The sequence below is a fragment of the Deinococcus aerophilus genome (assembly GCF_014647075.1).
Classification (GTDB): domain Bacteria; phylum Deinococcota; class Deinococci; order Deinococcales; family Deinococcaceae; genus Deinococcus; species Deinococcus aerophilus.
The window spans coordinates 55429-111479 of sequence record NZ_BMOM01000005.1 but is presented as its reverse complement, the minus strand read 5'-3'; the positions used below and the strand labels follow the sequence as shown (position 1 = coordinate 111479).

The following is a 56051-nucleotide window of genomic DNA, read 5'->3' as shown; positions in this document are numbered from 1 at the left end:
TATGGGCAGCCGGGAGGGGCGTCACTGTACTGGTGTAGGCAGGGTAAGCCGCGTCCGCATTTTTCCTCAGCCTGTACGCATTCCACCCCGGAACAGTTCCAGTACGCCGTCGGCCACGTACTGCACCGCCAGGGCGCCCAGCAGCACCCCCAGCACCCGCGTGACCACATGCACGCCGGTCACGCCGATCACGCGGGCAATCTGGCCGCTCAGCCGCAGGGCGAGGTAGCACAGCAGCAGCACGAAGCCCGTGACCAGAAAAACCACCGTCAGCAGCAGCGGACTGCCGTGCGCGGTGTTGGCCTGGATCATGATGGACGCCAGCGTGCCGGGACCGGCGATCAGCGGAATCGCCAGCGGAAACACGCTGATGTCTTGGCGTTCATGGGCCTCCTGCTCCTCCTCGGGGGTTTCCTTGCTGCCGCTGGGCCGCGCAAATACCATGTCCAGCGCGATGAGAAACAGCAGGATGCCGCCCGCGACCCGGAAGGCGCTGAGGCTGATGCCCAGGTGTTCGAGCAGCGCCCGGCCCACCAGCCCGAACACCAGGATGATGCCCCCGGCCACCAGCGCGGCCTTGAGGGCCACCTTGCGCCGCTCGAAACTGGGCCGGTTGCCGGCCAGCCCGATGAAGATGGGCGCGAGGCCGATGGGGTCCATGACCACCAGCATGGTCAGAAAAGTTTGCAGCGCGATGCTGGAGACCTCGGTCACGTTCACGCGGCTTACCGTAGCACCTGTGCGCCACGGGGCAGAGGCAGGCGCAGGGAGCTGACGGGCGGGGTGTAGGCTACTTCACCTCGGCGGGCCGCACATTGACCTCCAGCGTGCCGTCGGCGCTCACGCTGCGGTCTCCCTGGGTGGTCGTGGCCTGCACGGCGGCGGTGTAGGTGTTCACGCCGGCACCGGGCTGCACGGTGATGGTGAGCGGAAAGACCTCCCCGGCCCGGACCGTTGTTTTCGGCAGGGTCACGACCACGCCGGGCGCGCTGCCCTGTCCGCGCAACTGGAATTCGCCGGGGTAGTCCTGTGGGGTAAAGCCGCCGATACGTCCGGTGAATTCACGCGAGGTGCCCACCGCCAGCCCCACGCTGGATACCGAGTCGCCGCCCGCCGGAGCCAGCACGATGTACCCGCCCGCGCAGCCCTCGCGGCGCAGGTCGCCGATGTCGCGTGCGCCCACATACAGCGCGGGCAGCAGCGAGGCCACCACCAGCCCCAGCCCCAGCGCCGCCCGGCGGGCCCGCCGCCAGTTGGCCGCCGTGAAAGCCAGCCCGCCCGGCCCCAGCAGCAGCGGCACGATCAGGGCCAGCACCGTGCGGCCCTCGCAGGGGGTGGTCAGCAGAGCGTCGGCCAGCGCGCGCACCACGAAGGTCAGCAGCGCACCCAGGCCCCAGCCCAGCAGGAAGGACGGCAGAAACTCCGCCGTGCGGTAGGTCGGGAATTCCTGCGGGGGGGGAGAGGAGGCGGTCATGGCCGTTCAGGGTAGCGCGGGGGTGGGGGGACGGATGCCGGGAGGGGGCAGGCGTTCCTAAAAAACAACAGACTAAAGAACAGCAGAAAAGCCTCGGCATTGCTGCGGGGGCTTTTCTGTCTTGTGCTTCTGTGTGGTGCCGAGGATGGGATTTGAACCCACACACCTCGCGGCGCTAGTCCCTGAAACTAGTGCGTCTACCAATTCCGCCACCTCGGCATCCTTGTGTGTTGCACCTTCTGCTGGTAGCGGCGCTCCGCATGGGGCGCGTCTCAGAAGGCTCGATTACTTTAGCGGCGACTTCGCAGCCTGTCAATAGGGAAGGCCCCCGGGGAACATACAAGCGCCCCGGCCCACCGGGGACCAGGGCGCTTCTGGTCCTGAAGCCGCCTCTGGAACCCGGCGGCGAACAGGACCGTACCCCTCAGAAACCTACAGGGCCAGGATGGCGCTGAAGTCGCCGCTCAGGCCCTCGGGGTAGAAGCCGCCCTTGGTGGCGTTCACGCCCAGGAACACGATGTTGCCCACCTGACGGGGGGTGCGGCTGTAGGCGATGGAATTGGCGTCGGCCAGAACGACATTCGCGCCGCCCGCCGCGTCCAGGATGCCCTGATCGACGTCGCTGGCACCGTCCACGCTGTCGCGCAGGTTGCTGATGGCCGCAACCACGTCGCTGACCTTCAGGGCAGGGGTAACCTGGGTGTTGCGCTGCTGGTAGAGCAGGGTGCGGATCTGGCCGGCGTGATACGCCTCGACGGCCAGAATACCGGCCGCGTTTTCCAGGTTGCCGCCCGCCGAGGTGTCGGTGAGCAACCGGGCCGCGCCCTTGTAGGCGCTGACGCCCACGTCCTCGAAGATGAACGCGCCGTGCAGGAAGAACAGGTCGTTGGCAAAGGGGTTAAAGCCGGTGATGGCCCCGCCCGAGGCCGCGTTGCCGGCCGCCGCAAAGGCCGGACCCAGGTCCAGCGTGGGCTGGGGCACGGCCGCCGCGCCCAGCACCTTGCGGATCACGCGCACGTGGGCCAGCTCGTCCGAGGCGATCTCGTTGGCATAGGCTGCCACGTCCGCCGACTCGAACTTGATGCCCGCGCCGTTCCTGCCGCTGAAGCCGGCGGGCAGGATGACCTTGCTGCTGTTGCCGCCCACGGCGTCCAGCTCCTGCAGGCGGCCCACGGCGGCCAGGTAGAAGGCGGCTTCCAAATACTCCAGGTTCAGGGCAAAGTTGAAGATGGTGGCGTCGAGGTTGGGCTTGGCCACGCCGCCGGCCGCCATCGCGCCGCCCATCACGCCGGGAGCACAGCCCGCCAGCAGGGTGCCTGCGCCGACTGCGCCGGCGGCCCCCAGGAATTTGCGGCGGTTCAGGATCTTCTCGTTGGTGGGGTTGCTCATGGTGTGTCCTCCAGGGATGAGGGGCGAAAGATTCGGGGCCACAGAAGGCAGGAACCGTCCACCCGCCTCAGGCGCAGGCCTGAGGCAGTGCGGTGGGCGGGGCGACTTTGCCCTTCTGCCCAGCTATAAGCGGCCCGTTCCCACTTGGATCAACGTGAAGTGGGACTAAAGATTGTTTAAAGCGGCACCGTATGGCCGGCGGCAACAGCGCTGCGTGCCAGATGGACCGCGCCGGGCGGCTCAGACACCGGGATGGTGGACCGCCGTGGCCGTGGTCCGGCGGCGCACCAGGGCAAAGGCCCCACCGCCCAGGGCAGCGATCAGCAGCGCTGCGGCCAGCGCCACTCCCAGCGCCGGACGCAGGCCAGCGTGCTGGGCCACGAAGCCGATTACCGGCGGTCCCAGCAGAAAACCCCCGTAGCCCAGGGTGGCGACCTGCGCGATGCCGCGTCCGGCCAGGGCGTGTCCCGCCGTGCCGTACATCACCGGCACGACGTTGCTCAGGCCCAGGCCCGAAAGGGCAAAGCCCAGCGCGGCCACCAGCGGGTCACGGGTGAGCAACGCCAGTCCCAGTCCCAGCGCCGTGACCGCCGCCCCGACGCGCACGATGGTCTCGTCGCCCAGCCGCGTCCGCAGGCGGTCGCCGAACCAGCGTCCCAGCGTCATGGTCACCACGAAGGCGGTGTAGCCCATCCCCGCCCGTCCGCCCGCCTGCCCCAGCACGTCCCGGAAGTACAGCGCCGCCCAGTCGTAGTTGGCTCCCTCAGACAGCATGCCCAGAAAGCACAGCGTGCCCAGCAGCAGCACGGCGGGCGTGACGAAGATGCGGCGTGGCCGGGAGTGGGAGGGGAGCTCTGCCCCTGAACCGGTTTCGTTCTCGGCGGGCGGGTCGGGCAGCAGCAGCCGGCCCAGCAGCGCGGCGGCCACGGTGGTGACCGCCACGACGAGCAGTGCGTGCCACAGCATGGGCACGCGGCCCACCAGCAGCGTGCCCAGTCCCGCGCCCAGCACCCCGCCCAGACTGAAATAGGCGTGCAGGCGGCTGAGCACCGGCCGTCCCAGGCGGCGTTCCACCGTCACGCCCTGGGCGTTCATGGCAACGTCCATGGCGCCGTTGGCTCCTCCCAGAACGGTCAGGGCCAGCACCAGTCCCCAGAAGTCCGGTGCCACAAAGGGCAGCGCCAGCGACAGCATGCAGGCCACCGCCGACACCCACGTGACCCGGTCGCTGCCGTAGCGCGCGGTCCAGCCGCCGGTGAGCGGCATGGTCACCAGCGCACCCAGCCCGATGGCGAGCAGCGCTCCCCCGATCTGCGCCTCGCTGAGGCCCAGGGCGTCGCGCACGCCCGGGATGTTGACCGCCCAGGTGGCGAACAGCGCGCCGTTGATCAGGAACATCATGCTGACGGCGGTGCGGGCGATCTCGGCGCGGCGGGGGACAGCGGGAACGGCGGACACGGGCACTCCTTTGGACTCTGGGAACAGGGCGGCGAGCCGAAATCTCTGAAACGATTCAGAGCGCGGAACTTTACGCTAGCATCCGGACATGACGCCTGCCAAGCCGGTCCGCTCGCCTTCCGGGCGCATCACGTTGCGCGAGGTGGCGCGCGAACTGGGCGTGAGTGTCGCCACGGTGAGCAACGCCTACAACCGTCCGGACCAGCTGTCGGCGGAGCTGCGTGAGAAGATTCTGGACACCGCCCGTGCGCTGGGTTACAGCGGCCCCGATCCGCTGGCGCGCAGCCTGCGGCGCGGACGCAGCGGCGTGATCGGCGTGGTGTACGACGCGCCGCTGGAGTACGCCTTTGCCGATCCCGCCGCCGCCCTGTTCCTGGGCAGTGTGGCGCACGCCATTCAGGACTCGGGGCTGAACCTGCTGTTGCTCGCGGGCGCCGACGATCCGCGCGCCGACCCGCTGGCCCCGGTGGTCAGCGCGAGCGTGGACGGCTTCATCGTGTACTGCGCCGCCGACAGCGCCCTGCTGCGCGCCGTGCTGGGCCGCGGCCTGCCCACCGTACTCGTCGATCAGCACCCGGGGTCCCACGACGCGGTGGGCATCGGAATCGACGACGCCACCGGCGCGCGTCAGGCGGCGCGGCATCTGCTGGACCTCGGGCACCGGCACATCGGCGCGCTGTGCCTGGAACTGGGACCGCAGCGCCTCAGCGGGCCGGTCAGCGCCGAGCGCGAGGCGGCGGTGGTCCACCGGCCGACCGCCGAACGCCTGCGGGCCTACCGTGACGAGGTGCGGGCCGTGGACGGCGCGCGGTTGTACCCCACCGAGGCCGCGCGGAACACCCCCGCCGAGGGCCGGGCGCGCACGCTGGAACTGCTGCGGGCCCAGCCGCAGGTCACGGCGGTGCTGTGCATGAGTGACGTTCTCGCCCAGGGAGCCCTGCGGGCGGCCCAGGAACTGGACTGGCCCGTGCCGCAGCGCCTGAGCGTCATCGGTTACGACGATCTGCCCAGCAGCGCCGCCCTGAACCTGACGACCGTGTGGCAGCCCACCGCCGACAAGGGGCGTCAGGTGGGGGAGGCCCTGCTGGACCTGCTCGCCGGCCGCCCCGCCCGGGAACTGACCCTGCCCACCCGCCTGGTCGTGCGCGGCACCACGGCTCCTGCCCCGGCCAGCCCTTCGCCCACCGACTCGCCGTGAAGCCGGAACGGCCCCCTGCAGGTCCGTCCCGGCGTGGACGGGGGACGGTGTGAAGTCTTGCCGGTATTTCCTGTGATCTTCAGGCAAAATTCAGGAATCACATGAGCCGAGCCGAGCGTGCTGTACCCCCTGCCTCAACCCTGACTGAGGGCCGGATCGCCCGTCAGGCCCGCTGGGAGGAGATGCGCCGCCGCATTTACCTGGGCATTGCCGGCGGGGGGATGATCGTTCAGGTGGTGGTCTGGGTGCTCAACCTGCAGCGGGCCTACCCGGACGTGGTGACGCTGTACTCCAACCCGGTCTTCTTTGCCATGTCGTCATGGAACCTGTTCTGGCTGTACACCCGCCGGCCCATCGAAACCGTTTACGCGGTGGCGCTGGCCGTGTGCGGCGCAGTGATCGTGGCGCGGGCGGTGGTGACGCCGCTGCAGGGGGGCCCGGCCCTGCTCACCTCGCTCGAGGACCTGTACTGGCTGCTAGTCATCGTCTCCATCGTCTCGTTCCTGATGCTCAATTACCGTCGGGCCATCGCCGTCACGGCCGGGTTTTACCTGCTGGGGGTGGCGCTGCCGTGGGCCGTGATGGCCCTGAACAATGTGGACTTTTTCCAGGCAGCGCGTCTGGCACAGATTCAGCTGCTGTGCGGCATGGTCCTGGCGACCCTGTGGAGTCTGGCGTGGTACCGCGAACATTTCGTGCTGGAACGTCAGGCCCTGCTGATGACCGAGCGCTTGGCCAACACCGACGCCCTGACCGGCCTGAACAACCGCCACGCCCTGTATCCGTTGCTGGACCAGAAGCATGACCGGGGAGGAGCGCTGCTGCTGCTCGACATCGATCACTTCAAGGCCGTCAACGACCGCCTGGGACACAGCGCCGGGGACGAGGTGCTGCGCCGGGTGGCCGCGACCCTGCGGCGGTCCCTGCGCGACGCCGAGTTGTTGGGGCGCTGGGGCGGCGAGGAGTTCTTGGTGATGCTGCCGGGCGTCCGGCCACAGGAGGCGCTGCAGCGGGCCGAACACCTGCGCCGGGCAGTGGCCGCTCAGACCGACCCGCCCGAACAGGCCGTGACCATCAGCGTGGGCATCGGCCTGATCGGGGCCGGAGAGGGCATGTCCGCCGGGATGTCCCGCGCCGATGACGCGCTGTACACGGCCAAGCAGCAGGGGCGCAACCGGGTGTGGGTCTCGGAACCGGCGCGGTCCGCGCCACAGCCGGCGCGGCGGCGTGGCGCCGATCAGGAACGCTCGGCGTCCGGCTCCTGAGGCTGAGAAGAAGTCTGATTCAGCGCGTCCTCCAGAGCGTCCCAGGCGAGCAGCGCACACCTGCGCCGGGCGTGCAGCCGGCTGACCCCGGCCAGGGCGAGCAGGTCACCCAGGGCCGGGTCGGGCTCGGCCTCGCCCAGGATCGTGCGGCGGTAGGCGGCGGCCACCTCACGTGCCCGCTCCAGCGGCTGGCCGTGCAGGGCCACGGTCATCAGGCTCGCCGCCGACTGACTGATGGCACAGCCGCGTCCGCTAAAGTGCAGGGCGGCCAGATGCCCTCCGCGCACCTCGGCCCAGACGGTCACGGTGTCGCCGCAACCGGGGTTCTCGCGGGACATCCCCGGCACTCCCGGCAACTCCCCGGTGTGACGGGGTCGCCGCCGGTGGTCCTCGATGATCTGCCGGGCCAGCGCCTCGGGCAGCACGTTATTCCGGCAGGCTCAGGCGCAGCGCGGCGGCGTGCAGCATGCGCACGCCGGTTTCCAGGCTGGCCTCGTCGATGGTGAAGCGCGGGTGGTGGTGCGGCCAGCGGCTGTCGTGCTCGTCGCTGCCCGAGCCGACGTTGAAGTACGCTCCGGGAGCCTTTTGCAGGTACGCGCTGAAGTCCTCGCCGCCCATGGTGGGGCTGGCGTCGCGGAAGTGTTCGGGACCCACGGTTTCCAGCGCGATGTCCTTGAGCTGCTGCGCCACCCAATCGGTGTTGATCAGGGCGCGGTAGCCGAATTCGTACTTCAGCTCGTAGGTCGCGCCGTGGGCGTCGCACACGCCCTTGACCACGCGCTCGATCAGCTGCGGCGCACGCTGGCGCAGCCCGGCGTCGAAGGTCCGCACCGTGCCCATCATCTCGGCACGGTCGGGAATCACGTTGTGGGTCGTGCCGCTGTGGAACGACGTGATGCTGATCACCAGCGGGTCCAGGGCGGCGACCCCCCGGCTGACGATGTGCTGCAGGTTGGTAACCACCTGTGCGCCCACCGCGATGGGATCAATGGCCTCTTCCGGGTGTGCGCCGTGCCCGCCCCGGCCCTGGATGGTGAGTTCAAGCATGTCGGGCGCGGCCATGAACGGCCCCGGCTTGACCGCCACCATGCCGGCGGGGAGCTGGCTGTTCAGGTGCAGCCCGGTCACGAGGTCCACTCCGTCCATCAGGCCGGTCTGCATGACCAGTTCCTCTGCGCCGCCGGGCCCGATCTCCTCGGCGTGCTGGAAGATCATGCGGACCTCGCCGGGCACGTCGCCCGGATGGTCGGAGAGCAGTTTGGCCACACCCAGCAAAATGGCGGTGTGGCCGTCGTGCCCGCAGGCGTGCATCACGCCCGGATTTTTCGAGGCGAACTCGAAGGTGTTCTCCTCGGTGATGGGCAGCGCGTCAATATCGGCGCGCAGCAGCAGGGTGCGTCCCGGCTGGCCGCCTTTCAGGACGGCGAGCACGCTGGTCTCGGTGGGGCGCGTGACGCTCAGGCCCGGCATTTTCCTGAGTTCGGCCTCGATGTAGGCGGACGTCTCGTGCTCGTGAAAGCCCACCTCCGGATTCATGTGCAGGTGCCGCCGCCACGCCACCAGCTGGTCCCGCAGCGTCTCCATCCTCTCCTGAATTGCCGTCATGCCTCAGCCTAGCGCGGGGCCGCCGCGTCCGTCAGCACGGACGGGGGGCATTCAGTGATGCGGGACATGGCACCGGGCGCTCAGCCGGGGCCGTCGCTGCGCCCCTCGTCCAGGCCCACGCCGAAGCCCTGGTCGAGCAGTGCCTCGTTGTAGGTGCGGAAGGCGAGCATGGTCTGGGTGCGCAGGATGCCCTCGACCTTGCGCAGGTGCCCGGTGACCACGTTGTCGAGCTGGTCGTATTCGGCGAGCTTGAGGATCGCCACGATGTCCCACTCGCCGGTGACGCTGTACACCTCGCGCACGCTGGGAATGCCGGCCAGGGCCTCGGCAGTTTCCTGCACGCGCGAGCGGTCCGCCTGCACCATCACGATGGCCGTTACCATTGGGGGTTCTCCATACGGGACATTGTGACTTGTCACGGCCCGCTCCCCCACCTGACCGCTCGTTCGGGGACGTTCGCCGCCCGCAAGACGCCTATGGTAGGAACATGACCGTCACCCCTCCTGCCCCTGAGGCTGCGCCCGCCGCTCCGTCCGTCACGGCGCGTGAACAGCTGCTCAACCGCATCCAGAAAGACATTCCCATCGTGCAGCGTCCCTACCGCGTCATCGCCGAGGAGGTGGGGCTGAGCGAGCACGAGGCCCTGGACATCCTGCGCGAGGTGAAGGCCGAGGGCGTGCTGCGTCAGGTCAGCGCCATCTTCGACACCCGCACGCTGGGCTACCAGAGCAGTCTGGTCGCAGCCGTCCACGACGAGGACCAGCTGGACGCGGGCGCCGAGATCGTGAACGGGCATCCCGGCGTGAGCCACAACTACAAGCGCAACCACGACTTCAACCTGTGGTACACGATTGCCGTGCCGCCCGAGAGCGACCTGGAAGCGCATGTCCAGAAGCTGCACGAGCTGAGCGGCGCGCGCCTGACCCGCCTGATGCCCACGCTGCACCTGTTCAAGATCGGCGTGGAGTTCGACATGACCGGCAAGGAGGACTGGAACGCCAAGGCCAAGCCCCAGTACACCTCCGAGCAGCGCAACATCGGTTACGCGGTGACCGAGCTGGACAAGGCCTTTGTGGTGGAGTTCCAGAAGGATCTGCCCGTGACCGAGGAGCCCTATGCGGACGCCTGCGCCGCACTGGGCCTGAGCATTGACGAGGTCGCCGCCCACGCCGCGAAGATGAAGGCCGCCGGAGCCCTGAGGCGCGTCTCGGCCGTGTTCCGCCACCAGAAGGCGGGCTTTACCTTCAACGCGATGGGCGTGTGGGCCATTGCGCAGGAGAACGTGGCTGAGGTGGGCCGTCAGATGGCCGAGTTCAAGGCCGTGTCTCACTGTTACCTGCGCCCTACCTACCCCGAGTGGCCCTACACCATCTTCACGATGGTCCACGGACGCAGCAAGGAAGAGGCGTTCGGCAAGATCAGCGCCATCGAGCAGGAAGTGGCGAACGGGGTGGACCACGCCATTCTGTACTCCACCAAGGAATACAAGAAGATCCGGCTGGAGTTCTACAAACCCGAGTTCTACGAGTGGGAACAACAGCACCTGGGGACGCAGAACACCGTCACGTCCTGAACCGGGGCCGGGAAACAGGGGAGGGTAGGTGCCGGAGGGGCGCTTACCCCTCCCTGAGGACCAGCGGCCCGAATTCCCTGGTCCACAGGTCGGCCTTGTCGCGGGCGCCGGCCAGATCCAGCGGGGTCGCGCCGGTGAGCTGCAGCCGCCACTCTTCGCCGCGGCGCGTCAACCCGGACAGCCGGGTGTTGCCCGCGTGCGAGCGGTCCAGCCCGTCGGCGACCCGCAGCACACCTGCCAGCCGCGAGGCGAGGCGGCGGTCGGTGGCCGGCAGCGCCATGAACTCGGGGTGCGAGGGCCGGGGCACGCTCTTGCGGTGGTAGCGGGCCACAACGGCGATCAGCTCGATCTCGCGCGGGCCGAAACCGCGCAGGCCCGCGTGACGGATCAGGTAGGCGCTGTGCTTGTGGTGCGCGCTCTGCGACACGATCTGGCCGACCTCGTGCAGGGTGGCGGCGGTGGTCAGCAGGCTGCGGGCCTCTCCGGGAAAGTCCTCGCCGGCGGCGCTTAGGGCGTCGAGCAGTCCGCACGACAGGGCCACGACCTGCCGCGCATGCGCGAGGTTGGCCCCGAAGCGTTCGGCCACGGTGAACACGCTGCGCTGCCGGGCACTGAGGCCGCCGACATACGCCTGCAGGCGCGTGAGTTCCTCGATCAGCATACCCTCGCGCAGCGCGCCCTCGCTGACTGTCACCGCCTGGGCCCCCAGCAGTTCCAGCGCCGTGTGCAGCACGGCCAGCCCCCCCACGATGGTATCGGCGCGGCGCTCCAGCCCCGGAAGTCGGGCGCGGGCGGCGGGCCGCAGGGACCGCACCCGTTCCAGCAATTCGCCCAGGTCGGGCAGCGTGAAACCCACGCCGTTCACGCTGCCCACCTCGGCGCCCCCGGCGCTCAGCGCCCTGGCCGCCGCCTCGGCGGTGCCGCTGGAGAGAATCACCCGGGTCTGCGGCCCCACCGCAAAGCGCCCGGCGTGGGGGGCCAGCGCGTCCCTCACGGCCCCACGCAGCGCAGCGAGTTCGCGCCGGCCCGGCGACGCCGACGGTAGGTGCGCCCGGGTCATGCGGATGCTGCCCAGCGGCAGGCTGAGGATGTCGCGCGGGCCGTGCCGGTCGCCGCGCACCACTTCCAGGCTGCCGCCGCCCAGGTCCAGCAGCACGTTGTCCTCGCCCAGTTCCACGCTGTGGGCCGCGCCGTGGTACGTCAGCTCGCCCTCTCGCTCCCCACTGATCACTGCGGGGTAGATGCCGGTGCGCGCGAGCATCCGCGCCGCAACCTGCGCGCCGTTGGAGGCCTCGCGCAGCGCGCTGGTGGCATACACCTGCACCTCGGCGACGCCCGCCGAGCGCGCCAGTTCCTGAAACGCCGTCAGCGCCGAGGCGAGCCGGTCCTCGCCCTCGGGCGTCAGGGCCCCCGCCGCGTCCAGACACTCGCCCAGCCGCGTGCGGTCTTTGAGGGTGTCGAGGACGTGGTAGCCGCCCCGCTTTCCGGGCAGCGCCTCGGCGATCAGCAGGTGGCTGGAGTTGGTCCCCACGTCCGCAACGGCGATCCTCATGCGGGCAGGCTAACAGGGACATGGCGGAGAACATGAGCCCGAATAAAGTGATTGCAATTTGCAATGACTGAGCCAAAGCGCCATCATGCCGTTATGAGTCTGAACGAAGGGTCCATGGGCATGGCGCAGGCGCCCACACCAGACCTGCACTCTCCCGAGGTGCAGTTTCTGACGGCCCTGTGGGACACCTGGCAGGCCCTCGTGGCTGCCGGAGCGGCGCAACTGGAGGCGAGGCACGCCCTGGATCTGCGCGGCTTCATCGCGCTGTCCTACCTGCAGACGGGACCGCAGCAGCCGGCAGAGCTGGCGCGTCATCTCGGCATTGCGCGCTATGAGGTCAGTCGGACGCTCGCGGCGCTCGACGGACTGGGAGCGGTCACGCGCGAGCGCGGCGGAACCGATGCCCGTGGCGTCACCGTTCGCATCACCCCGGCGGGCCGCGACCGCTGGGCGGCGGCGCTGCAGACCGTCCGCGCGGTGACGGGTCCGTCCCTGGCCGGCCTGTCCCCGGCGAGCGCTTCCCAGCTGACCCAGTCCCTTCAGACCGTCGCGCACGCTGCGCGCCAGGAGCGTTCCCCATGACCCAGCCTCCCCGACCCGACCCGGCCCACCTTTCCGGCTCCGCCGCTGCCGGCTGCCCGCTTGGCTTCGGCGCCCCACTGACCCACCCGGCGCGTGACGTGACCGCGCTGCCGGCTGTGACCCCCGGCGGGGACGGGCTGTACCACGTTCATCACTTCGCCGCGGCCCGCGAGGTGCTGCGCCTGGGTGGGGTGGCCCAGGCGGGCTTCATGTCCGAATCGGCCGGCGAGCACGGGCCGGGCCTGACCAACCCGCCGGTGCTGTTTGCCGAGGGCGAGCAACATCACGACATGCGCCGCCAGACCGCGCGGTACTTCACGCCGGCGGCGGTGGCGGGCTACCGGCCCATGATCTCCGCGCTGGCCGACCGATTGATCGGGCAATTGATGCGGCGCGGCGAGGCCAGCCTCGACGACCTGAGCCTGGTGCTGGCCGTGGAGGTGGCTGCGCAGGTGGTGGGCCTGACGAGCAGCGTGGTGCCGGGGCTGGAGCGGCGGGTGATGAGCTTCGTGGAACACGGCCTGGACAGCCAGCCCGGCGCGGCGCAGCGCATGGGCCGTGGCCGCCAGACCCGCATGCAGACCAACGTGGCTGCCTTTTACCTGCTGGACGTCAGGCCCGCCATCGCTGCCCGCCGCAGACAGCGCCGCGACGACCTGATCAGCCACCTGCTCGACCGCGGCTACAGCGATACCGAGATCGTCACCGAATGCCTGACCTACGCTACGGCGGGCATGGTGACCACCCGCGAGTTCATCAGCGCCGCCGCGTGGCAGCTGCTGTCGCACCCCGCGCTGCGCGCCGATTATGTCCACGGCACCGAGGCCGAGCGCCACGCCATCCTGCACGAGATCCTGCGGCTGGAGCCGGTGGTCCGCACCCTGTACCGCCGCACCGACGTGGCCCTGACGCTGGGCGGGCAGGACATTCCGGCGGGCAGCGTGCTCGCCCTGCACCTCACCGACGCGAACGCCGACCCCGCCGTGGTGGGCGCGGCCCCCAACGCGCTGTGCCCGGCCCGGCCCCTGCCGCGTGGCGTACAGGCGCAGGCGCTGGCCTTCGGTGACGGCCACCACCGCTGCCCCGGCGCGTTCCTGGCGATTCAGGAAAGCGACATGTTTCTGCGCCGCCTGCTGATCTGGAACGACCTGCAGGTGCTCACGCCCCCCACCCTCGGCACCAACGAGACGGTCAAGGGGTATGAACTCCGGGGGTTCCGGGTGCGGCTGGGCCCCCCGCGGGCGTGAAGGCCCGCAGGACCGGGCGCATGCCGAACACCGGCCGGGCGACCAGGGCGACTACTGCAACCGCAACTGCCACTCGGTGATGGTGATGAACGGCGCGAAGCCCAGCGCCGCGTTGATGCCGCGCATGGCGGCGTTCTGTTCGGCGTTGCCGGTGCGGATTTCCCGGGCGCCGGGGCAGTCCGCCTCCACCCGGTCGAGCATGGCGGCCTTGAGCCACTTGCCCAGGCCCTGGCCGCGGGCCTGTGGGCGCACGGCGGTGGCTCCCTGGTGAACGATGGAGGCGCGCTCGGGGCTCCAGAACACCTCGCTGTAGCCCATCAGCTCGCCGCTGCGGGTGTCTTCCAGCACCAGGAGATGCCGCACCTCGCCGCTTCCGTTCAGGTTGGCCTCCCACGCGCGGATCATCTCGGGCGTGATGCGCCAGTCGTTCATGTCGAGGTCCCCTCTGGGGGCCGTGTTCATCACCATCATCACGTCGGCCATGCGCTCCAGAAATCCCTCGGGAACCGGGCCGTCCCAGGCGTGCAGGCGGTACGGATCGTTCTCGGGCCGCGCCTGCCACGCGCGCCGCAGCTCCTGCGGAATTCCGGCGAGGTCCAGCCGGGTCTGGCGCAGGGTGAGCGCGGCCTGGGCCCCCAGCACGCGGGCATACGCCTCGCCGGCCGGGTTCAGGCTGGTGGTGGCAAACGTCAGGGTGGGCCGTTCCAGGCGCCGCGCCGCAGCCTCCAGCGCGCGGGTCAGGGCGCGGCCCAGGCCCCGGCGGCGAAACTGGGGATGGACGACCAGCCGGACCTGCGCGAGGTGGGTGTTCTGCTGCAGGTCGTAGGACAGGCCGCCCAGCCCCACGGCCCGCTCTCCCTCCCACACCACGAAGTACTCGGCGCGTTCGTCGGGCAACAGCAGGGTCAGCTCCAGAGCCGCCTGGTCCGGGTTATGGAGCGGGTCCTCGGGACAGTCATGGGCGGCGCTGTCGGCGCGCAGCTGTCCCACCGCCCGCCGCTGTTCGGGCGGAGCGTGGACCGGATCAAAGGGCAATACGGCAACGGTTCTCTCGGACACAGTCATGTTCCCAGTGTGCGGGGCGGGGCTCAGGAGTGCATGGGCCGAATGGCCGATCGGCGGACTGCGCTGCCCGGGTGGCGGAGCGGCGTGCGTGTGTTCGCTTCGGTGTACGCCGGTCACACGCGGTGGGGTTCGGGCGGGTCCGGTGCGGTGGCCGCCTGCAGTTCTCCAGGCCAGAAAAAACCCTCTCCGGGGAGAGGGTCAGAAAGGACGGGGGCGCCGGCCAGTTACGCCCCGGCGAGCTGCTCTTTCAGGAAGGTCATCAGGCCCTGGATGTACCCGCGGTCGAAGCGGAATTCCACCCCGGCGGCGCGGTACAGCTCGGGCACGCTGACGGTATTGCCCAGGCGCAGGGCGTCGCGGTAGCGTTCCAGAGCGCCCGCCGCGTCATTGCGGGCCTCCCGCCAGATGCCGACCGCCGCGAGGTAGCACATAGCGTATTCGATGTAGTAAAAGGGCACCTGGAAGATGTGGTAGTACTGCCAGCCCCGGGCCCGTTGCGTCTCGTCCAGCCCGGTCCAGTCGACAAACGGATGGAAGGTCCGGTCGAGTTCCAGCCACTTGGTGTCCAGATCGGCAATCTGCACGTCCTCGGGGGCCTCGGCGTACAGCCAGTGCTGAAAGGCGTCCATCTGGGCGGCCCACGGCAGGAAGAAGATCACGCCCCGCAGCTGGTTGTACCGGTAGCGCGCGAGCGCCTCGTCGTCGAACACGTGGCTGAGGTGGTCGAGGGTCAGGAATTCCATGCCCATACTGGGAATCTCGACGAATTCGATGGGGCTCCAGCGGTTCCACACCAGCGGCTGGGCCTCGCCGCTGTAAAAGCCGTGGAAGGCGTGCCCGACCTCGTGGAACAGCACCCGCAGATCATCCGCCGTGCCGACCACGTTCATCAGCACAAAGGGTTCGTTGCGCACCGGAAAGTACTGGCAGTAGGCGTGCGACATCTTGCCCGGGCGCGATTCCAGGTCCAGCAGGCCGCCCCTGCGCATCTGGCTGAACCGTTCGGCCAGTCCCGCGTCCACGCCTGCAAAAGCCTTCAGGGCCAGTTCCTCCAGTTGCTCGCCGGTGGTAAAGGGCTTCAGCGCCTCACGGCCCTGGGGGTCGGGCAGGTGGCCGCGGTTGTAGTCCCACGGACGCATGCGGTCCAGTCCCAGTTCCCGGGCGGTGTCCTGCACCAGCTGTGAGGCCAGCGGGACCACCTCCGCCGTTACGGCCCCGTGAAAGGCGCGGCAGTCGGCGGGCGTGTAGTCCACCCGGTCCAGCTGCTTCCAGCGGAGGGCGCGGTAGTCGGCCTCGTCGGCGTTGCGGGCCAGCTGGCGGCGGGTGGCAATCAGGTCAAGCATCACCGCGTCAAGTTCGGAGGCCACGGCCATGTTGCTCGCGCTCAGCGCGTGCCACGCGGCTTCCCGCTCTGCGCGGTCGGGGCTGTCCAGGCGCTGCTTGGCCTGGGGAATGGTCAGCTCCTCGCCGTTCAGGCGGACCTTCTGGTTGCCGGTGATCACCGAGTGGCGGTTTTTCTGCTGCTCGTGGACCACGCCCAGCTCCACATTGGCCTCGCGGAACAGTGCGGCGGCGTCGCGGAACCGGCGATAGTTCAGGGCAAAGTCGGGGGCGGGCGTGTAGTCCGGCACCGCCAGCAACTTCTCGGTCAGCGCCTGCCCGGTCCGTGCGGCGGGCGGCATCACGGTCGCCACAAAGGTCTGGTACCGCTGCTGCGCGGCTCCGTCATCGGTGTGCAGGTCGGCGAAGGTCGAGAGCTTGTTCGCCGTCTCGCCCAGCTCGGCGTCCACAGCGCTCCACACGGCCAGCCACGCCGGCACGTCCGCCGCCGTCAGCGGGGTGTCCAGAAGGTGCTGGTAACGCGGCGCGTAGTGCTCCCAGTCCACGGCCTGCCGCGGCACGTCCAGCTTGCGCTCCACCCGTTCAAGTTGTGCAGTCATGGCGGCGAGTCTAGCGTTCGTGCCGGGGCCGGCGGCGGTAGTGGAAACGGCTTACTGGACCGGGGTCCGGAGGGGGGTAAAGGTCAGGCGTCGGCGCTGCGATGGTCGGCGCTTCTGGCCTCTGTCTCGGAGGCGCGGCGCAGTTCCGAGGCCGGCACGCCCAGCAGCATGCCCTGATCGGTGTACACGTCCACCGTGCCGGCCAGCGGGTGCAGCTTGGTGACCTTGCCGCACGCGCCGCTGCCGGTGTGGCAGACCTTGGCGTTCTTGCGCGGCAGATCACGCAGCAGGTCCTGGTACTGGGTGTGTTCAAACTGCAGGCAGCACAGCAGGCGCCCGCACGGTCCCGAGAGCTTCTCCGGATTCAGGGGCAGCTGCTGGTCACGGGCCATGCGGATGCTGACCGGGGCAAAGTCCTGCAGGTGCGTGCTGGAGCAGTTCTCGCGGCCACACGCGCCCAGCGCACCGATCATCTGCGCCTGCTCACGCGGTCCGATGGCCGCAAAGTTCACGCGGGCGCGGGTGTGTTCGCGGACCTCACCGATCAGGCCGGTCAGCTCGATGCGTTCGTCGGCGCTGTAGCTGACCGTCACGAGGCTCTCGTCCAGCGTGAACTCCACGGCCACCAGCTTGACCGGCAGGCCGCGTTCCCGCGCCCGCGCCCGCAGCAGCCACTTGAGGTCCTCGCCGGTGCGGTGCAACTCTTCCCAGCGCTCCAGATCCTCGGGCGTGGCCCGGCGCAGCACCGCGCCGTAGCGCTCGTTCTGCTTGGCCTCGCCCGCCTCGCCGCGCACGGTGGCGACCTCCGGCCCACGCTTGCCCTGCACAACCACCCGCGTGCCCACCGCGTGGACTTCCTCGCTCAGCATCGGGTGAAGGCGCGGGCTGCGCTCGAAACGAACCGGAAGGACGACCATGCGCTGCAGAATGTCATGTGTGGGGGCGCGGCGTCGGGGGCTGAGGCACAAAGGCGATTGAGGGAACAGGAAAAGGCCACCGGTTTGCTCTGCGCCTTTGCTCCGCGCCGGAGCACACCTTGTGGCCAGGGAAGGTCAGTGCCGCTCGGCGAGCACCTCGATCTCCACCCGCACGTCGCGGGGCAGCCTCGCCACCTGCACGGTGCTGCGGGCGGGGGAGGGCGCCGGGAAGAAGCGCTCGTACACGGCATTCATGGCCGCAAATTCGTTCATGTCGGCCAGGAAGACGGTGGTCTTGACCACCCGGTCCAGGTCGGTGCCCGCCGCCTGCAGCACCGCCTGGAGGTTGTGGAGCACCTGCTCGGTCTGCTCGGTGATGCCGCCCCCGACCAGTTCGCCGCTGGCCGTCAGCGGAATCTGTCCGCTGGTGACCACCAGATTGCCGAAGATGACCGCCTGGCTGTAGGGACCGATGGCGGTGGGGGCGTCGGGGGTCTGGACAATCTCTTTCATGGGACAAGCATAACGGCTGCCCGGCAACCCCGGAGAAACAGACCCGGCCACCTTCCCGGCTCAAGGTCCGCTTTACCCGGTTCATATCCTGCCGCGCGTGGGGCGCAGCATGCTGGGGCATGGACGACCGCAAGGACACCTCACCGCTGGTGGGCATTCATGACGACGATCCGACGGTCTCTGACGACGCGCAACCGGAGAAGCGCAGCTTTGCCAGTGTGTTGCTCGGTTCGCTGACCGAAGACGGCGACCCTCCCCACGACCCCGACGCGCAGGACACCACCGAGAACTCGGAGGGCTGACCACACCGGCTTCAGTGGCTCCAGTCGCGCTGACACAACACCAGCCGGTAGCCGTCCGGGTCCTCGAGGGTGACGCCCCAGCGGTCCCAGTACGGATTGGCCGCCTCCACACGCCGTCCGCCGTGTTCCTCCAGCCGGGCCACCAATTCGGGCGTGGGGACGGTCCCCAGGTACAGCACCAGCAGATCTTCCGGAGTGGGTGTGGGGGCCACCGGATGCAGGTGGGGCCGGGTCAGTTCCAGATGCCACGCCGCTCCCGGCAGGCCCATCATCAGCAGGGCGGCGAAGGCGTCATCGGTGCTGTGGTGCAGCAGATCCAGGCCCAGGCCGTCCACATAAAACCGCCGCGCGGCCTCCAGATCCAGGCTCGGGCGGGCCAGGCGCAGGTGGGTTGCGGCACTGAGGGGCCGGGTCATGCGTGAACCTTTCCGGCTCCCGCGTGGACCGGCAGGTCAGAGTGGCGCAGGACCTGACGGCTGTCCGCTTCCGAGAAGGTCAGCTCGAACGGTGCGGGCGTGGCGGGTCGTCTGGCCGGAACCCATCCCCGACCTTCCCGGACCACGATCAGCAGGCCGTGGTGATCTCCCACGGCACAGAACGTATCGCTGCAGTCGTTGAACGGCAGGAGTCCAAAGCGCTGGCCCAGATCGCGAACGGTCGCGGGCACGTCGGGCACCACCACCCCCAGCTCGCTGACATGCAGGAGGCCGGTGGAACTGAACGCGGCCGCGCGGTCGCTGGGAAAGTCGTGCCGCGCCACGAATTCCAGAATGTTTCCGGCAGGGTCCTCGAAATACACGCTCTCGCTGGTCCACCTTCCGCTGCGTGGAAAGCGGGCCTTCCCCTGAGGATCATGCAGCACCGGTGTCCGCACCCGCAGCCACGCCTCGGCGCTGTCCATCTGGTTGCGTGGAATGTCGAAGGCCAGGTGATAGAAGCCCTGCACCTCCCCGGCGTGGCGAAAGGTCAGCCGGGTTCGCCCCGCCTGGAAAGTGACGTGGCCTGGCATTCTCTGCACGGTGGTCAGGCCGAGCGTCTGGGTATAAAACGCGTGTTGGGCGTGCAGATCCGCGCACCACAGGGTTAGGGTCTCAAAGTGCATTCGGGTTCCTCCGGGGGAGAGCGCGCGGCGTTCACGCGGCGGGACAGGGGTATGGGGGGCAACAGAGACGGTCGGGGCACTCGGGCATGGGCTTCCTCCAGGCGTGTTACCGTGGAGCATAGAACCTCAAGTTCGGTTGAGGTCAAGCCCCGCCCATGACCCCGGAACCTGCCCCGTACTGGACCCCCTCCCAGCTCGCCGAGCGCAGCGGCCTGAAGGTGTCCGCGCTGCATTTCTACGAGCGCGAGGGCCTGATTTTCAGCGTCCGTACTGCGGGCAACCAGCGCCGTTACCCGCGTGACACGGCGCGTCGCCTGGCCTTCATTCGCGCGGCCGTGCGGGTGGGGGTGCCGCTGGCTGCGGTCCGGGCAGCGCTGGATACCCTGCCGTCGGGCCGCACCCCGACGGCAGCCGACTGGGCCCGCCTCTCGGAAGGCTGGCGCGCGGAACTCGATGACCGCATCGCCACGCTGACCCGCCTGCGAGATGATCTGGGCAGCTGTATCCGCTGCGGGTGCCTGTCGCTGGAACGGTGTGCGCTGTTCAATCCGGGCGACGGGTACGGCGCGCGGCATCCGGGCGGAAATGCCCTCATGGAAGTTCGGGAGTGATCCGGTCCACCGTTTCGCACGCTGCCCACGAGACGCCGAGGAACGGGGGGCAGGGCGGGCCTAGGCCACTTGGCCCATGTTCCCGGACAGGGTGTTGGATACGTTGGCGGCATGTTGCCCGCTCTTGCAAGCAAACCGGTTGAGGAGGTCGCGCCGCCGTTGCTGGCGCGTTTTGGGATGGCAGACGCGCAGGCGCTGGGCGGCTTTGAAAGCGCTGTATTCGCCACCCCTGAGCGGGTATTAAAACTCACCCACACCCTGCGGCGGGAGAAGGGCATGGTGGCTGCGGAGGTGCATTTCACCCGTTACCTGGACGGTCAGGGTGTCCCGGTGGCCCGCCCCCTGCTGTCAGAAACCGGGCACTGGGTCGAGGAGCGCAGCGATCCGGCAGGGGGGACCTGGCTGGCGTTCGCGGTGGCCCGGCTGCCCGGACATCCGCTGCGGGCCTCCCACCTGACGCCCGAGGTGGTCGGCGCGTGGGGACGGCTGATGGGCCGGATGCACGTGCTGGCCCGCCGGTACACGCCGGACCCAGCGTTGCCCCGCCGGCGGCACTGGCATACCGGGTCGGTGCTGGACCTGCGGCGCTTGCCCCCCGGTCTGGACGAACAGCGCCGGCGGGGACAGGCCCTGATCGAGCGGATAAAGGCCTGGCCGCGGACCCCGGAGAACTACGGCCTGATTCATTCGGATCTGCATGGCAACAACCTGCACTGGGACGGCCAGACGCTGCACGTCTTTGACTTCGACGACTGCGAGCAGCATTTTTTCCTGAACGACCTTGCCGTGAGCCTGCACGGCGTGGCCCAGCTGACCCCACCCGGCCAGGAAGCGGCGGCGTTCGGCCAGCGGTTTCTGCAGCTGTTTGTGCCCGCCTACCAGGAGATCTGTGCGCTGCCCCCGAACTGGCGTGAGGATCTGGCTGCCCTGCTGTGCCTGCGTGACGTGGTGCTGTTGGGCGCGCTCTCCGAGGCCTGGGGCGTGGGCACGCCGCGTGAGCGCTGGGAGCGGGACGGTGACCGGGTGATGTTTGAACGCTACGCCCGGAGGGTGGGTCAGGGGGAACCCATCTGCGCCATAGACTGGGCCGGGCTGTAAACCCGCGGCGGGTTCGGGCCCTCGTGCTGTGCTGCTCGGTTCTCCCGCCCCTCAGCCAGGCCGCCGCCGCGTGAAGGCCCCGCGTACGGGCGGCAGGTTGCTGGCGAGCAGCACGCCCCCCACACACCCCACCAGCCCCAGCAGGCCCACGGAACTCAGACGTTCACCGTACAGAACGTAGGCCTCCAGCACGGTCAGCGGCGGCACCAGATAGAACAGGCTGCCCACCCGCGCGGCGGGCATGCGGCGAATCAACGTGAGCAGCAGCAGCACGGCCCCCACCGACAGCGCCAGGGTCAGCCACGCCAGCGACACGATGAATTCCGCGTTCCAGTGGATGTACGCGCCGCCGTGCCACGCGGTGAGTAGCAGCATCACCACCGCGCTGGCCGCGTACTGGCCCGTCGTGCCGCCCAGCAGCGGCACGTCTGCTCCCGCCCGGCGCTGGTACAGCGTGCCCAGGGTGGTACACAGCAATGCCAGCAGGGCGGCGAGCAGGGCCGGGACCGTGTAGACGCCCGCTCCCGGCGTGCGTCCCACCACCACCAGCACCACCCCCACGAAGCCCAGGCCCAGGCCCGCCCACTGCCGGCGGTCCACCGTCTCGTTGAGCAGCGGCCCGGACAGCAGGCCGGTGAGCAGCGGTTGCAATCCCACGATCACGGCCATCACTCCCGCCGGAAGCTGCTGCGAGATGCCGTAGGTCACGGCCCCCAGGTACCCCGCGTGAATCAGCAGGCCGCTGAAGACCGCCTGGGTCCACTGCGCCCGTCCGCGCGGCCACGGAGCGCGCAGGGCCAGCGTGAGGGCCGCCATCAGGGCGGCGGCAAGCACGAAGCGCACGCTGAGAAACGCAAAGGGATCGGCATTCAGCGCCGCACCCTTGGTGCCGATGAAGCCGGTGCTCCACAGCAACACGAACAGCAGGGGAGCCACGGCGGGGAAAAGGCGCACAGCCCAGCCTAGAGCACCGCCGGCCCTCCTGACGACACCCCCGTTCGGCCCTCAGCCGCCCAGCCGCTCCATCCCGCCCGGTCCCGCGACCACGCCAGGGCCGCCCCGGCCCGGTTGAGTACCGAGAGGTGGCCGTCTTCCGGACGGGGACAGTCGGGCCCATTCGCCGGCGCTATCCTGGCCCCCATGTCTCAAGTGGCCCAGGCTTACGCGGTGGTGATCGGTCTCGAGGTTCACCTGCAACTGCGGACGCGCAGCAAGATTTTCAGCGACTGCCCCGCCGACTACCACGGCGCGGACCCCAACACCTTCACCGATCCGCTGACCCTGGGGTTGCCCGGCACGCTGCCGACCCTCAACCGCGAGGCCGTGGAACTGGGCATCATGTTCGGTCTGGGTCTGAACTGCGACGTGTCGGGCTTCACGCAGTTTCACCGGAAGAATTACTTTTACCCCGACGCGCCCAAGAACTTTCAGCTCTCGCAGTACGACCGCCCGATTGCGCGCGACGGGTACCTGGACATCGCCGGGCAGCGCGTGCGCATCAAGCGCGCGCACCTGGAAGACGACGCAGGCAAGCTGCTGCATCCGCAGTACGCGCCCCACAGCCTGCTGGACCTCAACCGGGCGGGAAGTCCGCTGATCGAGATGGTCACCGAGGCCGACATCACCGGAGCCGAGCAGGCCCGCGCCTTTCTGGAAACGGTGCAGGCCATCGCGCAGGCCCTCGGGGTGTCGGACGCCACTCCCGAGGAGGGCAAGATGCGCTGCGACGTGAACCTCAGTCTGCACAGACCGGGCGAGCCGTGGGGCACCAAAGTGGAGGTCAAGAACCTCAACTCGTTTCGCAGCGTCGCGCGCGCCATCGAGTACGAGACCGCCCGGCAGACGCGGGTGCTGGGCACAGGCGGGCGCATCACGCAGGACACGCTGGGCTGGGACGAGGGCGGTCAGAAGACCTTTCTGATGCGGACCAAGGAGGGTGAGGCCGACTACCGCTATTTCCCCGAGCCGGACCTGCCCCCGCTGGACATCACGCCCGAGTGGATCGCGCGGGTGCGTGCCCGCATGCCCGAGCTGCCTGCACAGAAGCGCGAGCGTTACCTCGCGGCGGGCGTGCGCGAGAACGACGCCACCACCCTGAGCCTGAACGTGCCGCTGTCGCGTTTCTACGATGAAGCCCTGGCCAGCGCCCCCGCTCCGGACGCCCAGAAACTTGCCAACTGGCTGCTCACCGACGTGGCGGGCGCACTGGCCGCCGCCGAGCAGAACATCGCCGGGACCGCACTGCAGCCCGCCCATCTCGCGACCCTGGTGCGCCTGATCGACGCCGGGACCATCAGCGGCAAGATCGCCAAGGACCTGTTGCCCGAGGTGATGGCGGGGCAGGACCCGGTCAGTCTGGTCGAGCAGCGGGGCCTGAGCGTGGTGACCGACACGGCCGCCATTGACGCGGCCATTGACGCCGCGATGCAGGCCGACCCCGCCACCGTGGACAAGGTACGCGCCGGCAACGCCAAGGCCATGAACGCGCTGTTCGGCCCGGTGATGCGGGCGATGGGCGGCCAGGCCCAGCCCGAGGTCGTGCGCCAGCGCCTGACGCACAAGCTGGGGTTGTGAAGCTGCCGCTGACCCGCCTGCGGCCGCTGGCGCTGGGATTTCTGTGGGCCGAGGTGGTGGTGCTGCTGGGCAGCGTGGCCTTTGTGCTGTGGCAGAGCAGTTTTGATGCCCAGGGCTGGTTCAACGCCGTGGATTTCCTGCTCGCGGCGCTGGTGCTGGCGTGGTGGACCCAGGTCTTCACGCGCCTGAGTGCGGCGCAGGCCACCGCGCCGGACCACGGCAGCCTGCGCGCTCTGGCGCTGGCCTTTCCGTGGCTGACCTCGCTGCGCGCCGCCCTGTGGGGCCTGACCCTGCTGGGCCTGCTGACGGGCATGGCCCCGGAGGCCAATCCGGTCGCCGTCACTGCCCTGATGACCGTGTGGGGCGCGGCCATCGGGGCGAGCAATGCCGTCAACGGATCGCTGGTCCGTCTGGCACCCGAACCGGGCAACCCGGCGGCCCGCAAGCGCCTGATGGACTGGTTGAACGTCTCGGCCGCGCTGGCGCTGGGAATGGCGGTGCTCAACGTGGTGCCCATCCGCGGATTTTCCGGCGACCCCACGCTGGGGGCGCAGCTGGTGTATGGCCTGGGCGGAGCGCTGGACGTGGTGGCCACCGTGCTCGCGTTGTGGGTGCTGGTGGCGCAGGGCGGCGGGGGCCGGGAGCGGGAACGGGGGACCGCCAGGGGCGCTTGACCGCCCCACCCTCCGCGCCGCGCTATGCTGCGCCCCGACCATGACTGAACGCAGACCCCCGGTGTCCGAACCCCCGGCCAGGCCCCTGGTGTCGCTGGGCGACCTGAACTGGGACGTGCTCGCCAAGCCCGATACCATGATGCTCGCCGGCGGCGACACGACCGGTCGCCTGGAACTCTCGGGCGGCGGCAGTGCGGCCAACCTCGCGGTGTGGGCGCGCCGCTGCGGGTTTCCCGCGACCTTCGTGGGCAAGATCGGCACCGACCGTTTCGGGGAACTGGCGACCGCCGAGCTGCAGGCCGAGGGCGTGCAGACCGAGCTGATCCTGAGCGCCGAACACCCCACCGGCGTGATCCTGGCCCTGATTGACCGCCGGGGCCAGCGGGCCATGCTCACCGGGCAGGGAGCCGACTGGGAACTGCTGCCCGGGGAACTGCCCCAGGCGGTGCTGCGCGCGGCGGGGCACCTGCACCTGACCGCCTGGAGTCTGTTCCGCGACCCTCCCCGGGTAGCGGCTCTGGCGGCGGCGCGGCTGTCCAAGTCCGCCCGCTCCGGTGAGGGCAACGCGACCCTGAGCCTGGACCCCGGCAGCTTTCAGATGATTCAGCAGATGGGGCGCGAGAATTTCCTGGAGATTGTGGACCATGTGCCCTTTGACGTGATCTTTCCCAACGACGATGAGGCCCGCGCCATGAGCGGCAACACCGACCCGCAAGACGCCCTGACGTGGCTGTGCGGGCGCTACCCCCACGCGCTGGTGGTGCTGAAGATGGACGCCGAGGGTGTGCTGATCGAGGGGCCGGGGCAGCCGCGCACCCACGTGGCCGCCACCCGCGACACCCTGACCGACGCCACCGGGGCCGGAGACGCCTTTGGCGGCGCGTTTCTGGCCGGCTGGCTGACCCACCGCGACGCAGTGCGGGCCGCACATCTGGCGGTGGAGGTGGGCGGCTGGGTGGTCTCCCGCTTCGGGGCCCGTCCGCCCGCCGATGCGGAGCTGGCCGGGCGGCTGGCACGCCACCCACTGCGTGCGCTGTCTGCCGGGGTCCGGTCGTGACCCGTATGCGGGGAGGGGGCCGGGCGCTGTGGATCAGAATCCTGCTGGGTGTGGTCGCCGCGCTGCTGCTCGCTGCGCTGGCCGCCTTTCTGTATGTCCGCAGCGTGACCGCTCCGGCGGGGGGCGGGCCGTACACCCTGGAGGTCAAACCCGGTGACACGCTGGGCGGGGTGGCCCGCGAGCTGCAGCAGCAGCAGATTGTCAAGAACGCCGATGTGCTGCGTTTCGTGATGCGGCAGAACGGCACGGCCGGCAGCCTCAAGGAGGGGCTGTACGACCTCAGCGGTGACCTCAGCGTGCAGCAGGTTGCCGAAAAACTGGCGGGACCGGCCCGCATTCCCCAGGTGAATGTCACGGTGCCCGAGGGCTGGCGGCTGCGTGACGTTCCGCCCATCTTCCAGAAGGCGGGCTTTGATGGCGCGGCCATCCTGGCAGCCCTGCAGGACCCCAGCCTCAGTGCCCACGCCGAGGGCAAGCAGAAGAATCTGGAGGGGTTTGTCTTTCCGGACACCTACAGCTTCCGCCCTGCCGAGACGCCGCGCAAGATCGTGCAGACCATGGTTGAGCGCATGAACCGGGAATTCACGCCCGAGCGGGTGGCGCAGGCCAAGGCGCTGGGCCTCTCGGTGCGCGACTGGGTCATTCTGGCGAGCATGGTGCAGGCCGAGGCTGCCAACGACCTGGAAATGCCCATCATCGCCGGGGTGTTCCTCAACCGCCTTGAGGACGGCATCGCGCTGGGCAGCGATCCCACGGTGGCCTACGGGCTGGGCAAGAACCTGCCCGAGCTGGACCGCTCGGCGGGCGACTTCACGAAAGACACGCCCTACAGCACCTACACCCGCATGGGCCTGCCCGCCGGTCCCATCAACAATCCCGGTGAGGCGGCCCTGAGCAGCGTGTTGAACGCCAACCGCAAGCTCGCCGATGGCCGCGACGCCCTGTATTTCCTGCACGCGCCGGGCGGCAAGATCTACGTCAACCACACCTACGCCGAGCACCTGCGCGACAACGCCCGCTACCGCTGAAGGCCCCCTGGGGACATGGCTCCCTCCCCGCCACCTTGAGCGTCACTTGACGCTCGGGCCGGAAGGCGGGGGGGCCGCCTACACTCTGCGGTATGTCCTCCCGCGAGTCTCTGGAGCGGCGCAATGGCCTGTGGCGGCGGCTGCGTGCGCTGGCTCCCGCCGAGCCCAGTTCCGGCGGGTCGGTGGCCCCTGGGCCGGACTTTGAGGCGGTGCTCGCCGAACTCTCGGCCATGACCGGCTGGGACCGCGGACGGGTGCTGCTGGGGCTGGGGCTGAGCGATCCTGAACCCCTCACCGGGACCGACCGGACATGAGCGGCCCGCCGATCGTCCCCTTCGACTGGGAACGCATCTGGCTGGGCGACGTGCCGCCACTGTTCCTGCTGGAAATCGTGTTCCGCACCGCCGTGATTTTCCTGTGGCTGCTGCTGCTGCTGCGCGTGACCGGTAAACGTGGGCTGGCGCAGCTCAGCGGGCTGGAACTCGCCATCGTGATCGCGCTGGGCTCGGCGGCGGGCGATCCGCTGTTCTACCCCGAGGTGCCGCTGCTGCACGCCATGCTGGCGCTGGCGCTGGTCGTGGGCTTTCAGCGGCTGCTGTCCCGGCTGGTCGTGAACTCCGAGCGGGTCGAGACCTTCATGCAGGGTCAACCGGTTGAACTTGTGCGCGACGGCGTGTTCAATTCACAGGCGCTGGAACGCGCCGATCTCAGCCGTGAGGACCTGTTCGAGCGCCTGCGGGCTGCGGGAGTGATGCAACTCGGTGAGGTTCGCCGCGCATATTTTGAGCAGGACGGCAACCTGACGGTGTTCAGCCACGACAAAAGTCCGCCGCCGGGCCTGCCGGTGGTACCGCCGTGGGACCTGGAAGAACCGGCCCGCCTGTCTCCTGACCTGCCCCACCACGGCTACGCGGCCTGCCTGGACTGCGGTCGGGTCGAGCGCCTGAATGGCCTGCCGGGGGCCTGCGCCTGCGGCGGTCACTCCGGCTGGACGGTCGCCATCACCGATCCCCTGGCCGATCCGACGGGCGGGGGCTTTGCGGCGGGCGAGGCCACGCCGGGGTAAGCGGGAGCGCTCAGCCCTCGGTGGACGCTCCGGGGCGGGTGGTCCATTCAGGTGCCGGCTGAATGGTCTCGGCGGGGGCCTTGCCGGGTTCCAGACCGGTGGTGGCCGCCGTTTGCAGCGGCGTGACCTGCATGCCCGGCGCGCACTCGATCTGACACGACAGCCGGGCCTGTCCCAGCAGTCCCTTCTCCGTGAGCTTGTCGTACTCGGCGAGGGTCATGGCGTCGGGCTCCCCCTCCTGAAAGCTCACCCGGCAGGTGGTGCAGCGGGCCACGCCGCCGCAGCGGTGCAGAATGTCCACTCCTCCGCGCTGCAAGGCCAGCACCAGCCGTTCCCCGGCCTGCGCCGTGAGCTCTCCGTATCCCTGAACCTGCACCGTGATGGACTGCGTCGTGGTCATGCCCCCAAGATGGCACAGGTCACGGTTCCAGCAGCCGCCAGGCGTTCACATCCAGCAGGCCGCGCGGCGTCAGTTTCAGGGCGGGAATCACGCTCAGGCCCAGAAAGCTCAGGGTGGTTACCGGATACGGCAGCGTGCAGCCCAGGGCGCGGGCCGCCGCCGTGACCGCGTTCAGGCAGGCGGCGGCCTGTTGCGGCGGCAGGTCCGACATCAGGCCCGCGTAGGGCAGCGGCAGGCTGGCGCGCACCTCGCCGTCGGCCACCACCACCGCGCCGCCGCCCATGGCCTGCAGGGCGTGTCCCGCCGCACGCACGTCGGCGTCGCTGCCCCCCAGAAAGGCCGCGTGGTGGGCGTCGTGCAGGATGCTCAGGCCCAGCGTGCCGCCGTGCATCCCGGTGCCGGAGGTCCAGCACGCGGCCCGCTCGGCACGCCCGAAGCGGTCGGCGACCACCAGCCGCGCGTCCCCGCTGCCCGGCGGCCCGGCCTCGGTCGTGATCTGGTCGGGGTGAACCTGCATCACCGGCCAGTGGGCCGGCGGCTCGAAGGTGGCCGCGTCCCAGTCTGGCCCCAGGTCCACGCGGCCGCCGGGCAGGGGAGGGGTGACCTCGCCGGGCCGGGCCTCTGCGCCGCCCACGAAGGTTTCCAGCACTCCAAAGTCCTGCAGGTTACGCAGCAGCACGAGATCGGCGTGGTACCCCGGCGCAACCAGCCCGGAGTCGTGCAGGCCCCAGTACTCTGCCGGGTTGCAGGTCACCAGGGCAAGCGCGTCTGCCGGGTGCAGGCCGCCCGCCACACACGTTCGCAGCAGCCGGTCCAGGTGTCCCAGCTCCAGCAGCTCGTCCACACTGACGTCGTCGCTGACGAGCATGGCGCGGCGTGGGCGCTCCAGCAAGACCGGCAGCAGGGCCTCGAGGTTGCGTGCCGCCGAACCCTCGCGCACCATCAGCCACAGGCCGGCGCGCAGGCGCTCACGGGCCTCTTCCGGGGTGGTCGCCTCGTGGTCCGAGTGCATACCGGCCGCCGCGTAGGCCATCAGGTCGCGGCCCGAGACCCCCGAGGCGTGGCCGTCCAGCCGCCTGCCCGCCGCCCGCCCCGCGTCCAGAATGCTCCATACCCCCGCGTCACCGCCGAGCACGCCGGGATAGTTCATGACCTCGGCCAGCCCCAGCACACCGGGCACGGCGAGCATGCGCGCCACCTCGGCGGCGTCCACCCGCGCGCCGCCCTCCTCGAACTCGCTGGCGGGCACGCACGACGGCGCCGAGGCCCACACCCGCAGGCCCGAGGTCCGGCCGGCCTCCAGCATCCAGCTCAGGCCGCCCGCCCCCAGCACGTTTACCACCTCGTGCGGCTCGGCCACCACCGCTGTCGTGCCGCGCGGCAGCACCGCCTGTGCGAACCCCGCGGGGGTCAGCAGGCTGGACTCAATGTGAATGTGCGCGTCCATGAAGCCGGGAGCGAGGTACGCTCCGCGCGCCTCGATCACCCGCGCCGCCTGTAGATTCATTCCTGCGCCGCCCAGCGCCGCCACCCGGCCCCCGGCCACCAGCACGTCTGCCCCGAACACCTCGCGCGTGCCAGGCTGAACCACCTGCGCGCCCCTGACCAGCAGGTCGCCGGGTTCCTCGCCCCGCGCTGCCCGCACCACCCGCCGCCGATCCTGAACCGAAACCATGCGGCAGTGTACGGGGCCGCCGGGCTCACTCGCCCTTGAAGGCCCGCAGCAGCGTGCCGCGCTCGGCCAGGGCCCGCTGAAACAGGGCCTGCTGCTGGGTCTGCTGAAAAGCGCGCGCGTCGTTCAGGAGGCGGTCCGGCGCGGCGCTGGGGCCGGGCTTGTGGGGCTTGGGCATGGGTGCCAGGGTGCCGAAGCGGCGGGCGCGGAACATGCCGGGGTGTTCTTCGAACACCACCGTCACTCCGTCGGGCAGGGCGGCGAGGTGACGGGCAAAAACCTGCTCCTGGGCAAGTTCGGCGTGCTTTGCACCGCTGCCCAGCTCGGTCAGCAGGCGGTCAATCAGGGCAAAAATCTGCGCGGCGTAGGCCTCGACCTCGGCATGGGCCGTCAGCTCGCCGCGGTGGATCACCCGGTTGCGGAACTCGGTGCCCAGCGCCCGTGGGGTCAGGAACTCCGGCTCGCGGCCCTCGCGCAGCAGGTAAGCCAGCGCGAACATGCCCAGTTGCCGTTCAGACTGGCTGGCCACATGCCGCCAGGTGCCGTCCAGCGCCGCCGTCGCCGTTTCAAAATCCGCCGCCGAGTTCGAGGCCCGTTCCAGCACGCAGGCCCGCACGTAGAACTCGAAGAAGCGTTCCAGCGCCGCTGCAAAACTCGCCACCGCCTCGCGGGCGTACCCGTCCATCAGGGCGCGGGTTCCCAGGTCGAACAGCACCTCAAACTTCTGTTTGCGGATCAGCAGGCAGTAGCGTGTTCCGCACTGCGCGCAGGTCAGGTCATGCACGCTCCGGTCGGTGTACTCGGCCCGGTTGGTGTGGGCGCAGACGGGGCAGACGCTGGGGAAGTCCATGCTGGGGGTGAGTCTAGGCGTTCAGGAGCCGGGATTCATGGCAATTCTTTTCCCTGCGGCGCGATCACGTAACTCAGGCCCCCGCTGTGCGACAGCCACAACCGCTCGAAGGCGGCGCGGGGGTAGGTGCGGCGTACCGTGTCGTTGCTGGGCGCGGCCGGGTCGTTCAGGACCGGGTTGCCGGCCTTATCAAAGCCGATGAGCACCATCAGGTGGCCGCTGCTGGTGGGGATGGCCGCGCCGGGCAGTTCACCCTTCTTCCATCCCAGGCTGACGGCCAGCGGCAGGCCCGCGCCCGTAAAGCGCTCGGCCGCCGCGAGGTTGGGCAGCCGGGTCACGAAGGCCCGCAGGCCCAATGCCCCGGCGTAGGCGGTGTTGAAGGGCCAGTTGCCGGTGCCGTCGTAGGCCCGGTCGTAGGTGCCGGCCGCCGCCTGCGGCACCGTGACGTTCACGCCGTACGCCGCCAGAATCATCGAGACACTCGTGGGGCTGCACCACACCTCGCCGCCGTCCGGGTAGATCATCTGCGAGCGCCCCGGAACGTTATTGATCTTGCCCCAGGCTGTTCGGTCGCTGGCGCCGCCCAGCCCGGCACTCTGGCGCGAGCGCTCGGAGGTGCTCAGGGCGAGCAGCCGAACGGTGGTGCCCTCGCCGCGCAGGGTCACGCGGTACTGGTAGGCGCTGGCTTTCTTGCTCAGGCGCAGAGTGTCGGTCAGCACCTGCCCCGCCGCGTCCTTCTGGCCGTTGACACTGCTGCGGCCTTCGGCGCCGCTCCAGGTGCCGAACGAGTACCAGCGCGTCCACTGCCCGCTGCTCTGTGCCCGCACCTCCACGGTCACGCTGCCTGCGCCCGGCGTGAGGGCGTTCCACGACGGCACGAGTTCATCAAAGGCGGGCACGCTCAGGGGGGCCGAGGTCAGGGTTCCGCTCGCCACTCCGGGGGCCAGCGTGAGCGCCTCGCCGCGAAGCTGCGTGCCGCTGTGGGCAGCGCTGGCCCAGTCGGCGGCCCGCTCGTGCAGGAGGGTCGTGCTGTGGGGATAGGTCATGGTAAGCGCCTCCGCGCCGCCGCACAGGCCCGGGGCCAGCAGGCCCAGGCCCAGGATGAGAGAAAGTGGACTGCGCATGAATACGCCGACTATGCCGCCCCGGGGAACAGCGGTGGTGAGGACCCGCGCGCCCGTGCCCGGCCCCGCCTAGCCCTGCATGTACAGGAAGGCCTCGGGCAGCGCTTCACGCCACGTGATCCAGTTGTGTCCGCTGGGGTACTCGCGGTACTGGTGGGGCAGGCCCAGGTCGGCGAACAGGCCCGCCATGCGCCGGTTGGGACCAGCGAGCCATTCCAGCACGCCGGTGTCCAGGCTGGTCCGGAGGTGGGTGGGGGGCTGGCGCTCCAGTTCCCCGCGCAGCCATTCCCCGGCACGGGTGGTGTCGATCACACCGCCGGCGTCGCGTGCGCCGGGACGGGCAATGAAGGCCCCGCTGTGGCTGACCACCCGGGAAAACAGGTCCGGGTGCCGGCTGCCCAGGTACAGCGAGATCAGGCCGCCCAGGCTCGCGCCCCACAGCCCGCGCGTGGAGGGGGGAACGAGTTCGTTCTCCACCCGGGGAAACACTTCCGTGGTCAGGAAGTCCAGGTAGCGGTCGTTGAGGTAATACTCCTCGCTGCGGTTGCCGGGTTCCACGAACACCAGCGCCGCGCCCGCAGCCAGCCCGCGTTCTACCGCGCGGTCCATCACCTCGCCCAGCTTGCCGGTGCGGTAAAACGCCACGCCGTCCTGCACGTAGTAGATGGGCAGCGGGGTGCCGGGCACGTACCCGTGCGGGGTGTACACGATGGCGCGGCGTTTGCCGCCGAACACCGTGCCGTCCCAGGTCAGGCGCTGGGAATGGCCCCGGCGGCCAGCATCGGGACCGTGCCACAGCGGGTGGCGGGCGTACGCTCCCACCTCCGCAGCGCGCGGATACGGCCACCACGGATTCAGCGACTTGCGTTCGTTGTCCGGGTCGGCGAAGGCCTCACCCGCCGCGTCCACAAAGGCATATTCCACCCACGCACCGCGCGGCAGCGTCAGGGTCAGCGGGACTCCGGGCTGCACCGGCAGCGGCTCCTGCTTGCGCCAGTCGGTGAAATCCCCGATCAGGCCCACCGCGCCCGCCGGGGGAAGAAAGGTGACGTGCTGTCCATCCACGGAAACGGCCATGCGGGCGATTCTACGTGTGGGAACAGGCACGCGACGTCCGGAAAGCCCGTGGCGCCCTCAGGTCACCGTGCGGTTCAGCGGGCCTCTGGATTCAAGCCGCAGGCACAGGGCCCCGGCCTCCCGCGCCATTCTGCTGTTCAGGTCCGCTGCTTTTCCTTCAGGGCGCCGTGCTGCTGCAGGTACTCGGCGATCTGCACGGCGTTCAGGGCTGCGCCCTTGAGCAGCTGATCCCCGGCCACGAACAGATCGATGCCGCCGTCAAAGACCAGCGACTCACGGATGCGCCCGACCTCCACGTCGTACTTGCCGCTGGCCGTCAGGGGCATGGGGTACACCTTGCCGTCCGGATCGTCGCGGACCTCGACTCCGGCCGAGCGCGCCAGCAGTTCGCGAACGGCCTGCGGGGTGGCGGGCCGTTCCAGCTCCAGCGTGATGGCCTCGCTGTGGGTGCGCAGCGTGGGAATCCGCACGGCGGTGCAGCTGATTTTGAGGGCCTCGTCCCCGATGATCTTGCGCGTCTCCCAGACCACCTTCATTTCTTCCTTGGTGTATCCGTTGTCCTGGAAGGCGTCGATGTGCGGAATGACGTTGAAGGGAATGGGGTGGGCAAAGACCTCGTGGGACGCCTGCTTGCCGTGCAGCACCATGTGGGTCTGCTCCAGCAGCTCGTCCATGCCCTTCTGGCCCGCCCCGCTGGTGGCCTGGTACGTGGAGACGATCATGCGTTTCACGCCGTACTCGCGGTGGATGGGGGCGACCGCCAGCACTGCAACGGCCGTGGTGCAGTTGGGATTGGCGATGATTCCATGGTGCTTCAGCGCGGCGGCGCCGTTGACCTCCGGCACCACCAGCGGCACCTGCGGGTCGTAGCGGAAGGCGCTGGAGTTGTCGATCACCACCGACCCGCCCGCCACCCACGCCGGGGCCTTGGCCAGACTGATTGCGCCTCCCGCCGAGGCCAGGATCACGTCGGCGTCAATGGCTCCCTCGGGCGTGGCCTGGACGGTCAGTTCCTGGCCTTTAAAAGTCAGGGTGCTGCCGGCCGAACGCGGCGAGGCATACAGCAGCAGTTCATCAAACTTCAGGCTGCTGCGTTCCAGCACGGCCAGCAACTCGTGTCCAACGGCTCCGGTGGCTCCCACAATCGCTACGCGCATAAGGTTCTCCTTCTGGTATTCAAAAAGGGCCGCCACGCGGTCTGCGGGCGGCCAGCGACAGGCTGAGGCCGCTCCTACGGGGTCGTCGGTGCGGCGCAGCTCATGGCCGCAGGGTAGAGGTTGCCCCCCGCAGGGTCAAGCGGGCTGCCTATCCTGGCCGGGGTTCAGGAACTACCGCTTCTTGCGTAAAAAACCCAGCCAGCCGGCCCGTTCCGGGTGGGGGCCGGGCGCAAAGTCCTCGAGCTTGATCTCGGCCTCGGGGTGCGGCGCAGCCTCCCAGCCCAGCGGCGTGGCGATCAACCCGCCGAAGCGTCCGGCGGCGTACAGGGCGTGGGCATGTTCCTGTTCCTGGCTGACGGCGCGCGGGTCGGCGAGGCCCTGCAACATGGCCTGCAGGCTGTCGTCATCACAGGCCCAGCAGCCCTGTGAAAAGGTGGCTTCCTTGCCGTAAATACGAATCCTGACGGGCATCTGTGGTCTCCGGCGGTGTCTCCGCGCACGGTGGTGCCGCGCGGATGGGGGGTTGGGTTGTGTGACCCGACCAGTTTAGCGCACGGTGCGCCCCCCAGCCCACCTTCCGCTCAGCGGACCTTCTCGCCCAGCCGCGACTCCTTGCCGGCGGTCAAGCGCCCGATGTTGGCGCGGTGCTGCCAGATGAGCAGCGCGATGAGAAACAGGATCGCGCCGGCCATCCACGCGGGGCGTTCCAGCGACAGCACCACCACGCCGGCCGTCAGCGCCCCCAGGATGCTGCCCGCGCTGACATAACGGGTCAGCCACATGCACGCGACGCCTATGACAAAGGCGCCGGCGCCCGCCACCGGGTCCAGCGCAGCGATGGTGCCGAAGCTCGTCGCCACGCCCTTGCCTCCACGCCACCCCAGAAAGGGGCTGAAGTTATGGCCGATCACGGCGGCCACCCCGCACAGGCCCACCCACTCGGGCGGCAGGTTCAGCGAACGCGCCAGCCACACGGCCAGCGCCCCCTTGAGGATGTCGAAGACGGCCACGATCAGTGCTGGCCCCTTGCCCAGGGAGCGCAGCACATTGGTCGCGCCGCTGTTGCCGCTGCCCACCTTGCGGATGTCCACCCCACGCCCGCGTGCCAGCCACGCCGCTGCCGGAATGGAACCCAGCAGATAGGAGGCGAGCAACACCAGCACGGCAAGAAAGGTCACGACATCAATTGTAACGCCCACGTTTCGCCCACCGGGCCACCCGGCGGGGGCAACGGCGCCGCCGGGGTTTGATTTTCGCCTCTTCACCCGTTAGTCTGCTGTGCGCCCTGTGGGGTGTACGCAACGAGTTGGAACGGTGTCCGAGTGGTTGAAGGAGCACGCCTGGAAAGCGTGTATAGGTGCAAGCTTATCGAGGGTTCGAATCCCTCCCGTTCCGCCAGAACAACAAGAGCGTCGTACATGGGAAAGGTCCATGGCGGCGCTTCTTTCGTATGCCTGTTTGAAGACCGTCGGTGCGCCGTTGCGTGGGATGTGTCTGGACACCGTCCGTGGACATGCTGGCAGCGGGCGTAGGCTGGCACACCGTGAGTCATCCTTATCCCGGCCTGGAACCCCTGATTCCTGCAGACGCCCGGCTGGAGCATCTGGCCAGCGGAACGGCCTGGGGCGAGGGGCCGGTCTGCCTGGACGATGGAGCGGTGCTGTGGAGCGATATTCCCGGCAACCGCGTGCTGCGCTGGCACCCGGGGGAAACGACGGCGCAGCGGCCCTTCCGTGTGGCACTGCACCCCGCGCACTTTCACAACGGCCACACCCGCGACAGCCACGGCCGGCTGTATGCCTGCTCGCACGGTGAGCGGGCGGTGCTGCGCTCGGATGACGGGGGGCATACCTGGGTTGCCATCGCCACGCACCATGCGGGGCGGCGTCTGAACAGCCCCAACGACGTGATCGTGGCGCGGGACGGGGGCGTGTGGTTCTCGGACCCGCCCTACGGGCTGATCCAGCCGCTGGAGGGTTACGGCGGTCAACAGGAACAGGAGGCGTGCCGGGTGTACCGCGTGGACCCCGGCACCGGGGCGGTGGAGGCCCGCGTTACCGATCTGCGCTGGCCCAACGGACTGGCCTTCAGTCCGGACGAGACCGTCCTGTATGTCACCGACACCAGCCGGACCCATGACCCGGCGGGCCGTCACCACATCCACGCCTACCCGGTGTCCGGGTCTGAGGTGGGCGAGGGCCACGTATTCGCGCAGGTCAGCCCCGGTATGCCCGACGGAATCCGGACCGACGAGCACGGCAACCTGTGGAGCAGCAGCGGCAACGGCGTGCAGGTCTATGCACCGGATGGCCGCCGGCTGGGCGTGGTGCCGGTGCCCGAGGCCATCGGCAACCTCACCTTCAGCCATCTGGAACCGTACCTGTACATCGCGGCCAGCAGCAGTCTGTACCGTCTGCCGGTATCTGTGCGTGGGGCGCGGTTCTGATATTCCGGCCCCCGCCGGCATGAACCGATGACACAACATCGCTTAGGACGCCCTCACCCACAGCGCACGGTGAGAGGCGCACACTGACAGGTATGCTGGATAACATTCTGAACAGCGTCCGCCGCGGAGCGGAGCGGGTGCAGCGCCGGGGAGAGGAGGTGGCGCACGTCACGCGGCTGCGGCTGGAGGTCTTTCAGCTGGGCCGCGAACTGGACGGTCTGTTTGCGCGGCTGGGCCGTGCCTACCACTCGGGCGCCGAGGCCGGTGTGCTGGAGGGCGTTCAGCAGGACATTCGCCGGGTCGAGGAGGAGATCAGCGCCCGCGAGCGCCTGATCAGCGAACTGGGCGACGATCCGCACGAGGCCGGCGACGTGACGGTGTACGCGCCCGGTGACCCGGCGGCCCAGGCCGCAGGCAACCGCCCCAACTTTACTCCCCATCCCCCCCAGGAGCCGAACATGACCCGACCGGACAAAGAACAGCTGGAGCAGCAGCGCGGCCAGATCAACCTGAACCAGACCGACCGCAGCCACCACGACGCGTCGCAGGGCGATTACACCTCGCCGGACCCCACCGTGCAGCACTCCGACGAACTGCTGGAACCGGGCGACAAGACCGCCGGCGTGGCCAGGGAGGCCGAGCGCGACAAGGCCTTCCGGCACGCGAACTCCCTGGATGAGGCCAAGCGCGCCAGCGAGAACCCTGATCCGCTGGACATGTAATCAGACACAGGCGAGGAGGCCGGGAGTAATAGATGTTCCCGGCCCCCTCTTGTTTTCAGCGGCTCAGCCGTTTTCGCGGACAAACTGCGGAGCGCGTTTTTCCTTGAAGGCGCTGACGCCCTCGCGGTGTTCCCAGTGGTCGCCCGCAAGCTGCTGCAGGGCAGCTTCCTGGTCCAGCGCGTCATCCAGCGTGGAGGTCAGCGCAGCGTTCAGGGCCTGCTTGGTCAGCTTCAGCGCATTGGCCGGGCGTGCGGCCAAGCGCTCGGCGTAGGCCTGGACCTCATCGGCAAAGGTCCCGTCGGGGTAAACGTGCTCGCACAGTCCCAGCCGCAGGGCCTCTGCGGCGTCCACCCGCTCGGCCAGGGCCATGAGCTCAAAGGCGCGGTGGTAGCCCACCAGCCGGGGCAGCAGCCAGGTGCTTCCCGAATCGGGGACCAGCGCGATGTTGGAAAAGATCTCGATCAGGCGGGCCGACTGGGCCCACAGCCGGATGTCGCCGGCCAGCGCCAGCGAGGCCCCCGCTCCCGCGGCCACGCCGTTGACCGCGCTGATCACCGGTTTGTTCAGGCCGCGCAGCGTGCGGATCAGCGGGTTGTAGGTGTGGTTGAGGTGCTCGGTAAAGGTCATGTTTCGCCCCGAGACGTCGCCGAGATCCTGTCCGGCACAGAAACCCCGGCCCGCACCTGTGATGACCACCACGCGCACGGTGTCGTCTGCCTCCGCTGCCTGCAGCGCGGTCGTCAGCGAGAGGAGCAACTCGTCGTTGGCGGCGTTCAGTTTGTCCGGGCGGTTGAGGGTCAGGGTACGGACGCCCGCGCGGGTGCCGTGCAGAATCACGCTGTCTTGGCTCATGGTCCCAGCGTAGCGCGGTCCGTCCGCTACACTCGCCCGCGTGAACAGTGAGGCCGCCTCCGCCCCCGCGTCCGTGCCCGTCATCCTGGCTCTGGACGTCAGCAAGTCACGCATTGGCTTCGCCGTCAACGCCGGTTCCCTGGCGTTCGGGCGGGGCAGTGTGGACCGCCGGCGGCTGCCGCTGGACCTCAAGGCCGTGCGGCTCAAGGTCGCCGAAACCGGCGCGGAACTGCTGCTGCTCGGGCTGCCGCTGCGCACCGACGGCGCCCACAGTCCCGCCGCCGACCGGATGCGGGCTTTCGGCAAGATTCTGAGAGATCAGGGCTACACCGTGGCATATCAGGACGAACGCTTCACGACCCGCCGCGCCCGTGATCTGGGAGCCTCCGACGAGGACGAGGCGGCGGCGGTGCAGATTCTGGAACTGTACTTGATGGGAAAAAGTTAACATACGCTGGTTAATTTCTGTGATTTTTCACATTTTAGTCTGGCAACAGAATTTTTGGGCTGGGCTGTGAGGGCAGTTTGGAGTCCCAAATGGGCATTCCTGACCAAAGTGCGAAATTTCACTTAACCGATAAAGTGGCCCCACAACGGTGTTGTTCTGTATCCCCCAAGTGGGGGAGGGTTGACGGGATTTTTGAGAAATCTGATGAAAAGTGCACAGCACTCGAGATGAGAGAAGTGCCGTCTGGGCCGCGAAATCTATTTGACACCCCCCAGGGCCATCCATATACTCGCTTTAGAGCTCACATCTTGGCCTAATGTGTGACCGTCGCACATTAAGAGACTCAGTCTGGAACAAATTCCGGACGAGGTCCTGATGCTTTGTTGGTTTGCGATGGCGGTGTTTATCTGAGGGACAGTGAAGCTCTGAACCAAAGGAGAAAGTATGAACAGGAATCTGGCTCTGCTGACTTTGACCGGTGTGCTCACGCTCGCAGCTTGTGGTACTTCTACACCCGCCGGTGGCAACACCAACACGGGAGGCAACACTGGGGGCACCAATACGGGGGGCAACACTGGGGGCACGCCGACACCGGCGCCGTCCCCAGTCTCTATGGCGGTCCTGACGGTTGGCCTCGAGGGGGTTGCCCAGGCGCCTCTGACCATCAAGGACGCCAGCGGCGCGGTGATGGCCGGCTACAACGGGGCCATGGTCTCCAACAACAAGGCCATCGAACTGCCACGGGGGCGTTACACCGTGCTGGGCGGTATTGTGGCCGGCAACCGCGCTCCTGCGGCGATCAACGCGGACCTGCGCAGCGGCAATGCCAGCGTCAAGGTGATCTACGCGGCCGTCACTGCGGAAGAAACTGCAGTCCTGACCATTGATCTCCAAGGCGTTTCCGAGGCTCCAATCACCATCAAGGACATGAACGGAGCCGTGGTGGCCGGTTACAACGGCACGCTGACCAAAGATAACGACACGGTGAAATTGCCGCGCGGTCAGTACACCGTGATTGCCGGAGCCGTGCCCGGATTCAAGAGCGAGTCCTCCTCAGTCACGGTGGACCTCGGCAATGGAGACGGCACCGCCAAGATCACTTTTACGGCGGTGCCCGTGGTCACCAAGCGCAGCGATGCTTACTACCTGGACGCACAGGGCAACCGGCAATACTTCGAGGGTCCGGTCGATGCCAGCAAGTTCCGCTTCAGCGCGTGGCTCGACGGCAAGAAGCCCAACGGCATTGACGGCAGCAAGGTCGGTATGGTCGGGGACGCAGGCATGGTGTCCGAGGCCGAACGAACCGAGTACGCCCCCCTGGACCACCAGAACATCGTTGGCGCGTACATGCAGTACAACGACAATGGAACCTGGCGCCCTGTGGTGAATGCCGAAGTCGACATGACCATCATTCCCGAAGCCCAGCAGAGCTTCCCGCTGATCCGCTTCAGCGCGGCCGACGACCAGAACCGGAACTCGCCGCCGATGAGTGCCCAGAACATCACCACGAACGGTTTTGATTCCAAGAGCTGGACCAATGCGGACGCGGCAAACGAGCCCAATCCCATTACCTATCCCCAAAGCGCCCAGTACCCTTACTACAACGCGACGGGTGTGGATAACCCGTTGGTGCCCGGCTACACCTGGGCGGCCCTGTTCCATGATCCGGTGGCGAAGGGATTCTTCGAGAGCGGAACGCGCGACTCCCTGTTTACGCGCGTTCGCGTGATCGGCTATGTGAATGGCCAGGAAATCGAGAAGTATTTCCTGAACAAGTACTTTGTGCCCAGCGCCAAGGTCAGTGTCAAGAAGGATCTAATCCTGGTCGACCGCGTGACCAAGCAATTCATCCGGGTGCTGCCGGACGACGGCAGCGTCAAGTATCTTCCCGGCACCGAGGCCGCCCTGCGCATTACGGTCACCAACAGTGGTGAGGCCGAAGCGCGCAACATCCAGATGCAAGAAGCGTTCCAGAGCGGCAGCCGTCAGGGCTACAGCCTGGGCATGACGCCCCAGGAACGCGCCCGTCTGGCCGCCAGCGGCAACAACGTTCGCCTGAACGGCTCGCTGGATCTGAATGCCGACGCCATCTTCGCCGACGAGGAGTTCAACGCGACGCTGGACCTTGAGGCGGGCGAGACCGAGTCCTTCACGTTCTTTGCCACCGGCACCAGCAACGGCCTGTACTGCGACACAGCCACCATTACGAGCTACATCAACAATCCCGACAACGTTACCGGCGTGGGTCGCCTGGATCCGGTGGGCGTTCCCGCCACCGATCAGGCCTGCTTCACCGTGTTCGGCCAACCCAACGTCAATATCCTCAAGGAAGTCGTTGAAGCCAACGACAACGATGAGGACAGCAGCAACGGCACCACGGTCAACGGTGGGCAGAACGTCCGCATCCGCATCACGGTCAGCAATGACGGCACGCAGACCGCGAGCAACATCAAGGTCACCGACCGCCTGCTTGATCCTGCACAGGCGCCCTACTACCGCATCGTCGGCCTCGGCCCAGCCGCGCCCGGCATGACCGGCCTGGCCCGCGCCGACGGCGACGACGGCCTGGACTTCAGCATCCCCACCCTGGGTGCGGGCCAGCAGGTGGTCTACGAATACACCGCCAGCGGCGATTACCGCGGCGTGGACACCGACAACGACGGCACCCCCAACCCAGATCAGTACTGTGACGTCGCCAGCTTCACCGCCGATCCCATCACCGGCGCGGACGGCACCCAGACCGCCCTCAACGGTTCCTCGCAGGCCTGCTTCACGGTCTCGATGGCCCAGCTCAACATCACCAAGCTCAACGATCCCAGACAGGTGGTGAGCGGCAGCACCTACACGAGCACCATCACCGTCCGGAACGTGGGTTCGGCCAACGCCCTCAACGTGCGCGTGAAGGACCTGATCGGCCGCAACACTGCGGGTTCCCGGGTCGAATACCTCAATGGCCGCTACATCATCCGTACCGACGAGAACCTGCCGTTTACCGGAGAGCGCGGCGTCGACACCATCACGGGCGCCGACGGAGACAGCAACCCCAACAATAATGTCGACAGCGTCGTTACGCGCGGCATGAACGGGGAACTCGGGGTCACCATCCCGGCCGGCGGCTTCCTGACCCTGAACATCGTCAGCCGCATTCCCCTGGCCTCCACCGTCGGCGAGTACTGCAACGTCGCTTCCTTCGAGGCCTTTGAAGGCAACCTGGTCAACACCATCCGTGAGGCGCGGGCCTGCGTCAGCATCCTGCCCGTGTCGGCCATTCAAACCGAGTTCTTCGACGACAGTGACAACCTCAGTGCCGGGGACAGCACCAATTTCACGTCCGTCGCTTATAACGAGGCCACCAGCACCGAGGCGCTCAAGAACCACACCTTCAGCTTCAATGTGGGATCCACTGACAACGCCGCAGGATCCGAGGGCCTGTTCGACGTCTCCAACATCGTCGTCTACTACGACACAGATGCCGATACCGATACGCGCGGCGGGGTAATTTTTAACCCCCTCACCGACACGACCGGCACAACCAGCGTAGTCAGCCCCAGCCTGTACACCATCGAATACCCGGACGGCAACATGCGCGGCTCTTTCGCCATCAAGGTAAACAGTGCGTTCGCCCTGCAGCCGGATCAGGCCGTCTTCGTCACCTTCACCGGAGGTACCCGGACCGATATGCCCGTGGCTGAGTACTTCAGCAGCTACAAGTGGAACTCGGTGGGTGCGATCAGCAAGGAAGCCAAAGGCCCTGCCACTGTCATCGAAAGCACCAAGATTTCCCGCATCGCCAACGCGACCCCCTAAACTTGCCAACGGGCCACAAGGCTCCCTTCGGGGAGCCTTGTTTTTGTGCGGGGTGGTTATGTAGACCTGGCAGGCGGCGCCCGTACCTATGGGCCGATGCGGTGGGTTGTAGTCACGTGTCTGAGCAAATGTTGGGTAGGGTCTGAAGTTGTAGCTGTGACATGAAGGGACACATACTGAGCAGTCACGCCAGAGCAGTATGAGAAGAAAAACTGCTTTTAATGATCCCCTGTTGAGCTCGTGAGCACAGGGTTTAGCCTTTCTTTAATTAACCCCAACGTTCTGGGGGAAAACCTTAATTTGAGGGAGAGGGTAAAGATGTAGGGGTCGCCCATTTGAATCAGCCTCAGATTAAGTCGGCATCCGACGATCACTAGAAAGCATGTTTCTGATCCAAAAATTAATTTGAGGAACATGAATAATCCTTGATAAAAATAGAGTGTTCATTGACTCATGGATGAGCGGTCCATATACTCTCCTGCAGGGTTCTCATCCCAATTAGAAGACACTACAGACATCCTGAGGGAAATGATGATGCTTTAGAAGTTATAAGCATATTCTATTTCTTCTATATGTATCTGCGTTACATATGAGTGTCTGCCAATAATAGGCTGAGAAGACCCACGGGAGGCAATATGAAGAATGTAAACCTTGCGCTGTTGGCATTGACCGGTGTTCTTTCACTCGCTGCGTGCAGCACCAACTCGACTCCCCCAGTGACCACTCCTGGCACCACCATCTCGGAAAGAACTTTGACCGTCAGGCTGGCGGGTGGGGTGAGCACCGCTCCAATCACCGTGACGACCAGTGATGGCGTTTCTACCACTTATACGGTCAGCGACGGACAGACGATCACCCTCCAGAACAAGATGTATACAGTTACTGCAGGTGCTGTGAACGGCTACACGGCCCCCACATCGCAGTCGGTCAACCTGACCAACGGCAACGCGACCGTGACGCTGAATTACACCAAGGCCACCTCCACGGATATGCCCTCGGGCGCCTTCTACGTGGATGGCGACGGCAAAATGGTGGCCATTACGCCCGAAGACCTCAAGCAGGCCGGCAGCCGCTTTGTGTTCTACGCCTGGCTGGAAAACAAGGATGGCGGCGTGACCCCCGCAACCCTGGGCAGCAGCCCGGCCCCGACCAGCGCTGAGCAGCAGGAAGTCGCGCCACTGGGCACCCAGAACCTGACGGCAGGCTACGTGGGTTACCGTGGCCCCAATGGTCAGGTGTACCCCGTAATCGGGGCCGCCGTCCGCTGGGACATCAATGAGTCCAAGGATGGCACGAACATCCGCATTGCCACCGCTGATGACGGCGCTGTGGCCTCTGGCGCGATCCGTCCCCAGGACGTGAACGACAACGCCATGAGCGCGACCACCTTTACCAACCGCGCCACGGGCAGCAACGCGCAGTTCCCCAGCAGCCCCGACTACCCCCTGAACAACGTCACGGGTGTCAATACCGCCGATACCGACGGCTTTACCTGGACGGCCCTGTGGGTGCCGAGCAGCGCTGCTGGGGTCGCCACGGTGACGGCGGTGGCGGAGGTCAACGGCACCGAGATCAATAAGGCCGTTCTGACCAAGCGTTTTGCTCCGAGTGCCAAACTGACCATCACCAAGGTAAGCGACCAGAGTGCCGGCCTGAATCAGGACCGCACCTTTACCATCACGGTCACCAACATTGGCAACGGTCCAGCCAACAACATCATGCTGAATGATCGTCTGCAGAGTGGAGCCGAAGCGGCCTACTCCATCACCGCGCCGGATGATGGCACCGTGACGCCTGTGGGAGACAGTGGATTTGACGCCACACCCTTCAACCTCGCCCCTGGCGAATCCCGCACGATCTCCTTCCCAGCACGCGCCAGCGCCACCGGCGTGTACTGCGATCTGGCAAGTGTCACGAGCTATGACAACGGCCCGTTTGGCACGGTTACCCCCGGTGACCTGCAGGACGATGCCTGCCTGACGGTGACGGCGCCGGAACTGACGATCATCAAGACCCTGGTCGACGCTCAGGGCAACATCCTGCCCAGCGGTACTGAAGTGGCTCCCAACCAAGAAGTGCGCGCCCGGATCACCGTGACGAACGGCGGCAGCGCTCCGGCAACCAATGTGGTGGTCACCGACGCCCTGACCAGCGGCCAAGCGGCCAACTACGCCATTCAGACGCCTCCCCAGGACGCGGCGCTCAACGGTGACGACGGATTCACGAGCACCCCGTTTGATCTGGCTCCCGGAGCGAGCAAAGTTTTCACCTTTGGAGCGTCGGCCACTGCAGACGGCACGTACTGCGATACAGGTTCTTTCTCGGCCATCAGCAACAATGGCCAGGAATTGGGCGGCACCAGCGATGACCAGTGCTTCGTGGTGACCTCCCCGTTGCTGACCATCGCCAAGACGAACTCGCAGATCTCCGGTCAGCCTGCCACCAACAGCCTCACCCCGGGCAGCAGCTACAGCAGCACCATCACGGTCACCAACACGGGAACGGCCGCTGCGACCGCCGTGGCTGTCTCGGACCTGCTGGGCCGCCTGACCAACGGCACCCAGTCGGTGAACTTCGGCAGCGGCAACTACGTGCTGAGCAATGGCGCGGGCGGCACCATCAGCAGCGGTGCACTGGCACGTTCCGCCAACGATGCCAACAGCATCGTGACCGCCCCAGCCACCCTGAGCATTCCTGCCGGCGCCACGCTGACACTGCAGCTCACCAGCAGCATTCCTGCGGGTGCACCGGTGGGCGAGTACTGTGATGTTGCCAGCTTCACGTCGGGCAATGCGGGCACTGGCAATGCGCAGGACTGCGTCACGGTTGTTAGCTTCATCTCTGAGCAGACCCAGATCACCGATCAGAGTGATCCTGTGCGTCCCGGCGGTACCACTGGTGTGATCAGCGCCGCCATTGTCGAGCCCTCCTCCAACGAAGGGGCCGTCAACAACGTGCTGATTTACAACTTCGGCACCACTGATCCGGTCCAGCAGACCCCTGGTATCTTCGACTTCGCCAACAGCGCGGTCTACTACGATCCGAGCCCGGTTCGCGATCCTCAGACCGGCGTGGTCACGAGTGACTACACCACGGCGAGCAGCCGCCAGCTGAGCAGCGGCAGCGAGTTCACGGTGGACAATGCCTCCGGTACCGGTCAGCAGACCATCACGCTGGATCCCACCTTCCGTATCGCTCCCGGCGGCGTCATCTTCGTCCGCACGGAGATCACGGCTCCGGTGGGCACTGCGCCCCGCCAGTACTTCACCACGTACCGCTGGAACAACGTGGCCGAGAGTGCGAGGACGACCCAGACCAACTTTAGCTCCGAGTCGACCACCGTCATCCCCTGAGCACAACAAACAATTCGTTGACCTGAACCGGGTCAGAAGCCCCCTCTTGGGAATGAAAGAGGGGGCTTCTGACCCGCCTGCACTTGACAGGTAGGACGGCCGCCGATCGCTCCTGCCCGTTCTGCTGTCTTTCTCGGGGTAAAAGATTGCTTATACTGGGTGCAACCCACAGGATTTCGGTACAGGTGGCCTGCCGTGGCCGCCGCCGCGTTTCTGCCCCCGGAGGTAAGGCATGCAAGGCAACATGATGGACGTTCAGCTGACGGTTCCCACCATTCTGGAGCGCATTCGCGCACAATTTGCCCAGCGCGAGGTGGTCAGCCTGCTGGCCGCAGGCCGCGACGAGGCCGGCAATCCGGTGCCCCACACGCACCGCACCACCTACGGCGAGGTGGCCGACCGGTCGCTGCGGCTGGGCAACGCCCTGATGGAACTGGGGCTGCAGAAGGGAGACCGGGTGGCAACGCTGGCCGTCAACTCGTTCCGGCACCTGGAGGCGTACCTGGGCGTGCCCAGCGCCGGGCTGGTGCTGCACACCGTCAACATCCGCCTGCACCCCGAGCAGGTCGCGTGGATCCTGAACGACGCCGGGGACCGCGTGCTGCTGATCGAGAACGTGTTTGCGGCCATGGTTCCGGCCATCAAGGCGGCGTGCCCGCAGCTGGAACACGTCATCGTGATGGGTCCGCTGCCCCAGGCGCTGCCCGGCGTGCAGGACTACGACACCTTCGTGATGGGTGCCGAGCCGCTGGCCCGTTACCCCCAGCTGGATGAGAACGACGCGGCGGCCATGTGCTACACCTCCGGCACCACCGGCAATCCCAAGGGCGTGGTGTACACCCACCGCTCTACCGTGCTGCACTCGCTGGCAAGCGCCCCCAAGGATGCACTGAACGTCGGTGAGGACGACAGCGTGCTGCCCATCGTCCCCATGTTCCACGTCAATGCCTGGGGGCTGCCGTACACCTGCGCCATGTACGGTGCCAAGCAGGTGTTCGCCGGGGTCTTCAGCGACGGCAGAAGCATCGCCCAGTTGCTGCAGGAGGAGGGTGTGACCATCACGGCGGGCGTGCCGACCATCTGGATGGGGCTGCTCGGGGAACTCGACCGTGCCAGAGAGGCCGGCGAGCCGTACCGCCTGCAGGGTCTGGAGCGCGTGATCGTGGGGGGCAGCGCCGCGCCCGAGGCCATGATCCGCGCGTTCCAGGAGCGCCACGACCTGACCATGTTGCAGGCCTGGGGCATGACCGAGACGCATCCGCTGGGCACCGCCAGCTCTGTGCCCTTCGGCGTGGACCCCACCAGTGACGAGGGCTACCGCCTGCGTGCCAAGCAGGGCCGCGCCGTGCCGCTGGTGTTCCTAGACATCGTGGATGAGGCGCACAACCGCCTGCCGCACGACGGCAAGACCATGGGGCGCCTGATCGCACGCGGGCCGTGGATCGCCAACAGCTACTACAAGGGAACAGGTCAGGACAACTTCTTCGAGCTTGACGGCGAGCTGTGGTTCGATACCGGCGACATCTCCACGCTGGACGAGCGCGGCTACATGCACATCCAGGACCGCAGCAAGGACCTGATCAAATCGGGCGGCGAGTGGATCAGCAGTGTGGATCTGGAAAACGCGATCATGGCCCACCCCGCCGTGTCGCAGTGCGCCGTGATTGCGATGGACGATCCCAAATGGGACGAGCGCCCGCTGGCCGTGGTGGTTCCGCGTCCCGGGCAGACGGTAAGCCATGAGGAACTGCTGGCGTTCCTCGAGCCCCGTTTCGCCAAGTGGTGGTTGCCCGACGCCACCGTCCTGACCGACAGCATTCCCATCGGCGCGACCGGCAAGTTCCTGAAGCGTGAACTGCGCGAGGAATACCGCGGCTTCACGGCGGGCGACTCACCCCAGCGCAGCGAGCAAACACAGTAACCGTGGTGTTCCCGGCCCTGGCCACGCTGCCGAAGCTGGCCGCGGCGGGAAGGTCGGCCCCCCTGCTGATTTTCCCGCCCGGTTCCAGCACACTGGCCGCATGAGGTCTCCAGCGCCCGACCGCTCCGCGCCCCCGCGTCCAGGTCCGCCCCGCTCGCCCCTCGCGCCGGGAAGGCCGCAGATTGGCCCGGCCCTGGGCATCACGGCCGTGCTGGTGGTCGGTGTCTGGGCGCAGGAACTCGTGGATCTGGTGGTGTTCGACGGCGACCTCGACTACTACGGCATCGAGCCGCGCAACCCCGGCACCTTCTGGCATGTGCTGACTGCGCCCTTTCTGCACGCCGATTTTGCCCATCTGATCGCCAACACCGTGCCCCTGGCCGTGCTCGGCTTCATGAGCGCGGTGCGGGGGGTGGGGCGTTTTCTGGCCGTCACGCTACTGATCGCGGTGGTGGGCGGCGGGCTGGTGTGGCTCTTTGCACGCGGCGACAGCGTTCATCTGGGGGCCAGCGAGCTGATCTTCGGTTACCTGGCCTACCTGCTGGGGGTGGGCTGGTGGGAGCGCACGCCCGCCGCCGTGGGTGTGGCGGTGGTCGCCTTTGTGCTGTACGGCGGCATTCTGTGGGGCGTGGTGCCGGGCAACCCGATGGTGTCGTGGGAGGCGCACCTGTTCGGTTTTCTGGCGGGGGTGCTGGCGGCCCTGTTGCTGCACGGGCGCCGCCCGGCCCGGCCGGTGGAGCGTGCGGGGTAGACCCGGTCCGGGGCCGTGGGCCACCTACCCCCCAAGCGTCACCAGGCCCCCCGGCGTCTCCAGCACCGCGCGCAGTTCGGCCTGCGGAGCCTCGTAGACCTCCACCTCGCCCATAAAGTTCAGGCTGTCCAGCACGGCGCGCAGGGCGTCGGGGTCAGGCGTGCCCAGATGCAGGCCGCCCAGGCGCACGCCCACGTCGCTCAGGCGGGTGGGCGGGGGCGGCGTGTGCCACAGGATGCGAGACGGAGCGACGCCGTGCATGGGCAGGCTGCCGTCCTGAGGCACGGTCAGCGCCCAGTGGTTCTCGCCGCGCGAAAGTTCCAGCACCTCTGTTCCCGGCTCCAGGCTCCCAGATTCCAGGCGGGGAACCGCCGCGACCCAGTGGATCAGGGCAGGACCGTCTTGCAACTTCGTGTGCATGGCCGGCGTGTCCAGCCCAAACCAGCGCGGACGCTGTGGGGCGGGCGCGTCCGGGTCCACGGCGATCACCTCCAGGTAGGCGGCGGCTGGGCCCAGCGACAGCAGCGCGTTGTGGGTGCCGAACAGGGCGTGCTGCCCGCCGTCCTGCAGCGGCACACCTAGGCGGCCTTCCAGCCACGCGCGGCCCTCGGGCAGGGTGCGGGCGGCGACCACCAGATGGTCCAGGGTGGCGCCCATCTCAGGCCCCCCGGGGGCGGCTCAGGGCAGCCAGATCATCCAGCACGATGGCCGCGGCCTTCTCGCCGCTTTCCATCGCGCCCTGGATGCCGCTCATGGAGGTGACCTCCGAGGCGAGCAGCACCCCCGGCATCCGCGTGGCGTGGCCCGGCAGTGTGGCCGCATAGCCGGGCGGCTGCGGGTACTGCGCGTGCGGAATGCGCTCGACGCCCAGCGTCTGCAGTCCGGCCACTGCTGCGCCGTACCACCGTTCCAGCTCTCCGCGCACGCGGGCGTCCAGCGCATCGTCGTCCAGCGCGGGCAGGCCGAGCACCGTCACCACCAGCAGGTGCTGGCCCGGCGGCACACGCTCCGGCAGAACGTGGCTGAGCCACTGGGCGTTGTTGATGAGGCCGCCGCCTTCCGCATTCAGCAGCAGCCGGGGCTGGGCATCCACCGTCTGCCCAGCCCCGTAGTACAGGTAGGTGCTGCCCAGGCTGCCGCGCGAGACGTCCTCGCCCAGCAGCCGCGCCGCCGCGGCCGGATCGGTGGCGACGATCACGTGGTGGGCGTCCAGTTCCCCGGCAGAGGTCTGCAGGGTGACGTGGGTTCCGTGCGGCCTGAGTGCGGTGACGCGCACCCCGGTCCGCACGTCCAGCCCGGCGGCCAGCTGGGCGGGCAGCGCGCCCATGCCCGCGCGCGGCAGGGCCGCGCCGCCGCTGATCAGCATCCGGAGGTAATAGCGGAACAGCCGCGCGGAGGTGTCCAGCTCCCGGCGCAGAAAGATGCCGCCGAAAAAGGGGCGGAAGAAGTTGGTCAGCGCCGCTTCGCTGAAGCCCTGGGCCCGCAGGTAGGCCTCGGTGGTCTGGTCGGGGCCGGTCAGGAGGGTATGGGGTGCGGGAAATAGCACCTCAGCGGCCAGCCGCGCCAGCCGCAGCTTGTCGCCCACGCCCAGCATGTCGGTGCTCAGGGTGCCCGGCAGCGCCGCCGGATCGCGCCGGGGATCGCCGAGGACGTCCTCCCGCCGGCCACGCCGCACCGCCGCCGAGGGAGGGATAGGAACCAGATCCAGGGCGGCCAGATCCAGATTGCGTTTTACCGCCGGGTAAGCCGGGAACAGCACCTGATACCCCGCGTCCAGCGTGAAGCCGTCCACCACGCGCGAGCGCACCCGCCCGCCAAGGTGACCGGTCGCCTCCAGCACCCGCACCCGCCGTCCAGCCCGGTGCAGCAGCCGCGCCGCCGTCAGCCCTGCCAGTCCCGCTCCCACCACCACCACGTCGTGCATGGGAACCAGGGTAAGGGATGGCCGGGGACGCGCGGCGTGGTGGCGCTTGGGGTGACCTGAAGACAGGCCACGCGCAACAGCCCCGGGAAGTGGCCGGGGCTGTTGGACTTTTTATTCTTTTGTATTCTGGCCTTCCAGGCTTCCTCAGTCCGTTGCAGACGACGCCGGATGCGGTGCCTCGCCCCGCACCTCCAGCGTATGGGTCGGGTGGCCCAGCAGTGGGCGCTCGGGCAGCAGCAGCGCCACCACGAAGGCCACGCCCACCAGCCCCGCCGAGACCAGAAACACCTCGTCAATGGCCCCCACCATCACGGTTTTCAGGGCCGCCGTGATCTGAGAGAGCAGTTCGGGCTGCCCCAGCTGTTGCAGCGCGCCGCCCAGCTGTGCGCTGGCCTCCGGGCTGGTGAGCATGTTGGGGCTGGCGATGGCGTCCTGTAACGGTGCGGGCAGGGTCCGGGCGGCGGCGGGCAACTGGGCGCCCAGTTTGGCCGCCAGTTGCGCGTTGACCAGCGCCCCGAACAGGCTGACCGCCAGCGTGCCACCAATCTGCTGAAAGAACTGGTTGCCGGCCGTGGCGCTGCCCAGTTTCTCGCGCGGGGCGGCGTTCTGCACTGCCAGGACAAGCTGGCTGTTGACCGGGCCCAGCCCCAGGCCCAACAGAACCATGGTGCCCACCGCCAGCCACATCGGGGTGGTCAGGCTCAGCGAGGATGCCAGGACCAGCGCAAGGGCGGCCATCAGCGCTCCGGTAACGATCAGCTGTTTGTAGCGGCCGGTGCGGCTCACGAACTGGCCCGCCAGGGTGCTGGTCAGGATCATGCCGCCCATCAGGGGGGCCAGGGCCAGTCCGCTGCCCGAGGCGCTGGAACCGCGCACGCCCTGCATGTACAGCGGCAGGTACAGAATCGCGGCGTACATTCCTGCACTGACCAGGAAGACGGCCAGCGAGGCGGTGGCGATGCCGCGGTCTTTCAGCAGGCCCAGATCCAGGATGGGCCGTGCCTGACGGCGGCTGTGCAGCGTGTAGCCCATGCCCAGGGTCGCCGCCCCCGCCAGCAGGCCCAGGATGGGCGCACTGCCCCAGGCATAGGTGCCGCCGCCCCAGGACACCGCCAACGTGAGGGTGGTGACTGCTCCTGCCAGCAACACGGCGCCCAGCGCATCGAAGTTGCGGCCCGTTTCCCCGCTCAGGCTGGGTCTGGGGAGCCGGAAGAAGCGCCAGATGAAGTACGCCGCGAGCAGCGCAAAGGGCAGGTTCACGAAAAAGACGCTGCGCCAGCCCAGGTGGTCGGTCAGAAAACCGCCGACCAGCGGCCCCACCACGGAGCTGACGCCCCACACCGCGCCGGTGTAGCCCTGGTAGCGCCCGCGTTCGATGGGCGTGAACAGGTCGGCGATGGCCGTGAAGCTCATCGCCATCAGCATGCCGCCGCCCACCCCCTGCAGGGCACGCAGCATGATCAGCTGCTCCATGGTCTGCACGAAGCCCAGGCCCACGCTGCCCAGTGCGAACACCGCTATGCCCAGCAGGATCAGCGGGCGGCGGCCCAGGCGGTCACTGATGGTGCCCACGATGGGAATCGTGACGGTGGTGGCCAGCGAGTACGCGGTAAAGGCCCAGGCGTACAGGTGAAAGCCGCCCAGGTCGCTGATGACGCGCGGCATGGCGCTGCCCACCACCGTCAGGTTCAGGCTGGACAGAAACAGCACGGTCAGGATGCCGGTAAAGGCCAGGATCTTCTGGCGTTCGTTCAGGGCAGGAGCGTTCATGTGCCCACCTCCTGATGGGGGGTCTTTTGCGGCGCGTTCATGGCCTCGTGAAGTTCGCCGACCGCCTGCAGGGCCGCCGCCACGCGTTCCGGTGGCAGGTGGCCGAAGTGAGAGGTCACGATCTGTTTGCCGGTGGCGCGGGTGCGGGCGCGCAGGGCCTCGCCCTGGGGCGTCATCTGAAGCCGGAAACGGCGCAGGTCGGCCGGATCGCTGACGCGCTGCACCAGCCCGGCCTCCACCAGCTTGGACACGATGCGCGTCACGGTGGGGGCGGGCAGGCTCTGGCGGGCGGCGACGCTGCCGGGCGTCTGGGCGCCGTCCATGATGGACGCGAGCACCAGCACCTCCTTGGTGTTCAGTCCCAGCGCGGTTTCCAGCGGTTCGTCCAGCGCCTGCCGAAAGCGCCGCGACAGCCGCAGCGTCAGGCGCACGAGGTCATACAGCGCGTCGGTCTGGGCCTCGGTGGGGGAGGGAGAGGAGGTATTCATTCCATCTGGAAGTATTTCAGATGGAAGGGGGTGCAACAAGAGACGGGTGTGCCTGTTGGGGGAACACCTCTCGGAAAATCGCCTGGGGGCCGGCGGGCCGCGCTCAGGGGGAGAGAATCCGCAGCCCCGCGACCCCGTCCAGCTGCTCGGTCAGCCAGGCGCCGCGCCTCAGGTGGGCGTCCAGCACGCCGGGCAGCCAAGGCAGGCAGTCTTCGGGCAGGGTACCGGGGGCAAACCAGCCGATCTCAGAGGTCTTGTCCAGCGGCGCCGGCTCCCCGGTCCAGCGCCGGCTCAGGAACAGAACATCGCTGCCCTGTAGGCCCCCTTGGTCGTAGCGGGACACACCCAGTGCGGTCAGCGAGGAGGCCTCTACGGTGATGCCGACCTCCTCGCGCGCCTCGCGGACGGCAGCCTCGCGCAGGCCCTCGCCCCGCTCCACACGTCCGCCCGGCAGCCCCCAGATTCCGTCGGCGTGGGCGGTGCCGTCGCGCCGGCCCAGCAGCACGCGCCCGCCTTCGTCCTGCACGACCAGCCACGCGATCAGGTAAAAGGTGGACATGGAGCAGTCTAGCCGCGCGGCAGGCGGGCCCAGTCCGGCGGCGGGTCGCTGCCCTCGTCCTTGAGCGCAATGCCGCTGAGTTCCCGGCGCAGCGCCTGACCGATCAGCTGGCGCAGCCGCCACGCCGCCGTCCGCGCGTCCAGCCCCGCCGGGCGGATGTTGGACACACAGTTGCGGGCCGAATCCGGGGTATGCGGCTGCGGCCCGAAGGTCAGGTACGCGCCCAGGCTGTCGGGACTGCTCAGACCGGGACGCTCGCCGATCAGCACCAGGACCAGCCGTGCGCCCAGTGCCAGGGCCACCGGGTCACCCAGCGCCACCCGCGCCTGCCGGGCGAGCACGACCGGCCCGACGCTGAAACCCGCGCTGCGCAGTTCGGGCAGCAGGAGGGAGAGCAGCGGTCCCACATGCGTCCCTGCCCCCGCCGAGAGGCCGTCCGCCACGACGATCACGATGTCGGAGGGGGGTTCGGTCCGCGTTTCTTCCAGCGCCGCAACACCGTCCGGGGCCAGGGTCCGGCCCAGGTCCGGGCGGCGCAGGTACTCGGCGCGGTCTGCGGCGCGGCTGTGGACCTGAACAACAGCCTCTCCGGCGTCCCTCAGGGCTCCGGCCAGCGGCCCGAAATCGGCCGCCACCTGCACAGCGTCGCGCGCCGCCGCGTGCGCCGCGTTCAGGGCGAGCAGCTCGCGCGTGGGCAGCGAGGTTCCGGCACGGCCCAGCGCGATGCGGGCGTCGGTGAACTCGCGCAGAAAGGTCCAAGGAGTCAGGTCGGGGGCGTCCGGACGGTCGGCCATCAGCTCAGCTCGGCCGTGTTCATCAGACCGCGCAGCTGTGCCCGCTCCGGCAACGTCAGCGCTCCGCCCTGGCTCAGGCCCACCGTCTCCAGCCACGCGGCGAACTCGGGAGCGGGCGAGCGGTCAAACAGCCGGCGCAGGTACCACGCATCGTGGAAGGAGGTGGACTGGTAATTCAGCATGATGTCGTCTCCGCCCGGTACGCCCATGATGAAGGTCACGCCCGCCGCGCCCAGCAGGGTGAGCAGCGCGTCCATGTCGTCTCCATCGGCATCGGCGTGGTTGGTGTAGCAGACGTCGCAGCCCATGGGCAGGCCCAGCAATTTGCCGCAGAAGTGGTCTTCCAAGCCCGCGCGGATGATCTGCTTGCCGCCCATCAGGTACTCGGGGCCGATAAAGCCGACCACCGTGTTGACGAGCAGCGGCCGGTAGCGCCGCGCCACCGCGTAGGCGCGGGCTTCCAGCGTGCCCTGGTCCACGCCGTGGTGGGCACCGGCCGACAGGGCGCTGCCCTGGCCCGTCTCGAAATACATCACGTTGTCCCCGAAGCCCCCGGACAGGTCGGCGCCGCGCCGCAGGTCCATCGCCGCCGCGTGGGCCTCGTCCAGCAGCGCCAGATCGATGCCGAAGCCCGCGTTGGCGGCCTGCGTGCCCGCCACGCTCTGAAACACCAGATCCACCGGAGCGCCGCGCTCCATGGCCTGCAGGGTGTTGGTTACATGCGTGAGCACACAGCTCTGGGTGGGCACGCCGGTGCTCCGGCGGAAGTCGTCGAGCAGGCGCAGCAGGCCCACACAACTCTCCACGCTGTCCAGCGCCGGATTGATGCCGATCACGGCGTCGCCGCAGCCGAACATCAGCCCGTCCAGGGTGCTCGCCAGGATGCCGCGCGGGTCGTCGGTGGGGTGGTTGGGCTGCAGGCGCGTGCTGAAGCGGCCCCGCAGCCCCAACGTGGTGCGAAAGCGCGTGACCACCTCCACCTTCGACGCGGCGAGCACCAGGTCCTGCACCCGCATCAGCTTGCCCACGGCGGCCACCATCTCGGGCGTCAGGCCGGGGGCCAGCGCCGCGAGGCTCTGTGGAGTGGCGTGGTCGCCCAGCAGCCAGTCGCGGAATTCGCCCACGCTCAGCCCGGACACGGGAGCCAAGGCCGCCGCATCGTGGCTGTCCACGATCAGGCGGGTTACCTCGTCGGTCTCGTAGGGAACAAGCGGGTCTTCCAGAAACACGGTCAGCGGCAGGTCGGCCAGGACTTGGCGCGCGGCTTCCCGTTCCGCGGCGCTGCCCGCGGCCAGCCCGGCCAGCTCGTCCCCGGATTTGGGCGGACTGGCACAGCCCATGACGGCGCGCAGATCGGGAAAACTGAAATGTCGGTGGCCCAGCGTCAGGTGGTACGTCCGGACCTCCGGCGTGCAGAAGCGTGCATTCACCAGTGTAAGGGCGGTGCGGGCCGGGGGGTCAAGGGCGGCGCCAGCTGGCCGGGGCGCCCTACGCCTGGCGGCTCCGCCCGGAGGCGATCCCGCTCACGCCCACCAGAACGGTGCAGACGAGCAGAAAGATCAGTGGGGCGTGCCAGTCTCCGGTCCAGTCGTGCAGCGCTCCGAAGACGAAGGGACCGGCCGCCGCCACGACGTAGCCGAAGCCCTGGGCCAGCGCCGAGAGCTGCGGTACCTGTGCCGGGTGGGCGGCGCGCACTGCGATGAACATCAGGGCCAGGGGAAAGGTGCTGCCGGCTCCGGCCCCCAGCAGCAGCATCCACGGCAGCGGGGTGGCGGGGGCGAGCAGCAGCCCGAGCACTCCCGCCGCGCCGAACAGCGCCGTGACGACCGCCAGCGGGACGAGCAGCCGGGGCCGCGCCGCCAGAATGGGCACCGCCAGCGTGAAGGGAAGCTGCACCACGTTCGCCAGCGCCAGCCACAGCCCTGCCTGCGCCGCGCCGAATCCGCTGTCCTGCAGCACCCGGGGCAGCCAGGTCAGCCACGTGAAGAACACCAGGGCCTGCAGCCCCATGAACAGTGTCACCGGCAGGGCGTAGGGATTGCGCCACACGGAGGGGCCCCCGGTGTTCAGGGCGCGGGCATGGGTCTGGCGCCCGCGCACCGCGGGCCACCACGCCAGCGTGCCGACCACGGCCAGCCCGGTCCACACCGCCACCGAGGAGCGCCACCCCCCCCCGAAGGCGGTCTGCAGCGGCACCGCCAGTCCCGAGGCCAGGGTCGCGCCGCCCACCACCGCCAGCGTATACAGCCCGGTCATGGGGCCGACCCGCTGGGGGTAGTCGCGCCGGATCAGGCTGGGCAACAGCACGTTGTTCAGGGCGATGCCCGCGCCGACGAGCACCGTGCCCCCCAGGATCACCGGCAGCGTGGCCCCGACCCGCAGCACGCTGCCGGCAGCGATCAGGGCCGTGGCGCACAGGATGATGGTCTCGTTGCTGTAGCGGCGGCTGAGCAGCGGAGCCAGCGGGGCGAGCACCCCCCAGCACAGCAGCGGCAGCGTGCTCAGCAGGCTCAGGGTGGCTGCGCTGACCCGGAATTCGTCCTGAACCTCTCCCAGCAACGGCCCAAAGCCGGCGATGGCCGGACGCAGGTTCAGGGCCACAAGCACCAGTCCCAGAATCAGCAGTGGAGCGGCGGTGGGCCGGCG

Annotated in this window: 53 protein-coding genes and 2 tRNA genes (1 of these 55 running past the window's edge); 22 read left to right on the top strand and 33 right to left on the bottom strand. The window is 68.4% G+C overall.

Annotation, left to right across the window (positions count from 1 at the left end; genetic code table 11):
• Positions 1-66 precede the first annotated feature (66 nt).
• The 5 genes from IEY21_RS04975 to IEY21_RS04955 form a co-directional block, all read right to left on the bottom strand.
• Positions 67-720: a MarC family protein gene (locus IEY21_RS04975; RefSeq protein WP_188901982.1), complete on the bottom strand. Its 654-nt coding sequence runs from the start codon at positions 718-720 to the stop codon at positions 67-69.
• A 70-nt stretch (positions 721-790) separates the two neighbouring features.
• Entirely contained in the window at positions 791-1474 is a 684-nt protein-coding gene (locus IEY21_RS04970) for a hypothetical protein (RefSeq protein ID WP_188901980.1), read from the bottom strand.
• A 134-nt stretch (positions 1475-1608) separates the two neighbouring features.
• Positions 1609-1693, bottom strand: a tRNA-Leu gene (locus tag IEY21_RS04965).
• A gap of 213 nt (positions 1694-1906) precedes the next feature.
• Positions 1907-2863, bottom strand: coding sequence for a ferritin-like domain-containing protein (locus IEY21_RS04960; RefSeq protein ID WP_188901978.1), 957 nt, complete (start codon positions 2861-2863; stop codon positions 1907-1909).
• A 240-nt stretch (positions 2864-3103) separates the two neighbouring features.
• Positions 3104-4327, bottom strand: coding sequence for an MFS transporter (locus IEY21_RS04955; protein ID WP_373290478.1), 1224 nt, complete (start codon positions 4325-4327; stop codon positions 3104-3106).
• Between the two features lie 82 nt (positions 4328-4409).
• Between IEY21_RS04955 and IEY21_RS04950 the strand changes: the two genes are divergently transcribed.
• Together IEY21_RS04950 and IEY21_RS04945 are read left to right on the top strand one after the other, a co-directional pair.
• Positions 4410-5519: a LacI family DNA-binding transcriptional regulator gene (locus IEY21_RS04950; RefSeq protein WP_188901976.1), complete on the top strand. Its 1110-nt coding sequence runs from the start codon at positions 4410-4412 to the stop codon at positions 5517-5519.
• Positions 5520-5701: 182 nt separating this feature from the next.
• The gene (locus IEY21_RS04945; protein WP_188901974.1) at positions 5702-6784 is read left to right on the top strand and encodes a GGDEF domain-containing protein; all 1083 of its coding nucleotides are present in this window, start codon (positions 5702-5704) and stop codon (positions 6782-6784) included.
• Here IEY21_RS04945 and sufU read toward each other — a convergent pair.
• From sufU to IEY21_RS04930, 3 genes are all read right to left on the bottom strand, one after another.
• Positions 6757-7209, bottom strand: coding sequence for a Fe-S cluster assembly sulfur transfer protein SufU (sufU, locus tag IEY21_RS04940; protein ID WP_188901972.1), 453 nt, complete (start codon positions 7207-7209; stop codon positions 6757-6759). The genes IEY21_RS04945 and sufU overlap by 28 nt on opposite strands.
• A gap of 1 nt (position 7210) precedes the next feature.
• Entirely contained in the window at positions 7211-8389 is a 1179-nt protein-coding gene (locus IEY21_RS04935) for a M20 family metallopeptidase (RefSeq protein WP_188901970.1), read from the bottom strand.
• An 80-nt stretch (positions 8390-8469) separates the two neighbouring features.
• Positions 8470-8772: an Lrp/AsnC family transcriptional regulator gene (locus IEY21_RS04930; RefSeq protein ID WP_188901968.1), complete on the bottom strand. Its 303-nt coding sequence runs from the start codon at positions 8770-8772 to the stop codon at positions 8470-8472.
• Positions 8773-8876: 104 nt separating this feature from the next.
• Between IEY21_RS04930 and ahbA the strand changes: the two genes are divergently transcribed.
• Complete coding sequence (gene ahbA, locus IEY21_RS04925; protein WP_188901966.1) at positions 8877-9962, top strand: siroheme decarboxylase subunit alpha; 1086 nt, start codon at positions 8877-8879, stop codon at positions 9960-9962.
• Between the two features lie 43 nt (positions 9963-10005).
• Here the strand turns inward: ahbA and IEY21_RS04920 are convergent, their stop codons facing one another.
• Positions 10006-11514, bottom strand: a complete 1509-nt coding sequence (locus IEY21_RS04920) for a Ppx/GppA phosphatase family protein (protein ID WP_188901964.1) — start codon at positions 11512-11514, stop codon at positions 10006-10008.
• A gap of 93 nt (positions 11515-11607) precedes the next feature.
• Between IEY21_RS04920 and IEY21_RS04915 the strand changes: the two genes are divergently transcribed.
• The gene (locus IEY21_RS04915) at positions 11608-12096 is read left to right on the top strand and encodes a MarR family winged helix-turn-helix transcriptional regulator (RefSeq protein ID WP_188901962.1); all 489 of its coding nucleotides are present in this window, start codon (positions 11608-11610) and stop codon (positions 12094-12096) included.
• Entirely contained in the window at positions 12093-13343 is a 1251-nt protein-coding gene (locus IEY21_RS04910; RefSeq protein ID WP_188901960.1) for a cytochrome P450, read from the top strand. Before IEY21_RS04915 ends, IEY21_RS04910 begins: the two co-directional genes overlap by 4 nt.
• A gap of 51 nt (positions 13344-13394) precedes the next feature.
• On the opposite strand, the gene IEY21_RS04905 is transcribed toward IEY21_RS04910, so the two are convergent.
• The 4 genes from IEY21_RS04905 to IEY21_RS04890 all read right to left on the bottom strand — a co-directional run bounded on the left by IEY21_RS04905 (position 13395) and on the right by IEY21_RS04890 (position 17778).
• Positions 13395-14408, bottom strand: a complete 1014-nt coding sequence (locus tag IEY21_RS04905; RefSeq protein WP_188901958.1) for a GNAT family N-acetyltransferase — start codon at positions 14406-14408, stop codon at positions 13395-13397.
• 224 nt (positions 14409-14632) lie between these two features.
• Complete coding sequence (locus tag IEY21_RS04900) at positions 14633-16348, bottom strand: M3 family oligoendopeptidase (RefSeq protein WP_188901956.1); 1716 nt, start codon at positions 16346-16348, stop codon at positions 14633-14635.
• Positions 16349-16431: 83 nt separating this feature from the next.
• On the bottom strand, positions 16432-17265 hold the full coding sequence (locus IEY21_RS04895; RefSeq protein ID WP_188901954.1) for a PSP1 domain-containing protein: 834 nt from the start codon (positions 17263-17265) through the stop codon (positions 16432-16434).
• 135 nt (positions 17266-17400) lie between these two features.
• On the bottom strand, positions 17401-17778 hold the full coding sequence (locus IEY21_RS04890) for a RidA family protein (RefSeq protein WP_188901952.1): 378 nt from the start codon (positions 17776-17778) through the stop codon (positions 17401-17403).
• A gap of 119 nt (positions 17779-17897) precedes the next feature.
• Between IEY21_RS04890 and IEY21_RS04885 the strand changes: the two genes are divergently transcribed.
• A complete protein-coding gene (locus IEY21_RS04885) occupies positions 17898-18080 on the top strand; it encodes a hypothetical protein (protein WP_188901950.1) in 183 nt (60 codons plus the stop codon).
• A gap of 11 nt (positions 18081-18091) precedes the next feature.
• Here the strand turns inward: IEY21_RS04885 and IEY21_RS04880 are convergent, their stop codons facing one another.
• Positions 18092-18496: a VOC family protein gene (locus IEY21_RS04880; RefSeq protein ID WP_188901948.1), complete on the bottom strand. Its 405-nt coding sequence runs from the start codon at positions 18494-18496 to the stop codon at positions 18092-18094.
• The gene (locus IEY21_RS04875) at positions 18493-19182 is read right to left on the bottom strand and encodes a VOC family protein (protein ID WP_188901946.1); all 690 of its coding nucleotides are present in this window, start codon (positions 19180-19182) and stop codon (positions 18493-18495) included. Before IEY21_RS04875 ends, IEY21_RS04880 begins: the two co-directional genes overlap by 4 nt.
• Positions 19183-19337: 155 nt before the next feature.
• Between IEY21_RS04875 and soxR the strand changes: the two genes are divergently transcribed.
• Both soxR and IEY21_RS04865 read left to right on the top strand, forming a co-directional pair.
• Positions 19338-19793 (top strand): redox-sensitive transcriptional activator SoxR, encoded by a 456-nt coding sequence (gene soxR / locus IEY21_RS04870; protein WP_188901944.1) that lies wholly within the window; start codon positions 19338-19340, stop codon positions 19791-19793.
• 111 nt (positions 19794-19904) lie between these two features.
• Positions 19905-20891 carry a phosphotransferase enzyme family protein gene (locus tag IEY21_RS04865; RefSeq protein ID WP_188901942.1) on the top strand — a complete coding sequence of 329 codons (987 nt, stop codon included), beginning with the start codon at positions 19905-19907 and terminating at the stop codon, positions 20889-20891.
• A gap of 51 nt (positions 20892-20942) precedes the next feature.
• Here IEY21_RS04865 and IEY21_RS17010 read toward each other — a convergent pair whose 3' ends face one another.
• Positions 20943-21845 carry a DMT family transporter gene (locus tag IEY21_RS17010; protein WP_268237776.1) on the bottom strand — a complete coding sequence of 301 codons (903 nt, stop codon included), beginning with the start codon at positions 21843-21845 and terminating at the stop codon, positions 20943-20945.
• A gap of 186 nt (positions 21846-22031) precedes the next feature.
• Here IEY21_RS17010 and gatB point away from each other — a divergent pair, with 186 nt between their 5' ends.
• The 6 genes from gatB to IEY21_RS04830 all read left to right on the top strand — a co-directional run bounded on the left by gatB (position 22032) and on the right by IEY21_RS04830 (position 27290).
• Positions 22032-23465, top strand: coding sequence for an Asp-tRNA(Asn)/Glu-tRNA(Gln) amidotransferase subunit GatB (gene gatB / locus IEY21_RS04855; RefSeq protein ID WP_188901940.1), 1434 nt, complete (start codon positions 22032-22034; stop codon positions 23463-23465).
• Entirely contained in the window at positions 23462-24139 is a 678-nt protein-coding gene (locus IEY21_RS04850; RefSeq protein WP_229752890.1) for a hypothetical protein, read from the top strand. The genes gatB and IEY21_RS04850 overlap by 4 nt, the downstream gene beginning before the upstream one ends.
• 40 nt (positions 24140-24179) lie before the next feature.
• Entirely contained in the window at positions 24180-25196 is a 1017-nt protein-coding gene (locus IEY21_RS04845) for a carbohydrate kinase family protein (protein ID WP_188901938.1), read from the top strand.
• Positions 25197-25201: 5 nt separating this feature from the next.
• The gene (gene mltG / locus IEY21_RS04840) at positions 25202-26224 is read left to right on the top strand and encodes an endolytic transglycosylase MltG (protein WP_188902087.1); all 1023 of its coding nucleotides are present in this window, start codon (positions 25202-25204) and stop codon (positions 26222-26224) included.
• Between the two features lie 92 nt (positions 26225-26316).
• Positions 26317-26538: a hypothetical protein gene (locus tag IEY21_RS04835; RefSeq protein ID WP_188901936.1), complete on the top strand. Its 222-nt coding sequence runs from the start codon at positions 26317-26319 to the stop codon at positions 26536-26538.
• Positions 26535-27290: a DUF421 domain-containing protein gene (locus IEY21_RS04830; RefSeq protein ID WP_188901934.1), complete on the top strand. Its 756-nt coding sequence runs from the start codon at positions 26535-26537 to the stop codon at positions 27288-27290. The genes IEY21_RS04835 and IEY21_RS04830 overlap by 4 nt, the downstream gene beginning before the upstream one ends.
• Before the next feature lie 10 nt (positions 27291-27300).
• Here the strand turns inward: IEY21_RS04830 and IEY21_RS04825 are convergent, their stop codons facing one another.
• From IEY21_RS04825 to plsY, 8 genes are all read right to left on the bottom strand, one after another.
• Positions 27301-27690 carry a 2Fe-2S iron-sulfur cluster-binding protein gene (locus tag IEY21_RS04825; RefSeq protein ID WP_188901932.1) on the bottom strand — a complete coding sequence of 130 codons (390 nt, stop codon included), beginning with the start codon at positions 27688-27690 and terminating at the stop codon, positions 27301-27303.
• A gap of 19 nt (positions 27691-27709) precedes the next feature.
• A complete protein-coding gene (locus IEY21_RS04820) occupies positions 27710-29365 on the bottom strand; it encodes an adenine deaminase (protein WP_188901930.1) in 1656 nt (551 codons plus the stop codon).
• A 25-nt stretch (positions 29366-29390) separates the two neighbouring features.
• Positions 29391-30212 carry a hypothetical protein gene (locus IEY21_RS04815; protein ID WP_188901928.1) on the bottom strand — a complete coding sequence of 274 codons (822 nt, stop codon included), beginning with the start codon at positions 30210-30212 and terminating at the stop codon, positions 29391-29393.
• A gap of 35 nt (positions 30213-30247) precedes the next feature.
• Positions 30248-31336, bottom strand: a complete 1089-nt coding sequence (locus IEY21_RS04810) for a C39 family peptidase (protein ID WP_188901926.1) — start codon at positions 31334-31336, stop codon at positions 30248-30250.
• A gap of 69 nt (positions 31337-31405) precedes the next feature.
• The gene (locus tag IEY21_RS04805; RefSeq protein ID WP_188901924.1) at positions 31406-32413 is read right to left on the bottom strand and encodes an alpha/beta hydrolase; all 1008 of its coding nucleotides are present in this window, start codon (positions 32411-32413) and stop codon (positions 31406-31408) included.
• Between the two features lie 137 nt (positions 32414-32550).
• A complete protein-coding gene (locus IEY21_RS04800) occupies positions 32551-33570 on the bottom strand; it encodes an aspartate-semialdehyde dehydrogenase (RefSeq protein WP_188901922.1) in 1020 nt (339 codons plus the stop codon).
• Between the two features lie 171 nt (positions 33571-33741).
• Positions 33742-34041 carry a hypothetical protein gene (locus IEY21_RS04795; protein ID WP_188901920.1) on the bottom strand — a complete coding sequence of 100 codons (300 nt, stop codon included), beginning with the start codon at positions 34039-34041 and terminating at the stop codon, positions 33742-33744.
• A gap of 110 nt (positions 34042-34151) precedes the next feature.
• Positions 34152-34748, bottom strand: a complete 597-nt coding sequence (gene plsY / locus IEY21_RS04790) for a glycerol-3-phosphate 1-O-acyltransferase PlsY (protein WP_188901919.1) — start codon at positions 34746-34748, stop codon at positions 34152-34154.
• A 130-nt stretch (positions 34749-34878) separates the two neighbouring features.
• Here plsY and IEY21_RS04785 point away from each other — a divergent pair.
• The 3 genes from IEY21_RS04785 to IEY21_RS04775 all read left to right on the top strand — a co-directional run bounded on the left by IEY21_RS04785 (position 34879) and on the right by IEY21_RS04775 (position 36738).
• Positions 34879-34968, top strand: a tRNA-Ser gene (locus IEY21_RS04785).
• Between the two features lie 145 nt (positions 34969-35113).
• On the top strand, positions 35114-36016 hold the full coding sequence (locus tag IEY21_RS04780; protein ID WP_188901917.1) for an SMP-30/gluconolactonase/LRE family protein: 903 nt from the start codon (positions 35114-35116) through the stop codon (positions 36014-36016).
• Between the two features lie 92 nt (positions 36017-36108).
• Positions 36109-36738: a hypothetical protein gene (locus IEY21_RS04775; protein WP_188901915.1), complete on the top strand. Its 630-nt coding sequence runs from the start codon at positions 36109-36111 to the stop codon at positions 36736-36738.
• A 63-nt stretch (positions 36739-36801) separates the two neighbouring features.
• Here the strand turns inward: IEY21_RS04775 and IEY21_RS04770 are convergent, their stop codons facing one another.
• The gene (locus IEY21_RS04770) at positions 36802-37590 is read right to left on the bottom strand and encodes an enoyl-CoA hydratase-related protein (protein ID WP_188901913.1); all 789 of its coding nucleotides are present in this window, start codon (positions 37588-37590) and stop codon (positions 36802-36804) included.
• Between the two features lie 40 nt (positions 37591-37630).
• Between IEY21_RS04770 and ruvX the strand changes: the two genes are divergently transcribed.
• From ruvX to IEY21_RS04745, 5 genes are all read left to right on the top strand, one after another.
• Positions 37631-38038 (top strand): Holliday junction resolvase RuvX, encoded by a 408-nt coding sequence (ruvX, locus tag IEY21_RS04765; protein WP_188901911.1) that lies wholly within the window; start codon positions 37631-37633, stop codon positions 38036-38038.
• Between the two features lie 612 nt (positions 38039-38650).
• The gene (locus IEY21_RS04760; protein ID WP_188901909.1) at positions 38651-41845 is read left to right on the top strand and encodes a COG1361 family protein; all 3195 of its coding nucleotides are present in this window, start codon (positions 38651-38653) and stop codon (positions 41843-41845) included.
• Between the two features lie 776 nt (positions 41846-42621).
• The gene (locus IEY21_RS04755) at positions 42622-45198 is read left to right on the top strand and encodes a DUF11 domain-containing protein (protein WP_229752889.1); all 2577 of its coding nucleotides are present in this window, start codon (positions 42622-42624) and stop codon (positions 45196-45198) included.
• Positions 45199-45430: 232 nt separating this feature from the next.
• Positions 45431-47119, top strand: a complete 1689-nt coding sequence (locus tag IEY21_RS04750) for a long-chain fatty acid--CoA ligase (RefSeq protein ID WP_188901905.1) — start codon at positions 45431-45433, stop codon at positions 47117-47119.
• 100 nt (positions 47120-47219) lie between these two features.
• Positions 47220-47870: a rhomboid family intramembrane serine protease gene (locus tag IEY21_RS04745; protein ID WP_188901903.1), complete on the top strand. Its 651-nt coding sequence runs from the start codon at positions 47220-47222 to the stop codon at positions 47868-47870.
• 24 nt (positions 47871-47894) lie between these two features.
• Here the strand turns inward: IEY21_RS04745 and IEY21_RS04740 are convergent, their stop codons facing one another.
• From IEY21_RS04740 to IEY21_RS04705, 8 genes are all read right to left on the bottom strand, one after another.
• Complete coding sequence (locus IEY21_RS04740) at positions 47895-48527, bottom strand: VOC family protein (protein ID WP_188901901.1); 633 nt, start codon at positions 48525-48527, stop codon at positions 47895-47897.
• Position 48528: 1 nt separating this feature from the next.
• Complete coding sequence (locus tag IEY21_RS04735) at positions 48529-49794, bottom strand: NAD(P)/FAD-dependent oxidoreductase (RefSeq protein WP_188901899.1); 1266 nt, start codon at positions 49792-49794, stop codon at positions 48529-48531.
• Between the two features lie 144 nt (positions 49795-49938).
• Positions 49939-51564, bottom strand: coding sequence for an MDR family MFS transporter (locus IEY21_RS04730; protein WP_188901897.1), 1626 nt, complete (start codon positions 51562-51564; stop codon positions 49939-49941).
• Positions 51561-52052: a MarR family winged helix-turn-helix transcriptional regulator gene (locus IEY21_RS04725; RefSeq protein ID WP_188901895.1), complete on the bottom strand. Its 492-nt coding sequence runs from the start codon at positions 52050-52052 to the stop codon at positions 51561-51563. The genes IEY21_RS04730 and IEY21_RS04725 overlap by 4 nt, the downstream gene beginning before the upstream one ends.
• A 103-nt stretch (positions 52053-52155) precedes the next feature.
• Entirely contained in the window at positions 52156-52611 is a 456-nt protein-coding gene (locus IEY21_RS04720) for an NUDIX domain-containing protein (protein WP_188901893.1), read from the bottom strand.
• A gap of 8 nt (positions 52612-52619) precedes the next feature.
• Positions 52620-53405: an ethanolamine ammonia-lyase subunit EutC gene (eutC, locus tag IEY21_RS04715; RefSeq protein WP_188901891.1), complete on the bottom strand. Its 786-nt coding sequence runs from the start codon at positions 53403-53405 to the stop codon at positions 52620-52622.
• Complete coding sequence (locus IEY21_RS04710; RefSeq protein WP_229752887.1) at positions 53405-54835, bottom strand: ethanolamine ammonia-lyase subunit EutB; 1431 nt, start codon at positions 54833-54835, stop codon at positions 53405-53407. The genes eutC and IEY21_RS04710 overlap by 1 nt, the downstream gene beginning before the upstream one ends.
• A 58-nt stretch (positions 54836-54893) precedes the next feature.
• Positions 54894-56051, bottom strand: partial view of a CynX/NimT family MFS transporter gene (locus tag IEY21_RS04705; RefSeq protein ID WP_188901889.1) — the 3' portion only. The gene runs 36 nt beyond the window's last position; only the last 1158 of its 1194 coding nucleotides appear in the window; its start codon lies off the right edge, out of view; it ends in the stop codon at positions 54894-54896.

Coding starts and splice junctions, on each gene's coding strand:
- IEY21_RS04865 (WP_188901942.1), top strand. CDS start 19,905: ATGTTGCCCGCTCTTGCAAGCAAACCGGTTGAGGAGGTCGCGCCGCCG.
- IEY21_RS04895 (WP_188901954.1), bottom strand. CDS start 17,265: ATGGTCGTCCTTCCGGTTCGTTTCGAGCGCAGCCCGCGCCTTCACCCG.
- IEY21_RS04900 (WP_188901956.1), bottom strand. CDS start 16,348: ATGACTGCACAACTTGAACGGGTGGAGCGCAAGCTGGACGTGCCGCGG.
- IEY21_RS04915 (WP_188901962.1), top strand. CDS start 11,608: ATGAGTCTGAACGAAGGGTCCATGGGCATGGCGCAGGCGCCCACACCA.
- IEY21_RS04810 (WP_188901926.1), bottom strand. CDS start 31,336: ATGCGCAGTCCACTTTCTCTCATCCTGGGCCTGGGCCTGCTGGCCCCG.
- IEY21_RS04825 (WP_188901932.1), bottom strand. CDS start 27,690: ATGACCACGACGCAGTCCATCACGGTGCAGGTTCAGGGATACGGAGAG.
- IEY21_RS04875 (WP_188901946.1), bottom strand. CDS start 19,182: ATGCACTTTGAGACCCTAACCCTGTGGTGCGCGGATCTGCACGCCCAA.
- IEY21_RS04815 (WP_188901928.1), bottom strand. CDS start 30,212: ATGGACTTCCCCAGCGTCTGCCCCGTCTGCGCCCACACCAACCGGGCC.
- IEY21_RS04935 (WP_188901970.1), bottom strand. CDS start 8,389: ATGACGGCAATTCAGGAGAGGATGGAGACGCTGCGGGACCAGCTGGTG.
- IEY21_RS04725 (WP_188901895.1), bottom strand. CDS start 52,052: ATGAATACCTCCTCTCCCTCCCCCACCGAGGCCCAGACCGACGCGCTG.
- eutC (WP_188901891.1), bottom strand. CDS start 53,405: ATGGCCGACCGTCCGGACGCCCCCGACCTGACTCCTTGGACCTTTCTG.
- soxR (WP_188901944.1), top strand. CDS start 19,338: ATGACCCCGGAACCTGCCCCGTACTGGACCCCCTCCCAGCTCGCCGAG.
- IEY21_RS04730 (WP_188901897.1), bottom strand. CDS start 51,564: ATGAACGCTCCTGCCCTGAACGAACGCCAGAAGATCCTGGCCTTTACC.
- IEY21_RS04735 (WP_188901899.1), bottom strand. CDS start 49,794: ATGCACGACGTGGTGGTGGTGGGAGCGGGACTGGCAGGGCTGACGGCG.
- IEY21_RS04920 (WP_188901964.1), bottom strand. CDS start 11,514: ATGAGGATCGCCGTTGCGGACGTGGGGACCAACTCCAGCCACCTGCTG.
- IEY21_RS04720 (WP_188901893.1), bottom strand. CDS start 52,611: ATGTCCACCTTTTACCTGATCGCGTGGCTGGTCGTGCAGGACGAAGGC.
- IEY21_RS04950 (WP_188901976.1), top strand. CDS start 4,410: ATGACGCCTGCCAAGCCGGTCCGCTCGCCTTCCGGGCGCATCACGTTG.
- IEY21_RS04905 (WP_188901958.1), bottom strand. CDS start 14,408: ATGACTGTGTCCGAGAGAACCGTTGCCGTATTGCCCTTTGATCCGGTC.
- IEY21_RS04760 (WP_188901909.1), top strand. CDS start 38,651: ATGGCGGTCCTGACGGTTGGCCTCGAGGGGGTTGCCCAGGCGCCTCTG.
- gatB (WP_188901940.1), top strand. CDS start 22,032: ATGTCTCAAGTGGCCCAGGCTTACGCGGTGGTGATCGGTCTCGAGGTT.
- IEY21_RS04740 (WP_188901901.1), bottom strand. CDS start 48,527: ATGGGCGCCACCCTGGACCATCTGGTGGTCGCCGCCCGCACCCTGCCC.
- IEY21_RS04845 (WP_188901938.1), top strand. CDS start 24,180: ATGACTGAACGCAGACCCCCGGTGTCCGAACCCCCGGCCAGGCCCCTG.
- IEY21_RS04910 (WP_188901960.1), top strand. CDS start 12,093: ATGACCCAGCCTCCCCGACCCGACCCGGCCCACCTTTCCGGCTCCGCC.
- IEY21_RS04830 (WP_188901934.1), top strand. CDS start 26,535: ATGAGCGGCCCGCCGATCGTCCCCTTCGACTGGGAACGCATCTGGCTG.
- IEY21_RS04890 (WP_188901952.1), bottom strand. CDS start 17,778: ATGAAAGAGATTGTCCAGACCCCCGACGCCCCCACCGCCATCGGTCCC.
- IEY21_RS04970 (WP_188901980.1), bottom strand. CDS start 1,474: ATGACCGCCTCCTCTCCCCCCCCGCAGGAATTCCCGACCTACCGCACG.
- IEY21_RS04930 (WP_188901968.1), bottom strand. CDS start 8,772: ATGGTAACGGCCATCGTGATGGTGCAGGCGGACCGCTCGCGCGTGCAG.
- IEY21_RS04820 (WP_188901930.1), bottom strand. CDS start 29,365: ATGGTTTCGGTTCAGGATCGGCGGCGGGTGGTGCGGGCAGCGCGGGGC.
- IEY21_RS04805 (WP_188901924.1), bottom strand. CDS start 32,413: ATGGCCGTTTCCGTGGATGGACAGCACGTCACCTTTCTTCCCCCGGCG.
- IEY21_RS04770 (WP_188901913.1), bottom strand. CDS start 37,590: ATGAGCCAAGACAGCGTGATTCTGCACGGCACCCGCGCGGGCGTCCGT.
- IEY21_RS04880 (WP_188901948.1), bottom strand. CDS start 18,496: ATGACCCGGCCCCTCAGTGCCGCAACCCACCTGCGCCTGGCCCGCCCG.
- IEY21_RS04835 (WP_188901936.1), top strand. CDS start 26,317: ATGTCCTCCCGCGAGTCTCTGGAGCGGCGCAATGGCCTGTGGCGGCGG.
- IEY21_RS04745 (WP_188901903.1), top strand. CDS start 47,220: ATGAGGTCTCCAGCGCCCGACCGCTCCGCGCCCCCGCGTCCAGGTCCG.
- IEY21_RS04945 (WP_188901974.1), top strand. CDS start 5,702: ATGCGCCGCCGCATTTACCTGGGCATTGCCGGCGGGGGGATGATCGTT.
- IEY21_RS04795 (WP_188901920.1), bottom strand. CDS start 34,041: ATGCCCGTCAGGATTCGTATTTACGGCAAGGAAGCCACCTTTTCACAG.
- IEY21_RS04960 (WP_188901978.1), bottom strand. CDS start 2,863: ATGAGCAACCCCACCAACGAGAAGATCCTGAACCGCCGCAAATTCCTG.
- ahbA (WP_188901966.1), top strand. CDS start 8,877: ATGACCGTCACCCCTCCTGCCCCTGAGGCTGCGCCCGCCGCTCCGTCC.
- IEY21_RS04775 (WP_188901915.1), top strand. CDS start 36,109: ATGCTGGATAACATTCTGAACAGCGTCCGCCGCGGAGCGGAGCGGGTG.
- IEY21_RS04750 (WP_188901905.1), top strand. CDS start 45,431: ATGCAAGGCAACATGATGGACGTTCAGCTGACGGTTCCCACCATTCTG.
- IEY21_RS04800 (WP_188901922.1), bottom strand. CDS start 33,570: ATGCGCGTAGCGATTGTGGGAGCCACCGGAGCCGTTGGACACGAGTTG.
- IEY21_RS04885 (WP_188901950.1), top strand. CDS start 17,898: ATGGACGACCGCAAGGACACCTCACCGCTGGTGGGCATTCATGACGAC.
- mltG (WP_188902087.1), top strand. CDS start 25,202: ATGCGGGGAGGGGGCCGGGCGCTGTGGATCAGAATCCTGCTGGGTGTG.